At 65.4% G+C, this 57,671-nt stretch carries 51 protein-coding genes and 1 tRNA gene (1 of these 52 running past the window's edge); 19 read left to right on the forward strand and 33 right to left on the reverse strand.

Annotated elements, in window-relative coordinates:
* Window positions 1-165 precede the first annotated feature (165 nt).
* The 9 genes from gor to C556_RS20580 all read right to left on the reverse strand — a co-directional run bounded on the left by gor (window position 166) and on the right by C556_RS20580 (window position 7,807).
* Complete coding sequence (gene gor, locus C556_RS0114680) at window positions 166-1,524, reverse strand: glutathione-disulfide reductase (RefSeq protein WP_018749011.1); 1,359 nt, start codon at window positions 1,522-1,524, stop codon at window positions 166-168.
* Window positions 1,525-1,732: 208 nt separating this feature from the next.
* Window positions 1,733-3,169, reverse strand: coding sequence for a pyruvate kinase (gene pyk, locus C556_RS0114685; RefSeq protein ID WP_018749012.1), 1,437 nt, complete (start codon window positions 3,167-3,169; stop codon window positions 1,733-1,735).
* Window positions 3,170-3,340: 171 nt separating this feature from the next.
* A tRNA-Arg gene (locus C556_RS0114690) sits at window positions 3,341-3,415 on the reverse strand.
* 371 nt (window positions 3,416-3,786) lie between these two features.
* Window positions 3,787-4,368: a hypothetical protein gene (locus C556_RS0114695; protein ID WP_040431219.1), complete on the reverse strand. Its 582-nt coding sequence runs from the start codon at window positions 4,366-4,368 to the stop codon at window positions 3,787-3,789.
* Window positions 4,365-4,535 carry a hypothetical protein gene (locus C556_RS23155; protein WP_157236200.1) on the reverse strand — a complete coding sequence of 57 codons (171 nt, stop codon included), beginning with the start codon at window positions 4,533-4,535 and terminating at the stop codon, window positions 4,365-4,367. Before C556_RS23155 ends, C556_RS0114695 begins: the two co-directional genes overlap by 4 nt.
* A 1-nt stretch (window position 4,536) precedes the next feature.
* The gene (locus tag C556_RS0114700) at window positions 4,537-5,505 is read right to left on the reverse strand and encodes a lysozyme family protein (protein WP_018749014.1); all 969 of its coding nucleotides are present in this window, start codon (window positions 5,503-5,505) and stop codon (window positions 4,537-4,539) included.
* Window positions 5,506-5,545: 40 nt separating this feature from the next.
* The gene (locus C556_RS0114705) at window positions 5,546-5,764 is read right to left on the reverse strand and encodes a hypothetical protein (protein WP_157236201.1); all 219 of its coding nucleotides are present in this window, start codon (window positions 5,762-5,764) and stop codon (window positions 5,546-5,548) included.
* A 391-nt stretch (window positions 5,765-6,155) separates the two neighbouring features.
* Window positions 6,156-6,584, reverse strand: a complete 429-nt coding sequence (locus tag C556_RS20575; RefSeq protein WP_018749016.1) for a Mor transcription activator family protein — start codon at window positions 6,582-6,584, stop codon at window positions 6,156-6,158.
* Window positions 6,585-7,054: 470 nt separating this feature from the next.
* Complete coding sequence (locus tag C556_RS20580; RefSeq protein WP_018749017.1) at window positions 7,055-7,807, reverse strand: LexA family transcriptional regulator; 753 nt, start codon at window positions 7,805-7,807, stop codon at window positions 7,055-7,057.
* Window positions 7,808-8,034: 227 nt separating this feature from the next.
* On the opposite strand from C556_RS20580, the gene C556_RS0114720 reads away from it, so the two are divergent.
* Window positions 8,035-8,718 (forward strand): peptidoglycan DD-metalloendopeptidase family protein, encoded by a 684-nt coding sequence (locus C556_RS0114720; RefSeq protein WP_018749018.1) that lies wholly within the window; start codon window positions 8,035-8,037, stop codon window positions 8,716-8,718.
* 189 nt (window positions 8,719-8,907) lie between these two features.
* On the opposite strand, the gene C556_RS0114725 is transcribed toward C556_RS0114720, so the two are convergent.
* From C556_RS0114725 to hemN, 12 genes are all read right to left on the reverse strand, one after another.
* On the reverse strand, window positions 8,908-11,193 hold the full coding sequence (locus C556_RS0114725) for an ATP-dependent DNA helicase (protein WP_026263120.1): 2,286 nt from the start codon (window positions 11,191-11,193) through the stop codon (window positions 8,908-8,910).
* A complete protein-coding gene (locus C556_RS0114730) occupies window positions 11,190-12,860 on the reverse strand; it encodes a VRR-NUC domain-containing protein (protein WP_018749020.1) in 1,671 nt (556 codons plus the stop codon). Before C556_RS0114730 ends, C556_RS0114725 begins: the two co-directional genes overlap by 4 nt.
* A 100-nt stretch (window positions 12,861-12,960) precedes the next feature.
* Window positions 12,961-13,623: a LysE family translocator gene (locus tag C556_RS0114735; RefSeq protein ID WP_211214740.1), complete on the reverse strand. Its 663-nt coding sequence runs from the start codon at window positions 13,621-13,623 to the stop codon at window positions 12,961-12,963.
* A 94-nt stretch (window positions 13,624-13,717) separates the two neighbouring features.
* The gene (locus C556_RS0114740; protein ID WP_018749022.1) at window positions 13,718-14,170 is read right to left on the reverse strand and encodes a DUF2214 family protein; all 453 of its coding nucleotides are present in this window, start codon (window positions 14,168-14,170) and stop codon (window positions 13,718-13,720) included.
* Between the two features lie 355 nt (window positions 14,171-14,525).
* Entirely contained in the window at window positions 14,526-16,064 is a 1,539-nt protein-coding gene (locus C556_RS0114745) for a SpoVR family protein (protein WP_018749023.1), read from the reverse strand.
* A 44-nt stretch (window positions 16,065-16,108) separates the two neighbouring features.
* A complete protein-coding gene (locus tag C556_RS0114750; protein ID WP_018749024.1) occupies window positions 16,109-17,392 on the reverse strand; it encodes a YeaH/YhbH family protein in 1,284 nt (427 codons plus the stop codon).
* Between the two features lie 81 nt (window positions 17,393-17,473).
* Complete coding sequence (locus C556_RS0114755; RefSeq protein ID WP_018749025.1) at window positions 17,474-19,396, reverse strand: PrkA family serine protein kinase; 1,923 nt, start codon at window positions 19,394-19,396, stop codon at window positions 17,474-17,476.
* Window positions 19,397-19,638: 242 nt separating this feature from the next.
* Window positions 19,639-20,595 (reverse strand): sensor domain-containing diguanylate cyclase, encoded by a 957-nt coding sequence (locus C556_RS0114760; protein WP_018749026.1) that lies wholly within the window; start codon window positions 20,593-20,595, stop codon window positions 19,639-19,641.
* The gene (locus C556_RS0114765) at window positions 20,592-21,209 is read right to left on the reverse strand and encodes a chemotaxis protein CheC (protein ID WP_018749027.1); all 618 of its coding nucleotides are present in this window, start codon (window positions 21,207-21,209) and stop codon (window positions 20,592-20,594) included. Before C556_RS0114765 ends, C556_RS0114760 begins: the two co-directional genes overlap by 4 nt.
* A 14-nt stretch (window positions 21,210-21,223) precedes the next feature.
* Entirely contained in the window at window positions 21,224-21,592 is a 369-nt protein-coding gene (locus tag C556_RS0114770) for a response regulator (protein ID WP_026263121.1), read from the reverse strand.
* Between the two features lie 114 nt (window positions 21,593-21,706).
* Window positions 21,707-22,369, reverse strand: coding sequence for a sulfite exporter TauE/SafE family protein (locus tag C556_RS0114775; RefSeq protein WP_018749029.1), 663 nt, complete (start codon window positions 22,367-22,369; stop codon window positions 21,707-21,709).
* An 83-nt stretch (window positions 22,370-22,452) separates the two neighbouring features.
* Window positions 22,453-23,850 (reverse strand): oxygen-independent coproporphyrinogen III oxidase, encoded by a 1,398-nt coding sequence (gene hemN / locus C556_RS0114780; protein ID WP_018749030.1) that lies wholly within the window; start codon window positions 23,848-23,850, stop codon window positions 22,453-22,455.
* A gap of 134 nt (window positions 23,851-23,984) precedes the next feature.
* On the opposite strand from hemN, the gene fnr reads away from it, so the two are divergent.
* Window positions 23,985-24,734: a fumarate/nitrate reduction transcriptional regulator Fnr gene (gene fnr / locus C556_RS0114785; RefSeq protein WP_040431221.1), complete on the forward strand. Its 750-nt coding sequence runs from the start codon at window positions 23,985-23,987 to the stop codon at window positions 24,732-24,734.
* On the forward strand, window positions 24,731-25,378 hold the full coding sequence (locus C556_RS0114795; RefSeq protein WP_157236202.1) for a hypothetical protein: 648 nt from the start codon (window positions 24,731-24,733) through the stop codon (window positions 25,376-25,378). Before fnr ends, C556_RS0114795 begins: the two co-directional genes overlap by 4 nt.
* 63 nt (window positions 25,379-25,441) lie before the next feature.
* Here C556_RS0114795 and C556_RS0114800 read toward each other — a convergent pair whose 3' ends face one another.
* The gene (locus tag C556_RS0114800; protein WP_018749034.1) at window positions 25,442-25,996 is read right to left on the reverse strand and encodes a phasin family protein; all 555 of its coding nucleotides are present in this window, start codon (window positions 25,994-25,996) and stop codon (window positions 25,442-25,444) included.
* Between the two features lie 171 nt (window positions 25,997-26,167).
* Window positions 26,168-26,353: a YjfB family protein gene (locus tag C556_RS0114805; RefSeq protein ID WP_018749035.1), complete on the reverse strand. Its 186-nt coding sequence runs from the start codon at window positions 26,351-26,353 to the stop codon at window positions 26,168-26,170.
* Window positions 26,354-26,460: 107 nt separating this feature from the next.
* Here C556_RS0114805 and dnaE point away from each other — a divergent pair, with 107 nt between their 5' ends.
* From dnaE to C556_RS0114850, 9 genes are all read left to right on the forward strand, one after another.
* Window positions 26,461-29,898: a DNA polymerase III subunit alpha gene (gene dnaE, locus C556_RS0114810; RefSeq protein WP_018749036.1), complete on the forward strand. Its 3,438-nt coding sequence runs from the start codon at window positions 26,461-26,463 to the stop codon at window positions 29,896-29,898.
* Between the two features lie 221 nt (window positions 29,899-30,119).
* The gene (locus tag C556_RS0114815; RefSeq protein ID WP_018749037.1) at window positions 30,120-32,390 is read left to right on the forward strand and encodes an NADP-dependent malic enzyme; all 2,271 of its coding nucleotides are present in this window, start codon (window positions 30,120-30,122) and stop codon (window positions 32,388-32,390) included.
* A gap of 11 nt (window positions 32,391-32,401) precedes the next feature.
* On the forward strand, window positions 32,402-32,665 hold the full coding sequence (locus C556_RS20585) for a PhaM family polyhydroxyalkanoate granule multifunctional regulatory protein (protein WP_018749038.1): 264 nt from the start codon (window positions 32,402-32,404) through the stop codon (window positions 32,663-32,665).
* The gene (gene mltA, locus C556_RS0114825) at window positions 32,662-33,834 is read left to right on the forward strand and encodes a murein transglycosylase A (protein WP_018749039.1); all 1,173 of its coding nucleotides are present in this window, start codon (window positions 32,662-32,664) and stop codon (window positions 33,832-33,834) included. Before C556_RS20585 ends, mltA begins: the two co-directional genes overlap by 4 nt.
* Before the next feature lie 350 nt (window positions 33,835-34,184).
* Window positions 34,185-35,654, forward strand: a complete 1,470-nt coding sequence (gene trpE / locus C556_RS0114830) for an anthranilate synthase component I (protein WP_018749040.1) — start codon at window positions 34,185-34,187, stop codon at window positions 35,652-35,654.
* Between the two features lie 26 nt (window positions 35,655-35,680).
* Window positions 35,681-36,253: an aminodeoxychorismate/anthranilate synthase component II gene (locus C556_RS0114835; RefSeq protein WP_018749041.1), complete on the forward strand. Its 573-nt coding sequence runs from the start codon at window positions 35,681-35,683 to the stop codon at window positions 36,251-36,253.
* 98 nt (window positions 36,254-36,351) lie between these two features.
* Entirely contained in the window at window positions 36,352-37,380 is a 1,029-nt protein-coding gene (trpD, locus tag C556_RS0114840; RefSeq protein ID WP_018749042.1) for an anthranilate phosphoribosyltransferase, read from the forward strand.
* Window positions 37,381-37,383: 3 nt separating this feature from the next.
* A complete protein-coding gene (gene trpC / locus C556_RS0114845; RefSeq protein ID WP_018749043.1) occupies window positions 37,384-38,175 on the forward strand; it encodes an indole-3-glycerol phosphate synthase TrpC in 792 nt (263 codons plus the stop codon).
* Between the two features lie 291 nt (window positions 38,176-38,466).
* Entirely contained in the window at window positions 38,467-39,534 is a 1,068-nt protein-coding gene (locus C556_RS0114850) for a porin (RefSeq protein WP_018749044.1), read from the forward strand.
* A 501-nt stretch (window positions 39,535-40,035) separates the two neighbouring features.
* Here the strand turns inward: C556_RS0114850 and nagE are convergent.
* Window positions 40,036-42,039, reverse strand: a complete 2,004-nt coding sequence (gene nagE / locus C556_RS0114855) for an N-acetylglucosamine-specific PTS transporter subunit IIBC (protein WP_018749045.1) — start codon at window positions 42,037-42,039, stop codon at window positions 40,036-40,038.
* Window positions 42,040-42,625: 586 nt separating this feature from the next.
* Here nagE and C556_RS0114860 point away from each other — a divergent pair.
* From C556_RS0114860 to bamC, 4 genes are all read left to right on the forward strand, one after another.
* A complete protein-coding gene (locus tag C556_RS0114860) occupies window positions 42,626-43,738 on the forward strand; it encodes an efflux RND transporter periplasmic adaptor subunit (RefSeq protein WP_018749046.1) in 1,113 nt (370 codons plus the stop codon).
* Between the two features lie 3 nt (window positions 43,739-43,741).
* Window positions 43,742-46,849, forward strand: a complete 3,108-nt coding sequence (locus C556_RS20590) for an efflux RND transporter permease subunit (protein WP_018749047.1) — start codon at window positions 43,742-43,744, stop codon at window positions 46,847-46,849.
* A gap of 91 nt (window positions 46,850-46,940) precedes the next feature.
* Window positions 46,941-47,813, forward strand: a complete 873-nt coding sequence (dapA, locus tag C556_RS0114870) for a 4-hydroxy-tetrahydrodipicolinate synthase (RefSeq protein WP_018749048.1) — start codon at window positions 46,941-46,943, stop codon at window positions 47,811-47,813.
* Window positions 47,814-47,912: 99 nt separating this feature from the next.
* Window positions 47,913-49,001, forward strand: a complete 1,089-nt coding sequence (gene bamC / locus C556_RS0114875; RefSeq protein WP_169338630.1) for an NlpB/DapX family lipoprotein — start codon at window positions 47,913-47,915, stop codon at window positions 48,999-49,001.
* Window positions 49,002-49,310: 309 nt separating this feature from the next.
* On the opposite strand, the gene C556_RS0114880 is transcribed toward bamC, so the two are convergent.
* The 5 genes from C556_RS0114880 to ribBA form a co-directional block, all read right to left on the reverse strand.
* Window positions 49,311-49,814 (reverse strand): phosphatidylglycerophosphatase A family protein, encoded by a 504-nt coding sequence (locus C556_RS0114880; protein ID WP_018749050.1) that lies wholly within the window; start codon window positions 49,812-49,814, stop codon window positions 49,311-49,313.
* Window positions 49,811-50,761, reverse strand: a complete 951-nt coding sequence (gene thiL, locus C556_RS0114885; RefSeq protein ID WP_018749051.1) for a thiamine-phosphate kinase — start codon at window positions 50,759-50,761, stop codon at window positions 49,811-49,813. The genes C556_RS0114880 and thiL overlap by 4 nt, the downstream gene beginning before the upstream one ends.
* Before the next feature lie 10 nt (window positions 50,762-50,771).
* Window positions 50,772-51,269 (reverse strand): transcription antitermination factor NusB, encoded by a 498-nt coding sequence (gene nusB, locus C556_RS0114890; RefSeq protein WP_018749052.1) that lies wholly within the window; start codon window positions 51,267-51,269, stop codon window positions 50,772-50,774.
* A 7-nt stretch (window positions 51,270-51,276) separates the two neighbouring features.
* Window positions 51,277-51,750, reverse strand: a complete 474-nt coding sequence (gene ribH, locus C556_RS0114895; protein WP_018749053.1) for a 6,7-dimethyl-8-ribityllumazine synthase — start codon at window positions 51,748-51,750, stop codon at window positions 51,277-51,279.
* A 186-nt stretch (window positions 51,751-51,936) separates the two neighbouring features.
* A complete protein-coding gene (ribBA, locus tag C556_RS0114900) occupies window positions 51,937-53,028 on the reverse strand; it encodes a bifunctional 3,4-dihydroxy-2-butanone-4-phosphate synthase/GTP cyclohydrolase II (protein ID WP_018749054.1) in 1,092 nt (363 codons plus the stop codon).
* On the opposite strand from ribBA, the gene C556_RS23160 reads away from it, so the two are divergent.
* The 3 genes from C556_RS23160 to C556_RS20595 are packed head-to-tail and all read left to right on the forward strand — an operon-like array spanning window position 53,000 to window position 55,542.
* Complete coding sequence (locus C556_RS23160; RefSeq protein WP_157236203.1) at window positions 53,000-53,227, forward strand: hypothetical protein; 228 nt, start codon at window positions 53,000-53,002, stop codon at window positions 53,225-53,227. The genes ribBA and C556_RS23160 overlap by 29 nt on opposite strands.
* 4 nt (window positions 53,228-53,231) lie before the next feature.
* Entirely contained in the window at window positions 53,232-53,924 is a 693-nt protein-coding gene (locus C556_RS0114905) for a sensor histidine kinase (RefSeq protein ID WP_026263125.1), read from the forward strand.
* A gap of 7 nt (window positions 53,925-53,931) precedes the next feature.
* The gene (locus C556_RS20595) at window positions 53,932-55,542 is read left to right on the forward strand and encodes a tetratricopeptide repeat-containing response regulator (RefSeq protein WP_018749056.1); all 1,611 of its coding nucleotides are present in this window, start codon (window positions 53,932-53,934) and stop codon (window positions 55,540-55,542) included.
* A gap of 97 nt (window positions 55,543-55,639) precedes the next feature.
* Here the strand turns inward: C556_RS20595 and C556_RS0114915 are convergent, their stop codons facing one another.
* The 4 genes from C556_RS0114915 to ribD form a co-directional block, all read right to left on the reverse strand.
* Window positions 55,640-56,182: an AAA family ATPase gene (locus C556_RS0114915; protein WP_026263126.1), complete on the reverse strand. Its 543-nt coding sequence runs from the start codon at window positions 56,180-56,182 to the stop codon at window positions 55,640-55,642.
* Between the two features lie 31 nt (window positions 56,183-56,213).
* Window positions 56,214-56,825, reverse strand: coding sequence for a riboflavin synthase (locus C556_RS0114920; protein WP_018749058.1), 612 nt, complete (start codon window positions 56,823-56,825; stop codon window positions 56,214-56,216).
* Entirely contained in the window at window positions 56,825-56,989 is a 165-nt protein-coding gene (locus C556_RS21800; RefSeq protein ID WP_018749059.1) for a YfgJ family double zinc ribbon protein, read from the reverse strand. The genes C556_RS0114920 and C556_RS21800 overlap by 1 nt, the downstream gene beginning before the upstream one ends.
* Window positions 56,990-57,071: 82 nt before the next feature.
* On the reverse strand, window positions 57,072-57,671 hold the 3' portion of the coding sequence (ribD, locus tag C556_RS0114930; RefSeq protein WP_018749060.1) for a bifunctional diaminohydroxyphosphoribosylaminopyrimidine deaminase/5-amino-6-(5-phosphoribosylamino)uracil reductase RibD. The gene runs 513 nt beyond the window's last position; only the last 600 of its 1,113 coding nucleotides appear in the window; its start codon lies beyond the right edge, outside the window; it ends in the stop codon at window positions 57,072-57,074.

Genomic DNA, 57,671 nt, shown 5'->3' on the forward strand with positions numbered 1-57,671 from the left:
CGTGAGGCGTGAGGCGTGAGGCGTGAGGCGTGAGGCGTGAGGCGTGAGGCGTGAGGCGTGAGGCGTGAGGCGTGAGGCGTGAGGCGTGAGGCGTGCAGAGGATGTGTCGCGGAAGTGAGGAAAGCAAGCGTCCTGGCCTGCTTTCCTCATCGTCCTCCTGCCATTTCAGCTCGCGGTGCGCAGCGTCACCCATTCTTCCGCCACGGTGGGATGCACCGCCAGCGTGCGGTCGAAATCCGCCTTAGTGGCCCGCATGGTCAGTGCCACGCCCAGCAACTGGATCAATTCGCCCGCGCCCTCGCCCAGCATATGGGCGCCGACGATGCGGTCGCTGTCCGCGCCGTCGACCAGCAACTTCAGCACCACCCGCTCGTTGCCGCCGGACAGCGACGCCTTCATCGGGCGGAAGCTGGAGCGGAACACCTTCAGTTGCGGAAAACGCTCGCGGGCCTTGGCCTCGGTCAGGCCGACGGTGCCCAGTTCCGGGGTGGAGAACACCGCCGTCGGCACCACGGCGTGGTCGACCGGCGTGGGCTTGCCGCCGAATACGGTATCGGCGAACGCCTGCCCTTCGCGGATCGCGGCCGGAGTCAGGTTGACGCGGTTGGTCACGTCGCCGACGGCATAGATCGACGGCACGCTGCTCTGCGACAGCGCGTCGACCCGCACCGCACCCTTGTCGTCCAACTCCACGCCGGCCGCTTCCAGTCCCAGCCCGGCGACGTTGGGGCGCCGCCCGGTGCACAGCAGCACGCAATCCACGTCCAGCGTGCCGCCATCCTCCAGTGTGACCGTCAGGGCGGCGCCAGCTCGGTCGATGCGCGCGACCCGCGCTTGCGACCGCAGCGTGATGCCGCGCTGGCGATAGGCATCCTCCAGCGCCAGGCGCAGTTCGTCGTCGAAGCCGCGCAACAGGTGTTCGGCGCGGTAGAGCAAGGTGGTGTCGCTGCCCAGGCCGGCGAGGATGCCGGCGAACTCCACCGCGATATAGCCGCCGCCGACGATCAGCGTGCGGCGCGGCAGGGCCGGCAGGTGGAACAGGTCGTCCGAGGTGATCGCCAGATCGCGCCCCGGAAAATCGTGCCCGCGGTCGGGGTGGCCGCCGACCGCCACCAGGATCACCCTGGCGGTGACGCTGCGGCCGTCGGCCAGTTGCAGCGTATGCGGATCGACTACGGTGGCGCGGCTGGCGAACACGGTCACGCCCGACGCCTCGACGTTGCGCAGGTAGATGCCGTTCAGGCGTTCGATCTCGACATCCTTGTTGCCGATCAGCGTGTTCCAGTCGAAGCCGGTGGCGGACGCCTGCCAGCCGAAGGCGGCGGCGCTGGCGACCTCCATCGGGTAGCGGCTGGCGTAGACCATCAGCTTCTTCGGCACGCAGCCGCGATTGACGCAGGTGCCGCCGAAGCGGTCCTCCTCGGCGATCGCCACCTTGGCGCCGTGGCCCGCGGCGATGCGCGCGGCACGCACGCCGCCGGAGCCGCCGCCGATGACAAACAGATCGAAGTCGAAACCAGACATGCCATTTTCCTTGTGTTCGATGGGCCGCTCGCAACGGCCGGCTTGCGGATGACCGGCGCGGAGCGCCGACGTTCGCGGCCCGGCGCTCGCCCGTGGCCGGGGCTCGCCCGCCGATTCGGCCAACCCGCCCAGTGTAGCGAGTCGCCCCCCTGCCGCGCCAAGCAAAAAGCCCCGGCCAGGGCCGGGGCTTTCATCGGGGCAGGCTTGCTCAGCGCAGCTTGCGATCGCCGATCTTGACGATCTTCATGCTGTTGGTGCCGCCGCCCATGCCGACCACGTCACCGAAGGTGAAGATCACGATGTCGCCGTTCTGCACGATGCCCAGGCGCAGCATCTCGACCTCGGCGCGGACCAGCAGGTTCTCGCGGTCGGAGTTCTCGTTGGCCAGCATCACCGGGAACACGTCGCGGAACAGCGCCAGGCGGCTGTAGGTATCGAACTCGGGGGTCAGCGCGTAGATCGGCACGCCGGACACGAAACGGCTCATCCACAGCGCCGACGACCCGGATTGGGTCAGCGCGGCGATGGCGCGCACGTTCAGGTGGGTGGCGGCGAACAGCGCGGCCATCGAGATGCTCTGGTCGATGCGGTTAAAGTCGCCCTGGCCCAGCACTTCGTCGCTGACCTTGCGGTCCACCGACTTCTCGGCCTCGATACACACGCGCACCATGGCTTCGACGGTTTCCACCGGGAACTTGCCGCTGGCCGATTCGGCCGACAGCATCACCGCGTCGGTGCCGTCGAGCACGGCGTTGGCCACGTCGGACACTTCGGCGCGGGTCGGCACCGGGCTGGTGATCATCGATTCCATCATCTGGGTGGCGGTGATGGTCAGCTTGTTCTTGCGGCGAGCCAGCTTGATCATCTTCTTTTGCAGCGCCGGCACGGCGGCGTCGCCCACTTCCACCGCCAGGTCACCGCGGGCGACCATGATGCCGTCGGAAGCGTCGAGGATCTCTTCCATGTTGGCCACGGCTTCGGTGCGCTCGATCTTGGCGATCAGCAGCGCCTTGCTGCCGGCGGCGCGCAGCAGGGTGCGGGCCATGTACATGTCGGCGCCCGACTTGGGGAACGACACCGCGACGTAGTCGGCATGCAGCTTGGCCGCGGTCTTGATGTCTTCCATGTCCTTGGCGGTCAGCGCCGGCGCAGTCAGGCCGCCGCCCTGGCGGTTGATGCCCTTGTTGTTCGACAGCGTGCCGCCCACCTTCACCACGGTGTGGATCTCGCTGCCCAGCACGTCGGTCACTTCCAGCACCAGGCGGCCGTCGTCCAGCAGCAGGATCGCGCCCGGCTCGACGTCGTTCGGCAGTTCCTTGTAATCCAGGCCCACGCGTTCCAGGTTGCCCATCTCGCAGTTGGAATCGAGGATGAACTTGGCGCCGTTCTTCAGTTCGATCTTGTTCTTCTCGAACTTGCCCACGCGGATCTTGGGCCCTTGCAGGTCGACCAGCACGGCCAGCGCGCGGTTGGCCTTGCGGGCGATTTCGCGGACCAGGGCGGCGCGGTCCAGGTGATCCTGCGCGGTGCCGTGGGAGAAATTCAGCCGGACCATGTTCACACCGGCCGCGACCAGGCGTTCCAGCGTGGCGGCATCGCTGGATGCCGGGCCGAGCGTAGCAACGATCTTGGTGCTGCGAATCATAGGTTTTGCTCCTGTCGATCTATTCGATTGTGTATTCGGGGGTGGGCAGAGCTGCCAGCCGGGAAGGAATGCGGGGCATCGGCATGACGACGCTGGTGCTGCGCGCCGTGGAAACGAAGGGTCCGATGGGCCCGGAAACATCCTTACGCATGTATCTGAATACTCGCTCGCTGGCGTCCCCGACAGGAATCGAACCTGTAACTAGCCCTTAGGAGGGGCTCGTTATATCCATTTAACTACGGAGACTCTGCTCGATGCAGACCACTGAAAATTCAAGTAAGTCGATCGCATAAGCGTATTTGATACCCCCGGCTACGCGACGCTCGTTGCTTGGTTTTCCGGCATGCTTGCTATGGGAACCGTGGCAATCGATCAATCAGCACGACGATTGTCGACGGTTGCTCCTGACAAGCGCCGCATTATACCGAGCAACGACAGACGCGGTGCGCCGCCCCAGGGCACAAATCAAAAGGAGCTTGACCTGTCGCAGACAAATCCGGCGCCTGCCACGCCCCCCGACGAATTGAATGCGGTTGGCATTGACCATAGTCGCAATCCATTCGTTTGGGATCGGGAAATCTCCGATCCTGCGGGGCCGGGCGTCGGCCGGAGTCGGGCTAGAAGCGCCACCCCAGCCGCAACCGCGCGGTCCATTGGTCCTGGCGATCCTGTTCCACATCCACGCCCAGCCGCAGCCGGGACAGATCGCGTTCGACCCAGGCGCCTACTTCGCCGCGCGCACCATAACTCAAGCCGGCGGCCCACGCCAGCGTCGGCGCGATCGGCAACGGCTCGATGGGGATGTCCAGCGCATCCAGCACCACGCCATCCCGCGAACTGGCGACCACCCGCCGACCGTCGCCGAGCTGCACCAGGCTGAGATCGACCGTGACCGGCGGGCAATCGCACCACGGCACGCCACTGGCGTCGGGCACCGGCGTCACCCGCGCCGGCTGCACCGTCACCGCCACGCGGCGTTCCTCCCTGGCACCCGGTGGCAGGCGATGCGGCGGCGGTCCGGGGTCGGCCGACAGCGCCCGGGCCGCGATCACGCTGCCATCGCCCTGACGCTGCAACGGCCGGGCCTCCTCCAGTGGCGGTTTCGACGCGGCCGCCAGCCAATAGCCGCACCAGCCGCCCAGCAAGGCCGGCAGCAGCACCGCCATCGCAGCCAGCAACCATTGGCGGCGCGTGCTCATCGCATCGCCCCCCGGTCGGCAGGCTCGCCGAGCCACGCCAGCGCCATGCCGCGCCGCCAGGCCCCCGGCGACACCGAGCCCGCCGCCAGCCACGCCCAGCGCGTGGCGTCGCCGCGACGCCACCACCAGGCCGATCCCCGCCGCCACATCCTCAGGCACGCACTCATGTCAGGCGTCCAGGAAGGCATAGCGGGCGCGGCGCACTGCCAGCACGTTGTGCACGTATTCGCGGCTGATGGCGTAAAAACTGCGCGTGTAGCCGGCGGTCTTGCTCGGCCCCGCCGCGCGGGCCACGTGGCCGAACCAGCGACCGGGATCACACCCGGCACGGCGGGCGCAATCGGCGCGGCTCTTCGCCAGCATGCCGGGGCCGGCGTTGTACTGGTTCAGCATGAACGCCAACGCATCCTGTTCCGTGGCCGCATGGCGCGCCGTCGCGGCGTGCAACGCTTTGTCCTGCAACACCAACGCGCGCAGTTGCAGCCGCGCATCGTAGCGATTGCGCCAACTCCACATCGCCAGCGCCTCCGGATGGCGCGCGCGCAACTCACCGTGGCAGGAAAAGCGCTCGCTGCCGTCGGCGCGGTAGGCGGTGGTGCACTGGCCGAGACCGAAGCCGTATTCGCGACTCGTCTTCAATTCGGCGCGCTCGTTCCAGCACGCGGCGGAATGCAGGCTGGCGCAGGTTTCCTGCTCCACCTGCGCCGCCAGCACCGACGGCGTGCGCAGCGCCGGCCACCATCGCGCCTGCTCCTCGACCAGGATCGGCAGGTTGCGTCGGGCGTTGTCCGGCAGTTCCGCCGCCAGCGCGCGCGGCGCCAGCAACCATACCAGCAGCGCCGCCACACCCAGCCGGAACGCCAGCGTGCTGGCGTAGACCACCGCCGCGCCCAACGGGTGGATCGCCGCGCGCTGCGCCATGCGCTGCACACCCACGCGCGGCACGATGGTGCGCGTCAGCACGTGCGACAACCCGAACACCAGCGCCAGCATCGCCGCGAAATAGCCGACCCCGTCCAACCCAAAACGCGCCGCCTCGGACCAGCCGGCCAGCGCCAGCAACGCCACCAGCACCACGGCCAGCAAGGCCAGCCGCGCCAGATCCGGCTTCAGTTCCCGATTCCAGAATTCCTTCATATGTTGCTCCTCGATGGGCGCCGCGATCCGCGGCGCCGGTTCACTTGCCACTGCGGCGATCCAGCTCGCGATCCACCAGCCGGTTGACGCTGCCCTTGATCTCGCCCAGGTCGCTCTTGAGCAGCGCCAGGCTTTCGGCCACCTGCCGATCCTGGCGCTCGTCGCGCTCGCGCTGCTGCGCCTGCTGCATGCTCAATTGCTGCTCCACCAGCGCCACGCGCTTTTCGATGCCGGCGGCAAACCAGACCAGCCCGGCCATGATGCAAATCGCCGAACAGATTTCTCCCAGATTGATACGGGTATCGATTTCCACACCCAATAGGCGTTTGATGTTGTCTTCCATAGATTGCCCTACGTTTTCGATCTACCGGCAATGACCGAAGTAGTTTTACCAGCCAATTCACCAAATTAATTCAAAAGAAAAATCCGACCCGACGTGATCCATCTCACTTCCATTCTCTGGCATCGATCATTTAAGCGCATTGCCGCCCGGAGGATTGGCCTGCAATGGTTCAGTGGTTTTTGGGGGATGGACCATCCAATTGCCGCGAAAAAAACCCGGCCAAGGCCGGGCCTCCTCGATGAACGAGGCAGACAAGATGAGTCGGGATCAGCCGACTGAATCCACCAGCGGATCGAGCGGAGCCGAATCAGCTTTTCAGGATTTCCCACACCCGGCGCTCGCACAGGTCGTGATCGCGCGCCAGCTTGGTGACGGCGCGGTTGGCCGATTCCTCGCGGGTGTATTCGTCGAATTCGCGGCGGATCGCTTCGTCGCGCACCGCGCGCAGGATGCGGGCGCAACGCGGAATATAGACGGCATCGCAGCCACGGAAATGATCGGCCAGGCGCTGGATTTCCTCGCCACCGATCAGGGCGGCCAATTCGTCGTAGCGCGAGCGGCCCAATCGGTGCTTGCCCTGCGGGATATGCAGCGAGGTGCCGCCATATTGCTTGACCATTTTCATCGCATTGGGCAATCCGACCACCACGGCGATTTCCTGCACCGTATCGGGCAATTCGGCCATTTGCGGGGTCCACGACGGCATCCCGCTCAAATCGAACGATTCCATTTTCATTCCGCTCACTCCTGTGCAATCCATGAATGACAGCCCGGTCGTTTCTCGCGGCGACGACGTCCCCGCAACGCTGACCATGGCTGGTGGCGTTTAGCCCATCCTTTCAAGATTTCGAATCTTCAAATGTTGATGACACCCGCTGTCGGCGCGGGCCATATGCCGTCGCTGGCGGAGCGACGGACTTGGGATCGATGCAGCCGGTCGGCCGCGTCGGGCACTGCCTTCAGCGCGGAGGACAAAACCCTTCCGGCGGCGCCGCGCTGTCGTATGCCTTGTATTGCCTATGTTTCGCGCGTCTTGCCAGCGCCAGCTGCGCGGGGTTTTACCAACCGCTCCTACAGATCAGTTGAGTCCATTCTACAAACAACGAGTCACACGGTCAACAGATATATTTGTAATCAGATCGGCGGCAAGCCGTCGCTGGGCAACAAAAAACCCGCCTCGCGGCGGGTTGTTGCAGGGGAGGTGGTTCAGACGCCGCCGCTGACCGCGACCACGCGGCCGATGATCTCCAGCTCGGCCAGATGCTCAGGCAGCAAGCGCCGCGCGGGGTATTTGGCCTCGTTGTCCGAGTGCAGCACCACCACGCCGCCCGGCTCCTTGTAGAGCCGCTTCACGAAGAATTCGCCCTGCCAGCTCAGCGCGTAGATCTTGCCGTCCTGGATGGTGGTCTGTTTGTAATCGACCACCAGGCTGTCCCCATCGCAGATGCGCGGCTCCATGCTGTCGCCCTCGGCGACGATGGTGGCCGAGTTGTCGGGGCGGATGCCCAGCCGCTCGGCCCAGCGCCGGCGGAACGCGTTGCGTTGCCCTTCCTGATCGATTTCCCACATCACCTTGCCATCCGAGCCACATGCCGCCTTCACGTCGAGCCGGGGGATGAACACGTAGACATCCGGATCCAGCTCGTCCTCATTGTCCCACACCGCCAGCGGGCGCGGCGGCACCGCCGCCACGTTGGGCATGCCGTTCTGCGCGGGCTGGGCGCCCAGCGGCGCACCGGCGCCGGTTGCCAGCCAGTCGGCCGACACGCCCAGGTAACGCGCGATGGCGGCGGTCTGGCGGCTGCCCTTGGCCTGGTTGCGCGCGTCGCACAGGTACTGGATCGACTGCGGCTTCACGTTCACCGCGCGCGCCAGTTCGGTCTGCCCCACGGCGGGGCGGCCCTGCGCCTGGGGCAATTCGTTCATCGCCCAGGACAGGCGTTCGGTATAGCTATTCATGGCTCGGCTCACCAGCAACCTTATTGCAATAACATTTGTAATGTTAAAACAAATATATTTGTTATTGCAAAGCATGTTTGCAACGAAGGTGACATCTACTGCCAAAAAGCGCGGACCTTCCCTCTTGCGAAAGGCGATTTGCGTGCCGCAACGTGCAAGATTCGCCTGCGCGTCGGCGGGTCGGGCCGCTAGAATCCAGGCTGTTGCTGACCGGAAGAATTCCTCGCATGCGCTGCCGCCGATCCCTGCTCTGCCTGACGTTCATCGCGCTGCTGACCGCCTGTGGCAGCACGCCCGATGCGCCGGCGGCCGGCCAGGGCTACTACCGCGTCAAGCCGGGCGATACGCTGTACCGCATCGCCCGCAACCACGGTCGCAGCGTGGCGGAGCTGAGCCGCTGGAACAACCTGAAGGACCCGACCGCGATCAACGCCGGACAGTTGTTGCGGGTAACGCCGCCCGGCAGTGCCACCCCGACGCGCCCCTCCCCCACGCCGTCACGCCCGGCGCCATCCCCCAGGCCGACCCCGACGCCCGCGCCCAGGGCCCCGGCGATCAAGCTGGTGCAACCGGCGCAAGGCAAGGTGGCGGACCGCTTCGACGGCAATCGCAACAAGGGCATCAACTATGCCGGCACGCGCGGCAGCGCGGTGGTCGCGGCCGCCGCCGGCAAGGTGGTGTACGTCGGCGAAGGCATCCGCAGCTATGGCCGACTGGTGATCGTGAAGCACAACGAGGATTACCTGACCGCTTATGCCCACAACGAATCGCTGCTGGTACGCGAAGGCGAAGCGGTCAAGCAGGGACAGCGCATCGCCACCATGGGCGACAGCGGCGCCGACCGGGTGATGCTGCACTTCGAACTGCGCTACAAAGGCAACGCCATCGACCCGGCGCCGTTTCTGCCTTGAAGGCCGGCGAAAACCGAAAACCAAACCCCAAATCTTGAACCACAGAGAGCACAGAGAACACGGAGTTCCACAGAGAAAACCGATCGAACCGGGCGTGCGCCTGCTGCCGGGGTCGGGTTTGCCTTTCTCTGTGACGCTCTGTGCTCTCTGTGTCCTCTGTGGTTCAAGATTTGGGGTTTGATCTATCCCTCATTCCGCAAGCGATTCCACCTGCCACCAGGTCGGCAGCAGGTCGCGCACCTGGCGGCGGGTGAAGCGGTCGTCGATCAGGTAGACCACGCCCTGGTCGTCGCGGCTGCGGATCACCCGGCCGGCGGCCTGCACCACTTTCTGCAAGCCCGGATAGAGGTAGGTGTAGTCGTAGCCAGCGCCGAAGATCGCCTGCATGCGCTGCATGATCTGTTCGTTCACCGGGTTCAGTTGCGGCAGGCCCAGGGTGGCGATGAAGGCGCCGATCAGGCGGCGCCCCGGCAGGTCGATGCCTTCGGCGAAGGCGCCTCCCAGCACGGCGAAGCCGATGCCCTGCCCGTCGGCGACGAAACGCGCCAGGAATTCGTGCTGCGCGCGTTCGTCCATGCCGCGCGATTGCGCCCAGACGGGGATGTCCGGCTGCCCGGACTGGAACTGCGCCAGCGCCTGTTGCAGGTATTCGAAGCTGCTGAAGAATGCCAGGTAGTTGCCCGGCTGGCGGCGGTACTGCGCGGCGATCAAGGCGGCGATCGGCGCCAGCGAGCGGGCGCGGTCGGGATAGCGGGTGGAGATATGCCCGGCCAGGCGCACCGCCAGCTGCTCGGCGCGGAACGGCGACGCCACGTCAATCGTCACGGTGGAGGGCGGCAGGCCCAGGGTGTCGGCGTAGAAGGCGGCCGGGCTGAGCGTGGCGGAGAACAGCACCGCGCAGTGCGCGTCGGCGAAGCGTTGCGCCAGGAACGGCGCCGGCACCACGTTGCGCAGGCACAGCCGGGCGTACTGGCGCTGGCCGGAGCCGGGTTGCCGGGTGACGTCGAACAGCGAATGCTCGCCGAACACGTCGGTCAACCGCGCGAAGTGCATGGCATCGAAGTAGAAACGCTGCAAGGCCCCGTCGATCTGGGCCGGGTGTTCGGTCAGGTAGTCGATGACGGCGGCACCGGCGCGTTGCAAGGCGTTCTGGAAGGCGTCGGGCACGGCGGGCAGCACGCGATACGGCGCGCCCTCGGCATCGTGCAGCGCGTTCCAGGCGCGGTTGAGGCGGTCCAGCGCGGATTTCACCGGCTTGGGCGCGGCCTTGCGCAATGCCTGCAACTCGCGTTGATCCAGCTCGGCGCTGTACATGGAACGGCCGCGTTCCAGCAGGTTGTGCGCTTCGTCGGCCAGCACGCCGACGCGCCACTGGTTGGCAACAGTCAGCCCGTGCAGCAGCGCGGTGATGTCGAAGTAGTAGTTGTAATCGCCCACCACCGCGTCGCTCCAGCGCGCCAGTTCCTGGCTCAGGTAGTACGGGCACACCTGGTGGGCCGCGGCGGCGGCGCGCACCGCCGCCTGATCCATGCAGCCTTCGGCCAGCGCGGCTTCGCGCGCGGCGGGCAGGCGGTCGTAAAAGCCCTGCGCCAGCGGGCAGCTCTCGCCGTGGCAGGCTTTGTCCGGGTGTTCGCACGCCTTGTCGCGCGCCACCAGCTCCAGCACCCGCAGTGGCAGGCCGGCGCCGCGCAACTGCGCCAGCGCATCCAGCGGCAGGCGGCGGCCGGAGGTCTTGGCGGGCAGGAAGAACAGCTTGTCCAGTCGCCGGGCGGGAAACGCCTTCAGCAGCGGGAACAGCGTGCCGAGCGTCTTGCCGATGCCGGTGGGCGCCTGCGCCAGCAGGCAGCGCCCGGTGCTGGCGGCCTTGTACACGGCCTCGGCCAACTGGCGCTGGCCGGCGTGGAATTCGGGATACGGGAACGCCAGCGCGCCCAGCGCATCGTCGCGCGCCGCGCGGTGCGCCAGCTCGCGCTCGGCCCAGTCGAGAAACCCGGCGCAGATCGCCTCGAAGAAGCTGCGCAATTCACCGGCCTCGTAGCTTTCGGCCAGCACGGTTTCCTTCTGGGTGACGATGTTGAAGTACACCAGCGCCAGTTCGATACGCGGCAACGCCAGCGCCTGGCATTGCAGCCAGCCGTACACCTTGGCCTGCGCCCAGTGCAGCGCGCGATGGTTGTCGGGAATGCGCTGGAAGTCGCCGCGATAGGTCTTGATCTCCTCCAAACGCTGGTGCTGCGGGTCATAGCCGTCGGCGCGACCGCGCACCAGCAGCGAGCCGTATTCGCCGTGCAGCGCCACCTCGCGCTGGTAGCCGGCACGGCGACGCCCGGCGACGGTGGCATGGCCGGCGATGCCTTCCTGCGCGGTCGGCGCCGGGGTGAAGCGCAGGTCCAGGTCGCCCCGCTTGGCGCCGAATTCGCACAGGGCGCGCACCGCGACGGTATAGCGCGGTGCGGTGACCGGGGCGTCGCTCACGACGGCACCGCCGCGCCCGGGACCATGGCCTCGCAGTCGGCCCATTGCACGTAGCACACCGCCACCGGCAGGCGGTGTTCGGTGAAATACGCCAGCCAGCGCAACTGGTTGTCCTGCAGGCGGTCGCCCGGCCCCTTCACCTCGATCATGCGATAGCGGCCTTCCGCCGGCCAGAACTGGATCAGGTCCGGCAGGCCGGCGGCGTTGACGGTGACGTCCTGCAGGATGCGCTCGAAGCAGCGCCGCAAATGCTGCGGCGGCAGGCAGTGCAACGCCAGGTCGAGCAGCGCCTCGTCGAGCAGCCCCCAATGCACGAACGGCGACTGGATGCCCTGCTTGGCGCGCCAGGTGGCACGGATGGTGTCGCGATGGCGGCCGTCGTCCAGTTGCGCCAGGCAATCGTCGAACAGCGCGCGGCGGCGGGAGTGGAAATCCGCGCTGGCGAGGTCGGCCGGGCCGTGGTGGAACGGGTGGAAGAAGGCGCCGGCCACGGGAGCGAAGATGGCCGGCCAGCACAGCAGGCCGAACAGCGAACCGATCAGGCCGTTCTCCACGTAGAACGTCGGCGCATCGGCTTGCGCCAGATGATCGCGCACTGCGAATTCCACCGGATACGGCAGGGCGGGCCGCGGCAGCCTGAGTGCCAGTTCCTCGACCGCGCCGGCCTTGGCGGCGCGCGCCACCGGGCGGCCCAGGCTGCGCCACAGGCGCGGCAGCACGCGCAGCAATTGCTGGCGCTCGGCCTCGCCCTCGGGGGCGGCCAGCGCGACCTCAGCCAGCGCACAGGATTCCTGCACCCGGCCGGCGCGTTCCAGCACGCGCACCACGCGCGCCCGCGCGCCGGGGTGGCCGCAGGTGCGGTACAGCGCCAGCGCGTCGTCCCACTCGCCCTGGCGTTCGTGCTGCTGCGCCACCTGGAACAGCAGGCGCGCGCGCCGCCCGCTCAGCCACCCGTTGGCTGAACGCGCCGGCGGCACCTGCGCCAGCACGTCGGGCAACGCCGCGCCGTCGCGCAATGCTTGGCGGGCCTGCGCCAGTTGCATGGCGTCGTCGATGTCCTGCCGCTGCTGGAAACCGCGCGAGTCATGATCCAACGGCACGCTTTCGTAGCGATAGATGCCGAGGTCGGCCAGCACGAACTCGGACCAGTCCTGCCGCAGGTTGCCGAAGAACATCAGCCGCAGCCGCTCGCACAGGTCGGTCACGGTGACGCGGTAGGCGATGTCGTCCAGGGCGGGCGCCCAGTCGGCCAAGGTGCGGGGGGACGGTGCGGCCTGCTGCAAGGCCGCCAGCCAATCGGACTTGCGCAGGCCGCCGGGGGGCGGCGCCAGCGCGCCGGCCAGCTCGGGCTTGGTCAGCAGGCCGAACAGTTCGTCCAGCGACAGTGCCGGTCGGGCGTCGACCCAGCCCAACGCCAGCAGCGGTGCGGCGGCGGCGCGCGGGCAGCCGATCTCGTCGTAACGCAGCCGGCTGGCGCGGAACAGCTCGCCCTTGCGCATCGCCATCCGCACCAGCAGCGCGCGCGCCGGCCTGGGCAACCCGGGAAATGCGGCCAGGAAAGCACGCTCTTCGGTGGACAACAGGTCGTCGTAGCGCTGGGCGATCCAGCGCAGCACGGTTTCAAAGTTGGCGAGGTAGTAGAACGGATCAGGCAGTGGAGCGGGCATGACGACAACCGGCGGTCATCGTCCGGGTTTGGACGATGCGTCGCCGATTATAGAACGATCGTTCCAGGACGCGGTATGGCCCGGATGGGCGGCGACCGGCTCAGCGGCTGGCGTGGCGGTAGGCCGCCAGCAATCCGGCCAGCGACACCAGCATGGCGGCGCAACCGCGATTCAGATGGCGCAGCCAACGCGTCGACAACAACCGCGCGGCCTGCGCACCGCCCAAGGCATAACCGCCCATCACCGCGACATCGAGCAACGCGGTGGCCAGCGCCAGCGTGAGGTATTGCGCGGCCTGCGGTGCGGCGGTGTCGATGAACTGCGGCAGGAACGCCGAGAAGAACAGCAGTCCCTTGGGATTGGACAACGCCACCAGCAGGCTGCGGGTGAAGGCACGCCGCGCCGAGACGCCGCCCGGAGTGCCCGCCACCGGCAGGGCGACCGGGCTGCGCCACAGTTGCCAGGCCAGCCACAGCAGGTAGGCGCTGCCCAGCCATTTCACCAGCGAGAACAGTTGCTCCGACGCCGCCAGCAGCGCGCCCAGGCCGATGGCAACGGCGCCGATCAGCAGCAGATCCGACAACGCTGCGCCGAGCATGCCGCCCAGCACCACGCGATGGTTGCGCGACGCGCCATTGGTCAAGGCCAGCAACATGGTCGGCCCCGGCATCACCGTGACGGCAAAACAGGCGAAGAGGTAGAGCAACAAGGTGGTCAGCGTCATGGCGGTCGATTCGAGGAAGGCGTACCAGCACCTTGGCATGAAATCCGGCGCCGTGCGCTGGATCGAATTGTTCGGGATTGGCGAACAGGCCGGCGGCGACGCGGGAGCCTCCGGCCCGGCAAAGGGGCTGGCGTTACAACCCGACGCCACGCGCCATCAACGCGCCGAAGATCGGCATCAGCACGATCAGGTGCGTTTCCACCATCAGGCAGGTGCGCACGCGCTTCAGGTCGTCCGGCGGCGGCACAAACCCGGCATCGAGCCGCGCCGCCTTGCGCCACGCCTGGAACCGGCGGGTCGGGTAGATGGACACCGCGGCGATCAACACGAACACGGTGATCTTGGCGTGGAAGACGGGATTGGCCAGCAGGAAATCCTTGCCGTGCGCGCCCAGGAACAGCCGCAGCAAGCCGGTGGCCAGCACCAGCATCGCCATCAGGAAGTACAGCAGGTCATACCGCGCCAACCGCGCCGCCGCCCCCGGCATCCAGTCGCGCTTGCACAGCACGGTTTCGATGGAGAGGAAGGTGATCAACATGAAGATGGCGATGAAGTGGGCGGCAGCCAGGGTGGCGTCGAGAAGCATGGCGATCCTGTGGGATATGGGCTGGAGGCATTCTAGCCGAAGACCAAAGCTGAATAATCGAGTGCACTGCGCAGCAACCTCTTTGCTGCAAGCCTCACCTAGCGACCAAGGTTGGTTTCGTCCCAACAGGCTGCCGTTTGGTATGCGCGGTAAGCATTTTCACCACGCTGGCGAGTTGGCGGGTGAGTTTCCTTACTGGCCCGAACGGAAAAAAGAAGGCTAGAGCCCTCACGAAAGTCCTAGAAAACCAGTACGACCTCAAGCGCAGGCTGTCCTACGCCATGTGGCAACGGCGCGGTTGGAAGACAGGAAATCCGATATCTACCCAGCAAGAACCAGGTGGAGCATACGGCCATCACTGGCCGTGACGTTTTTCAACCTTGCAATCATACGTAAGGATCACCCTGCCCTCTTCGTCCACGCTTTCCAGCTTGACGGTGAAGCCCCACAACCGTGCCACGTGCTTGAGGACTTCGTGCACGCTGTTGGCCAGCGGGCGGCGCTGGTACTGGTAGTGCCGCAGGGTCAGCGCGCGGTCGGTGCGGGTGTTCACTTCGTAGACCTGGATGTTGGGCTCGCGCGCGGCCAGGTTGTACTGTTCGGCCAGCTTGCGCCGGATGTCCGCGTAGCCGGCGTCGTCGTGGATCGCCGAGACCTTGAGCCGGGCGTTCTGGTCGTCGTCCAGGATGGCGAACAGGTGGAAATCGCGGATCAGCTTGGGCGAAAGGTATTGCGCGATGAAGCTTTCGTCCTTGAAGTTGCGCATGGCGAAATCCAGCGCCTGGCGCCAGTCGCTGCCCGCCAGTTGCGGGAACCATTGCCGGTCTTCGTCGGTGGGCTCGGTGCAGATGCGCTGGATGTCGCGATACATGGCAAAGCCCAGCGCGTAGGGGTTGATGCCGTTGAAGTACGGGCTGTCGACGCCGGGTTGCGCGATCACGTTGGTGTGACTGTGCAGGAATTCGAACATCGCGGCGTCGGTCAGCAAGCCCTCGTCGTACAGCCGGTTCATCAGTGTGTAGTGCCAGAAGGTGGCCCAGCCTTCGTTCATCACCTGCGTCTGCCGTTGCGGATAGAAATACTGCGCGATCTTGCGCACGATGCGCACCAGTTCGCGCTGCCACGGTTCGAGCAAGGGGGCGAACTTCTCGATGAAATACAGCAGGTTTTCCTGTGGTTCGTCGGGAAAGCGCGGCGTCTGCTGGGCCTGTTCGCGCTCTTCCATCAAGCGCGGAATGGTGCGCCACAGGGTGTTCACCTGCGATTGCTGGTATTCCTCGCGCTCGGCCAGCCGCGCGCGCTCCTGCGCCAGCGACAGTTTCTGCGGCCGCTTGTAGCGGTCCACGCCGTAGTTCATCAGCGCGTGGCACGAGTCGAGCAGTTCTTCCACCTTGTCTTCGCCATGACGCGCCTCGCATTCGGCGATGTAGTGCTTGGCGAACACCAGGTAGTCGATGATGGCGTCGGCCTCGGTCCAGGTGCGGAACAGGTAGTTGCCCTTGAAGAAGCTGTTGTGGCCGAAGGCGGCGTGGGCGATCACCAGCGCCTGCATGGTCATGGTGTTTTCTTCCATGAGGTAGGCGATGCAGGGGTTGGAGTTGATCACGATCTCGTAGGCCAGGCCCATCGCGCCGCGCTGGTAGTGCTTCTGGGTGGCGAGGAAGTGCTTGCCGTAGCTCCAGTGGTGATACATCACCGGCATGCCCACCGAGGCGTAGGCATCCATCATCTGTTCGGCGGAGATGATCTCCAGCTGGTTGGGATAGGTGTCCAGGCCGAAGTCGGCGGCGATGCGCGCGATCTCGTCGTAGTAGCGCTGGATCAGCTCGAAGGTCCATTCGGAGCCGGTCGACAACGGTTGCTGGGCCTGATCGGTGTGGGCGAGGCGGGTCATGGGCTACCTCCGCGGCAATTGGATGGCGGCTGGGACAGGGCGCGTCAGGCCGCGCTGCGCTCGCCCAGGCCGGCCTTCTTGAACAGGTCGCGGAACACCGGCCAGATTTCGCCGGCTTCGCGGATGCGCCGCATGGTGAAGTGGCGGTGCTGCGCGGCGACGCGCTCGTACTCGTACCACAGGTTCTGCGGCTCTCCCTCGGTGATCTCGACGTAGGCGTAGTACTGCAGCAGCGGCAGGATGTCGTTGGCCAACAGCTCGCGGCAGGCGGGCGAATCCGAATCCCAGTTGTCGCCGTCCGAGGCCTGCGCCACGTAGATGTTCCAGTCGTTGCTGGGATAGCGCTCCAGGATGATCTTCTTCACCAGCTTGAGGGCGGACGACACCACGGTGCCGCCGGTGTCGCGGGCGTGGAAGAACTCGTCTTCGTTCACTTCGAATGCCTGGGTGTGATGGCGCACGAACACCACTTCGATCTTCTCGTAGGCGCGCTCCAGGAACAGGTAGAGCAGGATGAAGAAACGCTTGGCGATATCCTTCTTGGTTTCGTCCATCGAGCCCGATACGTCCATCACGCAGAACATCACCGCCTGGGTGGTGGGGTTGGGCACGCGCACGCGGTTGCTGTAACGCAGGTCGAACGGATCGATCCACGGGATGTGCGCCAGCCGCGCCTTGTGCTCGCGAATCTCGGTCATCAGGGCGAGCACCGCAGGATCGTGCTCGTCGCAGGTTTCCAGCAGTTCGTCCAATTGCTCCTGTGCGGCGTTCAGGTCGTCGAGCGGGGTGGCCGACAGCGCGATGCGCCGCCCCAGTGCGCCGCGCAGGCTGCGCAACACGTGGATGTTGGTGGGGGTGCCGTCACTGGTGAAGCCGGCGCGCATCGGCTTGAAGGTGGTGGTCTGCTGGAGCTGGGTCTTGATCAGGTTGGGCAGTTCCAGGTCGTCGAAGAAGAAGTTGAGGAATTCCTCGCGCGTCAGCTCGAACACGAAGTCGTCCTGGCCTTCGCCACCGTCGCCGGCCCCACCGCTGCCGCCCCCGCCGCCGCCACTCTGCGGGCGCTCGAACTCGTCGCCCTTGAGGTATTCCTTGTTGCCGGGAAACACGCGTTCCCACACCCCGCCCTGCGCATGGCCGAAGGTGGGTTCGTTGATGTCCTTCACCGGGATGGACACCTTTTCGCCGCGCTCGATGTCGGTGATGGAGCGATCCTTGACCGCGCGGGTGACCGCTTCCTTGATCTGTCCCTTGAAGCGCTTGAGGAAGCGCTCGCGATTCACCGCGGATTTGTTCTTGCCATTCAGCCGCCGATCGATCAGATGGAACATGGTGCGTTTCCTGTAAGGCGGGGCGAGGTGGCGGCGCGGGGCTCCCCTGCCCTCGCCGCCTGTTTTCATCCTACGCTTGCGCTACGACGATTTGCGCACCCGCAGGTACCACTCGCACAGCAGGCGCACCTGCTTGGCGGTGTAGCCCTTGGTGACCATGCGGTTGACGAAGTCCTCGTGCTTCTTCTGTTCCTCGGCGCTGGCCTTGGCGTTGAACGAGATGACCGGCAGCAGTTCCTCGGTGTTGGAGAACATCTTCTTCTCGATCACGGTGCGCAGCTTTTCGTAGCTGGTCCAAGCCGGGTTCTTGCCGGCGTTGTTGGCGCGCGCGCGCAGCACGAAGTTGACGATCTCGTTGCGGAAGTCCTTGGGGTTGGAGATGCCCGCCGGCTTTTCGATCTTTTCCAGCTCGTTGTTCAAGGCATTGCGGTCGAACGCCTCGCCGGTATCCGGGTCGCGGTATTCCTGATCCTGGATCCAGTAGTCGGCAAAGGTCACGTAGCGGTCGAAGATGTTCTGCCCATATTCGGAGTAGCTCTCGAGGTAGGCAGTCTGGATCTCCTTGCCGATGAATTCGACGTACTTCGGCGCCAGGTATTCCTTGAGGTAGCTGATGTAGCGCTGCTCGGTCTCCTGCGGGAACTGCTCGCGCTCGATGCTCTGCTCCAGCACGTACAGCAGGTGCACCGGGTTGGCCGCCACTTCCTGGTGGTCGAAGTTGAACACCTTGGAGAGTATCTTGAAGGCGAAGCGCGTGGACAGCCCGGTCATGCCCTCGTCGACGCCGGCGAAGTCGTGGTATTCCTGGATCGACTTGGCCTTGGGGTCGACATCCTTGAGGTTTTCGCCGTCGTACACCTGCATTTTGGAGAAGATGCTGCTGTTTTCCGGCTCTTTCAGCCGCGAAAGCACCGAGAACTGCGCCATCATCTTCAAGGTGCCGGGGGCGCATGGCGCGTCGGCCAGCGAGGAGTTGCGGACCAGCTTGTCGTAGATGCGGATCTCCTCGGTCACCCGCAGGCAATACGGCACCTTCACGATGTAGATGCGGTCGAGGAAGGCTTCGTTGTTGCGGTTGTTACGGAACTGCTTCCATTCCGATTCATTGGAGTGCGCCAGGATGATGCCGTCGAACGGAATGGCGCCAAAGCCTTCGGTGCCCTTGAAGTTGCCTTCCTGGGTGGCGGTCAGCAGCGGGTGCAGCACCTTGATCGGCGCCTTGAACATCTCGACGAATTCCAGCAGGCCCTGGTTGGCCAGGCACAGGCCGCCGGAATAGCTGTAGGCGTCGGGGTCGTCCTGCGCATATTTTTCCAGCTTGCGGATATCCACCTTGCCGACCAGCGAGGAGATGTCCTGGTTGTTCTCGTCGCCCGGCTCGGTCTTGGCGACGGCCACCTGCCGCAATACCGACGGGTAACGCTTCACCACGCGGAACTGATCGATGTCGCCGCCGTATTCCTGCAAGCGTTTCACCGCCCACGGGCTGGGAATGGTGCGCAGGTAACGACGCGGGATGCCGTATTCCTGCTCCAGGATGTCACCGTCCTCGTCCACGTTGAACAGGCCCAGCGGCGATTCGTGGACCGGGCTGCCCTTCAGGCAGTAGAACGGCACGTGTTCCATCAGCTCCTTGAGCTTTTCGGCGATCGAGCTTTTACCGCCGCCCACCGGGCCCAGCAGGTAGAGGATCTGCTTCTTTTCCTCCAGCCCCTGCGCGGCGTGACGGAAGTACGAGACCACCTGCTCGATCACCTCCTCCATGCCGTAGAACTCGCGGAATGCCGGGTAGACCCGGATCACCTTGTTCTGAAAGATGCGCGACTGGCGCGAATCGAGGCGAGTGTCGATCATCTCGGGCTCGCCCACCGCCATCAGCATGCGCTCGGCCGCGGAGGCATAGGCCGCCGGGTCGCGTTTGCACAGCTCCAGATACTCCTTGAGGGACAACTCCTCTTCCCGGGTACGTTCATAGCGCGAGGAAAAGTGGTTGAAGATATCCATGAGGCACCTCCAGCGGCGTGGTACGAAGGCAAGCTGCTTGTTTTAGGCAAACTCGATACGGAAAGTTCGAGTGCTCGAAGCCGACAGTTCGTTATAGACGCGGGCTTGCGACGGCCGGAATGCCCCTGGCATGTGCCGCCAAAGGATCAGCCGTCAAAACGGAGGGTGGAGGAGGAATAACCCAAGGGAATCAGCGGCCTTGCTACGCGCTACCGGCGGTCGCCTCGGCCAACGGCGCGGCTTCAGCCGGTTTGCGACTGTTGCGCCGGATAGACACTGACGCGATTGCGGCCGTTATGTTTCGATTGGTACAGGGCCTCGTCGGCAGCCTGGGTGACTTCGGCGGCGCTGGAGAACGGTGGCAGGAACGAGGCGACGCCCAGACTGGCGGTCACCTGGATATGCTGCTCGCCGCAGACGATGGCTTCGGCGCCGATGGCGAAACGGATGCGCTCGGCCGCGGAGCGGGCGCCTTCCAGATCGGTCTGCGGCAGGATCAGGATGAATTCCTCGCCGCCGTAGCGACCGAACACATCCGGCTCGCGCAGGCCGGGCAGCACACGCCGCGCCACTTCGCGCAGCACTTCGTCACCGGCGAGATGGCCATAGGTGTCGTTGATGCGCTTGAAGTGATCGAGGTCGAGCAGCACCACGCTGAACGGCGCCGCCTGGTAGCGCCCGATGCGCTGGATCTCGTCGAAGATCCGGGTATCGATGTAGCGGCGGTTGAATACACCGGTGAGGCCGTCGCGGTTGGAGCTTTCCTCCAGCTTGCGCATCGCCGCCTGCATCATGGTCTGGTAGATCGCCGAATCGGTGGCGTCGAGCAGCGTGACCACCACGGCCTCGACCTCGCCCTGCGCATTGCGCATCGGCATGAAGGTGAAGTTCTGCCGCATGTAGTCGATGCCGCCGGTGATCGGACGGTTGTGGCGAAAACGAAACAGGTAGGGCCGCTGCTCCCATGAGGTGAAGGCGAAGTTCTTCAGTACGAACACGCTGTCGATCTTCTTCACCAGCCATTTCTGCGGCAGGTCGGGGAACAGTTCGAACAGATTGCGACCGATCACCGTCTCGGCGTCCAGATCGCTGTGCTGGGCCATGAAGCGGTTCCACAGCAGTACGCGGTACTGCCGATCCAGCATGAAGATCCCGGCATTGATCTCGCTGACGATGAAATCAGCGGGAGACTCCGTCATAGGTTTTCCATGAACGCATCGAGCGCGGACTTCAGCGCGACGATGGACTCCTCGGGCATCAGCGTCATCAGGTGGCAGGTGAAGTCGCGCACCTCCAGCGTGAAGTGCACCTCCACCAGCAAGGCGTAATTCCAGGTCAACTGTTGCGGATTGATCAGCCGGCCGACCTCGACATCCTCGGCCATGATGGTCGGCGCGGAAAAGCTGAGCTTGGCGCCGAGCAGTTCAGCGATGCCGTTGAGGCAGGCGCCGACCAGTACGTTGCCGACGTCGAGCAGCAATTCGCGCTCGCTGTCGCGGTCGATGTCATCCTCGTAGCCCATCAGGTCGGCCAGATCGCGACAGCCGTTCTGGTCGTAGACCACCATCGCCTCGCCGCGCAGGGTGCCGGAGAACGCCTGCCGCACCGCAGTGACCGACTGCGGCGTGCCGACCAGTTGCAGGATGCTGGTGGCGATGCTGGACGATTCGGTGATGTTGATGCGGGGCACCGACAACTGGACGAAGACTTCGAGGATCTGCGCCAACTGCGCCCCGGCCTGCCCCATCGCGATGTTCGTGACTTCCTGCAACGCGTCGCGTTGATCAGGCGTGAGCAACAGTTGGTCGTTCATCGCGATTCCCGTATTCACAGCGCAATTCCGTATTCGCGAAGAATAGCTTCGATCTGGGCCGGATCGACCGGCTTTTTGACGAAGGCCAGCGCACCCAGTTGCTTCACGCGCTCGCGTGCCAGTGGCTGGATGTCCGCGGAGACCACGATCACGAAACTGTTGAGCCCTTCCGCCTGCAACGTCTCCAGCACGCCGTAGCCGTCCAGCTCCGGCATGGTCAGGTCGAGAAACATCACCTCGGCCTTGCCGGCGCGATAGGCGGCCAGCGCCTCGACACCATTGCCCGCCTGGGTGATTTCCACGTCCCACCCCGCAGGCAGGGCCTTGATCAACATCTTGCGCGCCATGACTGAGTCATCGACGACCAGAATCGGCGTAGGCATCGACCGGTTTTCCCTGAAAAGCGTTGTTTTTATAATGCGTAAGCAAACTGAAGGTGGCTAGTTTAGACGATGCCAACCTGTTTGTGGATAGCAGATCCCCTACCTAAGGCCACCTTACCGCCAGACAGCCATTCTGACGAGACCTACGGCGATCAGGCTCAACCCCAAGCTCCACCGCAGCCAGCGGCGGTTCAGCCAACTACGTAAAGTTTCGGCCGCCACGCCGATTGCCAGCAGGTTCGGCAAGGTGCCGATGCCAAACATCATCATCGATAACGCCCCAGATACTGTCGAAGAGCTTGCCATTGCAGTCAAGCTAGCCGTGTAGACCAAGCCGCAGGGCAGCCATCCCCACAGCGCCCCCACCACCAGGGTATGACGCCAGCGCCTGATCGGCAGGAATCGCCTCAGCCACGGCTGGATGCGCCGCCACACCGGCACGCCCAGCTTTTCCAACCGCGAGAACCAGCCGGCCCAACCGGCAATGTACAAGCCCATCGCGATCAACAGCAGATTGGCGAGCACCCACAGCACCAGTTTGAGCGGATGCAATGCAAACAAGGCTGGGAGGCTGCCCAACGCGCCGGCCAGCGCGCCGATCAGGGTATAGCCGAGAATGCGCCCGACATTGAACCCCAGCAGGTAATGCCAGCGTGGTCCCGGAGGCAGCTGCAACGTAAATGCCGTCACCACCCCGCCACACATCGCCAGGCAATGCCCGCCGCCGACCAGGCCGGCGAGGAGCAACGCAAACGGACCGAAATCGGGCAAGGACATCGACGGGAACCTGGTTCAGAACGATGAGCGGAACGCTTGCAGTCGCCCCACCCACCCCGCCGCAGGATCCAGCGGCGAAGGAATCAGATGAGGCGGGAGTAGCCTTCCGGGCGCGGCTGATCCCTGAGGTAGCGATCGAACACCATGGCAATGGATCGGACCAGCATGCGGCCGCGCGGCGTGACTTCCATGCCTTCCTCGTCGATCTCCAGCAGGCCATCGTCGACGAAGGCGGAAAGCGCGCACAATTCTTCCGCAAAGTAGCTACTGAAATCAATGGTGTAGCCAATCTCGATGCGGGAGAACTCCAGGTAGAACTGGCACATCAGCATCTGGATCACCGCGCGCCGCACCAGATCGTCACGCGTCATCGCGCGCCCCCGCTCCACCGGCAGTCGACCCGCGTCGAGTGCGGCGTAGTATTCGTCCGTGGTCTTGACGTTCTGCACGTACATCGACCCCATCATGCCGATCGCCGAGATGCCGAACGCCATCAGGTCGCAATCGGGGTGGGTGGAATAACCCTGGAAGTTGCGGTGCAGTCGACCCCGCCGCTGGGCAACGGCCAAAGCGTCATCCGGCAGCGCAAAGTGATCCATGCCGATGTAGACGTAACCTTCCTGCTGCAAGGCATCGATGCAATCGCCGAGGATGTCCAGCTTCTCCGAAGGCGTGGGCAGCAGCGTCTCGTCGATACGCCGTTGCGGCATGAAACGCCCGGGCAAATGGGCGTAGTTGTAGAGGGCAATGCGATCCGGACGGAGGTCGGCCACCCGCCCGATGGTCTTGGCAACGCTGTCTCGGTTCTGCAACGGCAGACCGTAGATCAGGTCGACGCTGACCGAGCGAAAACCGGCGGCTTTCGCTGCCTCGATGACGGAACGGGTCTGCGATTCCGGTTGCACCCGATTCACCGCGATCTGCACCGCGGGGTCGAAATCCTGGATGCCGACACTCATCCGGTTGAAGCCATAGCTGGCCAGTGCATCGATGGTCTGGGGCCGCACCTTGCGCGGATCAATCTCAATGGAATATTCACCTTCGGGCTGCAAATCGAAGTGCCGCCGCACCGAAGACATCAGTCTGCCAAGCTGTCCGTCGTCGAAAAAGGTCGGGGTGCCACCGCCCAGATGCAGTTGCTGTACCGCGCCCTTCCTGGCAAGGCCCGCCGCTGCCAGGGACATCTCGCGCTCCAGGTAATCCAGATAACTGGCGGCTTGCGCTCGATCCTTGGTTATGACTTTGTTACAGGCGCAGTAGTAGCAGATCGTGTCGCAAAAGGGCAGATGGAAATATAATGAGAGCGGTTTGGAGGCGGTTCCAGGCTGCCGTTGCTCGATGGCATCGCGATACTGCTCCGCGTCGAGGACGACAAAACGGTCCGCAGTTGGATACGATGTGTACCTCGGTCCTTTGCCGTCGTAACGCTCGATCAGGCTTCGGTCGAAGACCGCCCGTTGCAGATCGAAATCAGCTTCCATGTCGTAACCGCTCTCAATTCGTTATCAGGACACCAAGCTTGCCCGTGTCGTCCCTCCGAGTTGTTGAGCCAGATCAAGGCAAAACCGGCCGGCCTGGCGCATATGCCCAACGGCCGACAATCAGTCAGGCGACTATGAGCATGCTCTCACCCATCCCCGTTCGTGAAATTGGCCTTAAGCACCTCCGACAGGCGTGTTCCAGCTGTAGCCTGCGCGAGTTGTGCCTGCCCCTCGGACTGTCGCCCGAAGAAATGCATGCCGTGGATGCCCTGGTATCCCAGGGCAAGCCGATCAAGCGCGGAGAAGCGCTCTACCGCGCCGGCGAACCGTTCCGCTCCCTGTTTGCCGTCCGGCTGGGCTTCTTCAAGACCAGCGTCGTCTCGGAAGACGGCCGGGAACAGGTGACGGGCTTTCACATGACCGGCGACCTGATCGGCCTCGACGCGGTCAGCACGGATTTCCATACCTGCGATTCGATCGCGCTCGAAGATAGCGAAGTCTGCGAACTGCCGTTTTCGGATATGGAAGAACTGGCCCGCAAGATTCCGTCGCTCCAGCATCACTTCTACAAGGTGATGAGCCGCGAGATCGTTCGGGATCACGGTGTGATGCTGCTGCTTGGCAATATGAAGGCCGAAGAACGCATTGCGGCGTTCCTGCTCAACCTTTCCCAACGCTTTGCCCTGCGTGGCTACTCGTCGTCGAGCTTCCATCTGCGGATGACGCGCGAGGAGATCGGCAGCTATCTTGGTCTCAAGCTGGAAACGGTGAGTCGTACCCTGTCCAAGTTCCAGGATCAGGGCTTCATCAAGGTGCAGAACCGCCTGATCGAGCTGATCGACCAGGACGCGCTGCGCCATCTCGTCAGTAACTGCCCGGGGTGATCGACATGGCTGGCCCAGTTGGTTTACTCGCGCCGGCCGATCTGCTCCCCAGGCTGCTGGCGCGCCTGACACAAGCTCCACCGCTGGCCTTTGCGGCCGATGAACTTCCCCCTGCCCTGCCCCCTGGGCTGGTGGTACTGGATGCCACCTGCACCTTGCAGACACTTCCCCAGCGTCTGGACGCCTTGAGCCGCTCGGGCGTCCAACTGGTCGACTTCCATTTGCTGTTCGATCACCCCGTGGCCGAACAATATGGCTGGATGATCGCAGCGGGTGGCACTGCCGCGGCACTCGACCAAGCCGCCGCCTGGCTCGACCGGCTGGCCCCCGTCCCTTCGGGCTGGCTGCGTGCCGGCGCACCGGGCGCGGGCTGCCTGTTCGGCCAGCTCGCCACCTTCTGGACGCAACAGCAAAGCGACACCATCCAGTGGCTGTCGGAACGCGGCCCGCACGGCGTGGCCATGTTCGACCCGGCCAGTTGGCAGGCACAGGCCGGCAAGTATGTGCCGGCTGCCATCCAGGCCGCGCAGAATTATCTGATGCTGGAGGCCGCCAGTAACCCGGACGCCTCGACGGCCCTCAGCCCCGCCTCGATCCTCTGTCGCACCTTGCTCGCCAGCGTCCATACGCCGTCCGCCAGCTGAAATCCGGACAAAAAAAGAGCGGCCAAGGCCGCTCTTCAAGGGGACGTATGCTTGGTTGCCAGATCAGGCGGCCTTGCGACGCACCGCCGCCTTGGCGGTCTGCTCGGCGCCGGTCACAGCGGCCTTGGCAAAATCGGAAGCCAGCTTCTGGGTGGTCTTGGCCACGTTGTCGTAGGTGCTGGCGGCCGATTCCACCGCGTTGCGCAGCACGGTCACTGCCGCGCCAGCGCCGTTGGGGGCGGCTTCGATGGCTTGATCCAGCGTGCTGATCAGGTTCTTGTTGAAAGTCAGCACTTGCTCTTCGAGCAGCTTGGACAGTTCATGCTGGGTGGCACTGGCGGCGTCGAACACCGAGCGGGCCACGTCCAGGGTCTTGTCCACCGTGGGTTGAGCCAGTTGGCGTTGCAGGTCGACCAGACCCTGCACGTCCTTCACTTCGGCCAGGGCCTTGGTGGTCTGGGCGTGTTCGGACAGCAGGTCACGTGCCACGCCCAGTTGCAGGGCAACCAGACGTTCGACACTGCTCAGCGCGATTTGCGACAGGCGCAGGGACTTTTCCAGGTTGGCTTGGCTGGCTTCGGCAAATTGGGAAGCATTGAATTGGGGAACGTTGAACATGAGTTTCTCCGTTGATATTTGATTGTGCATCGCAACATCCGCAATTGTTGGGATGCCCCCGATAGAAGTCAAGGTTGTTTTTGTGCGCCGCACCATTTCCATGACAAACGGTAGAAACGGGCAAACAAAAAGGCAGCCGAAGCTGCCTTGATGATGCGTGGAAGGAACCGATCAGGCCCGGACGTCCACGTTCTGGCCCAGGTTGGGCGGGTTGACGGTAGCCGGCTGCGGCACCGCCTGCAGCAACGACATCACGCTCTGCTGCTGGATGTCCAGGGATTTGCGCAGGACATTATTGGCCACGGCAGCCTGCGCCGGCTCCGCGTTGCTCGCAGCATTCACCAGTGAAATGTCCATGGATAAGCCTCCTCTGATACGTCTTCTGTAACCATACGCCGCACCAGCCACTGCTGGCAAGGCCGCCAGGCCGGTCTGCCCGCCGCCCGCTGGGGTAGAATGCGCGGATGAAATCGCCTGCCTTCATCCATCTCCGCCTGCATTCCGAATTCTCCGTCGTCGACGGCATCGTCCGCATCGACGACGCCGTGGAGCGCGCCAAGGCGCTGGGCCAGCCCGCGCTGGGCGTCTCGGATCTGATGAACCTGTTCGGCATGGTCAAGCAGTACAAGGCCTGCCGCAGCGCCGGCATCAAGCCCATCGTCGGCGTCGATGCCTGGGTCGAGAACGAAGAGGACCGGGAAAAGCCCTTCCGGGTGCTGCTGATCGCCAAGAATCGCGCCGGCTACGGCCGGCTGTGCGAGCTGCTGACCGAGGCCTATCGCCTGAACCAGTACCGCGAGCGCGCAGAACTGAAGAAGGAATGGCTGGCCGCCAAATCCAACGCCGACCTGATCTGCCTGTCCGGCGCGCACCTGGGCGAAATCGGCCAGTTGCTGGGCAATGGCAACTACGATGGCGCCCGCCACGCTGCGCAATGGTGGGCGGCGCGCTTCCCCGGCAACTTCTACCTGGAGCTGCAACGCACCGGCCGCAGCGATTGCGAGCCCTCGGTGCAGGGTCACCTGGACATCGCCTCCGACCTCGATCTGCCGGTGGTCGCCACGCATCCGGTGCAGTTCATGGAACGCGCCGATTTCAAGGCGCACGAGGCGCGCGTCTGCATCGCCGAAGGCTTCGTCGTGGGCGACAAGCGCCGCCCGCGCAACTTCACCGAGGAACAGTATTTCAAGACGCCGGACGAGATGGCCGAACTGTTCGCCGACGTGCCAGAGGCGCTGGAGAACTCGGTGCAGATCGCGCGGCGCTGCAATGTGCACGTCCAGCTGGGCAAGAACTACCTGCCCGACTTCCCCACGCCGGACGGCATGACGCTGGACGACTTCCTGGTGCACGAGGCCAAGGCCGGCCTGGAGCGACGCCTGGCCCAGCTCTATCCCGATCCGGCACAGCGCGACGCGGAGCGCCCCCGCTACCAGGAACGGTTGAAGTTCGAAACCGACACCATCATCCAGATGGGTTTCCCCGGCTACTTCCTGATCGTGGCGGACTTCATCGTCTGGGCCAAGCACAACGGCTGCCCGGTCGGGCCGGGCCGGGGCTCGGGCGCGGGTTCACTGGTGGCGTACAGCCTGGGCATCACCGATATCGATCCGACCGCCTACGCCCTGCTGTTCGAGCGCTTCCTCAACCCGGAGCGGGTGTCGATGCCCGACTTCGACATCGACTTCTGCCAGGACAACCGCTGGCGCGTGATCGAATACGTGCGCGAGAAATACGGCGCCGAGGCCGTCAGCCAGATCGCCACCTTCGGCACCATGGCCGCCAAGGCCGTGGTGCGCGACGTGGGGCGCGTGCTCGATCTGCCCTATATGTTCTGCGACGGGCTGTCGAAGATGATCCCGGCGGCACCCGGCAAGCAGTATTCGCTGGACGACGCGGTGGAGATGGTGCCCGAACTGGCCGAGCGCGTGCGCAACGAGGACGAGGTCAAGGAACTGTGGGAGCTGGCCAAGAAGCTCGAGGGCCTCACCCGCAACATCGGCATGCACGCCGGTGGCGTGCTGATCGCGCCGGGCCAGATCACCGACTTCTGCCCGGTCTACCTGGCGTCGGCCGCCGATGCCTCGCCGGTTTCGATGCTGGACAAGGACGACGTCGAGCAGATCGGCCTGGTGAAGTTCGACTTTCTGGGCCTGCGCAACCTGACCATCATCGAGCTGGCGCTCGAATACATCGAACGGCAGACCGGCCAGCGATTGGATCTGATGAGCCTGGGCTTCGAGGATCAGGCCGCGTACCAGGTATTCCGCGACGGCAACACCACCGCCGTGTTCCAGGTCGAATCGGACGGCATGAAACGCCTGCTGGAGAAGCTCCAGCCCGACCGCTTCGAAGACATCATCGCCGTGCTGGCGCTCTACCGCCCCGGCCCGTTGGGCTCGGGCATGGTCGATACCTTCATCAACCGCAAGAAGGGGCTGGAAGCCGTCGACTACTTCCACCCCGACCTCACCGCCTGCCTGGACCCGACCTACGGCGTCATCGTGTACCAGGAACAGGTGATGCAGATCTCGCAGATCATCGGCGGCTACACACTGGGCGGCGCCGACATGCTGCGGCGGGCCATGGGCAAGAAGAAGCCGGAGGAGATGGCCAAGCACCGCGCGACCATCGCCGAGGGCGCGGCCAAGAAAGGCTACGATCCCGCGCTGGCCGAGCATCTGTTCGACCTGATGACCAAGTTCGCCGAGTACGGCTTCAACAAGTCGCACACGGCCGCCTACGCGGTGGTCAGCTATCACACCGCCTGGCTCAAGGCTCACCACACCGCCGCCTTCATGGCGGCGACCATGAGCTCGGAACTGGACAACACCGACCAGCTCAAGGTGTTCTACGACGACTGCGTCGAGAAGAACCGGCTCAAGATCCTGCCGCCGGACGTCAACGCCAGCTTCTATCGCTTCGTGCCGGTGGGCCAGCGCGAGATCCGCTACGCGCTGGGCGCGGTCAAGGGCGTGGGTGAAAGCGCCGTGAACATGATCGTCGCCGAACGCGAAGCCAACGGCCCGTTCACCGACCTGTACGACTTCTGCCGCCGCACCGACAAGAAGGAAGTGAACAAGCGGGTGATCGAGGCGCTGATCCGCGGCGGCGCGTTCGACGCCATCGACGGCCACCGCGCGCGCCTGCTGGCCAACGTGGAACAGGCGATGAGCCTGGCCGAGACCGAAGCGGCCAACGTCAACCAGGGCAGCCTGTTCGACGTGTTCGAGCCGTCGGCCGTGCCGACGGTGGAGATCATCGAAGTGCCGCTGTGGGACGACAAGATCAAGCTGGCCGAGGAAAAGTCGGCTATCGGCTTCTACCTGTCCGGCCACCCGTTCGACGCCCACGCCCGCGGCATCCGCAGCTTCCTCAAGACCCGGCTGGATCGACTGGAGCCGCGCAAGGAATTGCAGTACCTGGCGGGCATCGTCTCGGGCATCCGCATCAAGAACGGCGAGCGCGGCCGCATGGCGTTCGTCACCCTGGACGACGGCAACGCGCGACTGGAAGTGTCGTTGTTCTCCGAGGTGTTCGAGGAGAACCGCACCAAGCTCAAGGACGACACCTTGCTGATGGTGCTGGGCAAGGTCAGCGAAGACCGCTTCAACGGCGGCCTGCGCGTGGTGGCCGACGCGGTGATGGACGTTGCCGAGGCCCGCAGCCAGTTCGCCCGCGCGCTGTCGATCACCCTCAACGGCAATGCCGACGCCGGCAAGCTGCAAAGCCTGCTGTCCAGCCATACTGGCGGCCGCTGTCCGGTGGAGATCGACTACCGCACCGATGGCGCGCAATGCCAGTTGCGCCTGCCGGACGAGTGGCGCGTCACCCTGCACGAGGAATTGATCGATACGCTGAAGCAGGGCTTCGGCGCCGACAGCATCAACGTGCGCTTCTGATCCCGTCATACCGCCAGGGCATCCGCGCCCTGGCGGCACCTACCCACCAATCCACGCCCTTCCTCTCATCCAGGCCACCCGCGCTTCAAGCGCCCTCATCCGGCAAAACCCTAGCTTGTATTCGCCCCATCCGCCGTCCAGCATTCTTGAGAAACCACTTGAACTTCTGTCGCGTGCCGGTCATCTGACACGCTTTTTCAAACGGCGATGAGGACATCCCCATGGATGAGGAACTGAAGAAGAAAGCGCTCGAGTACCATCGCCTGCCCCGCCCCGGCAAGATCCAGGTGGTGCCCACCAAGGGCTTGTCCAGCCAGCGCGATCTGGCGCTGGCGTATTCGCCGGGCGTCGCCGCCGCCTGCATGGCCATCGTCGAAGACCCGGCCGAAGCCCGCAATCTCACCGCGCGCGGCAACCTGGTCGCGGTCGTCTCCAACGGCACCGCCGTGCTCGGCCTGGGCGACATCGGTCCGCTCGCCGGCAAGCCGGTGATGGAAGGCAAGGGCGTGCTGTTCAAGAAGTTCGCCGGCATCGACGTATTCGATATCGAAATCGAGGAAAAGGACCCCGACCGGCTGGTGGACGTGATCGCCGCGCTGGAACCGACCTTCGGCGGCATCAACCTGGAGGACATCAAGGCGCCCGAGTGCTTCTACGTCGAGAAGAAGCTGCGCGAGCGGATGAAGATCCCCGTGTTCCACGACGACCAGCACGGCACCGCCATCATCGTCGGCGCCGCGGTCAAGAACGGCCTGCGGCTGGTGGGCAAGGACATCGCTACGGTGAAGCTGGTGGCCAGCGGCGCCGGCGCCGCGGCCATCGCCTGCCTGGATCTGCTGGTGTCGCTCGGCGTCCGCCGCGAGCACATCCTGGTGTGCGATTCCAAGGGCGTGATCCACGACGAACGCACCGGGCTGGACGAGACCAAGCAGCGCTACGCGCGCTCGACGTCGCTGCGTACCTTGAGCGAAGCCATCGACGGCGCCGACATCTTCCTCGGACTGTCCGGCGCCGGCCTGGTCACCGCCGACATGGTCACCCGCATGGCCGATCGCCCGCTGATCCTGGCACTGGCCAATCCCGACCCGGAAATCACCCCGCCCGAAGCCCGCGCCGCGCGGCCCGACGCCATCGTCTGCACCGGCCGCTCGGATTACCCCAACCAAGTGAACAACGTGCTGTGCTTCCCCTTCATGTTCCGCGGCGCGCTGGACGTGGGGGCGACCACCATCACCGAGAGCATGAAGCAGGCGGCGGTCGACGCCATCGCCGATCTGGCGATGGCCGAGCAGTCGGACGTAGTGGCCGACGCCTACGTCGGGCAGAACCTCAAGTTCGGGCCGGATTACCTGATCCCCAAGCCGTTCGACCCACGCCTGATCGTCAAGATCGCCCCCGCCGTGGCGCGCGCCGCGATGGACGCCGGTGTGGCAACGCGGCCGATCGAGGATTTCGCCGGCTACGCCGAGGAACTGACGCAGTTCGTCTACAAATCCAACCTGTTCATGCGCCCGGTGTTCATCACCGCGCGCAAGGCGCAAAAGCGCGTGGTGTTCTGCGAAGGCGAAGACCCACGCGTGCTGCACGCGGTGCAGGAAGTGGTCGACCTGAAGCTGGCCTACCCGATCCTGATCGGCCGGCCGCGGGTGATCGAGCTGCGCATCGAGCAACTGGGGCTGCGGATCAAGCCCGGCGTCGACTTCGAGACCTGCAACCCGGAAGACGACCCGCGCTACCGCGAATACTGGACGCTCTATCACCAGATCATGGAGCGGCGCGGCGTGTCAGAGGAACTGGCGCGCGCCGAAGTGCGCGGCAAGACCACCCTGATCGGCGCGCTGATGGTGAAGCGCGGTGAAGCCGACGCACTGATCTGCGGCACCCACGGCCAGTACCACCGCCACCACTGGTATCTGCACAACGTGCTGGGCCGCGCGCCGGGCGTGAGCACCACCGCCGCGATGAACGCATTGCTGATGACCAACGGCAACATCTTCATCGTCGATACCTACGTCAACCAGGACCCGACCGCCGAGCAACTGGCCGAGATCACGGTGATGGCCGCCGACACCGTGCGCAAGTTCGGCATCCAGCCCAAGGTGGCGCTGCTCAGCCATTCCAGCTTCGGCACCCTGGACAGCGCATCGGCGCGTAAAATGCAGGCCGCACTGGCCCTGGTGCGCGACTACGCGCCGGAGCTGGAAGTGGATGGCGAGATGCACGGCGACGCCGCGCTGTCGGCCGAGATCCGCGCCCAGGTGTTCCCGAACTCCACCCTCAAGGGTGAAGCCAACATCCTGGTCATGCCCAATATCGATGCGGCGAACATCTCGTTCAACCTGCTGAAGATCTCGGCGGGCGACGGCGTGACCATCGGTCCCATCCTGCTGGGCATCGGCGCGCCAGCGCATATCCTGACACCAACGGCCTCGGTCCGGCGTATCGTCAACATGGCTGCGTTGGCGGCCGTCGAGGCGGCAACCCAATCCTGAGGAGCGATGTCATGAGCGAATTCAACCCCAACGATCCGTTCGGCTTTTTCAACCAGTTCTGGAAGCCGGGCAGCGCCAACCCGTTCATGCCGCCGCTGACCGAAGAGGAAATCGACCGCAAGATCATCGAGATGCGCACCATCGAGCAGTGGCTGACCATGCAGATCGGCATGTTGCAGATGACGGTCAAGACACTGGAACTGCAAAAGGCCGGCCTGTCCGCGTTCAAGCAGGGTCTGGAACCAAAGGGCGGCGATCAAGACGAACGCGGATGATTCGACACGCTCCTCGCCTGGCGCTGGTGGCGCTGCTGCTGACTCTGGCCGCCTGCACCACCACGCCCCCCGCTCCGCCGCCGGTCACGCCGACGCCGACTCCCACGCCCGCCCCGACGCCTACGCCGCATCCGGCATACCGGCCGGTGGCCTGGTCCGCGCTGCCCCAGGTGGCGGACGCCGACCTGGTCGCCGGCTTCGATGCCTGGCGTGGCGGTTGCCCCAAGGCGCGTAGCGCCACGCTCAAGGAGGTCTGCGCCGAAGCGCGCAGCCTGGCGCCGGACGCCACCACCATCCGCCGCTTCGTCGAGGGGCAGTTCACGCCGTATCAGCTGATCAACCAGGACGGCACCGAGCAAGGCATGATCACCGGCTACTACGAGCCGGTGTACCCGGGCAGCCTGACCCGCACGGCGCAGGCCAATGTGCCGGTGTATGGCCAGCCGGACGACCTGATCACCGTGGACCTGGCCGAGGTCTACCCGGAACTGAAGGGCAAGCGCCTGCGCGGTCGCCTGGAAGGGCGCCGGCTGGTGCCCTATCCCGACGCCGGCGCCATCCAGCGCGCGGGGCTCGAAGCACCGGTGCTGGCGTGGCTGACCGATCCGGTCGACCTGCAATTCATGCAGGTGCAGGGCTCGGGCCGGGTGAAGCTGGCCGACGGCAGCGAACTGCGCCTGGGCTATGCCGACCAGAACGGTCGCCCCTACAAGCCGGTGGGGCGCTGGCTGATCGAGCAGGGGCAGTTGCCCGCCAGCGGCGTGTCGATGCAGGCGATCCGCGCCTGGGCCAAGGCCAACCCGCAGCGCATGCCGGACCTGCTGGCCAGCAACCCCAGCTTCGTGTTCTTCCGCACGCTGCCGGCGTCGGACGACGGCCCCATCGGCGCGCAGGGCGTGCCGCTCACGGCGGGCTACAGCCTGGCGATCGATCCGCGCACCGTGCCGCTGGGCAGCCTGATGTTCATCGATACCACGCGACCGAACGACCGCGCCCCGTTGCAGCGCGTGATGGCGGCGCAGGACACCGGCGGCGCCATCGCCGGCCGGGTGCGCGCGGACTTCTTCTGGGGCAAGGGCGATGCCGCCGGCGAACTGGCCGGACGGATGAAGCAGGACGGCCGGCTGTGGCTGCTATGGCCCAAGGACGCGCCGCCGCCCGGAGACTGAGCGGCTTCGCGTTCCGCCGTTGCTCGTGCACCAGGAGCGGCTGACAAAACCCAGCGAAGCGATCCTGGCAAGAAGCGCGAAACGCAGACAGTACAAGTGGTATGGCAAGTGAGCGCGACGTCGCCAGGAGGGTTTTGTCAGCCGCTCCAAGCACGGCCGACGGCGGAGCGCGGTTGACCACCCCGCCCCGCTTGGGCAAGATGCGGGCTTATCTCAATCGCGTTTCCCCACTGTTCAATCATCATGGCGTTCCACTCCACCGAAATCTGGCTCGAATGGCGATGGCGTCGCTGGTAACCCTTCCAGCCGACCCTTATTCGCATTGATCCAGTTTTTCGTCAGGAGTCATCATGATTTCCCATGAGCAGTTCGCAGCGCTCGCTGCGCAGGGCTACAACCGCGTCCCTCTGGTTCTCGAACTCTTCGCCGATCTCGACACGCCCCTGTCGGTCTACCTGAAGCTGGCCAACCGTCCCTATTCCTACCTGCTGGAATCGGTGGTCGGGGGCGAGCGCTTCGGCCGCTATTCGTTCATCGGCCTGCCGGCGCGTACCCGCCTCAAGGTGGTGGGCCGGCATGTTGAGGTGATCCGCGACGATCAACTGGTGGAAAGCTTCGACGGCAATCCGCTCGACTTCATCGCCGAATTCCAGGCGCGCTTCAACGCGCCGGCGCAACCGGGCCTGCCGCGTTTCCTCGGCGGTCTGGTCGGCTACTTCGGCTACGAGACCATCGGCTACATCGAGAAGAAGCTGGCCGACAGCCACAAGCCCGATCCCATCGGCGCGCCCGATATCCAGTTGCTGCTGTCCGAGGAACTGGTGGTGGTGGACAACCTCTCCGGCAAGCTGTTCCTGGTGGTGTACGCCGATCCGCGCGAACCCGGCGCCTACGAGGCGGCGGAAGCCCGTCTGCTGAGCTTGCGTGTCCAGTTGCGCGAGCCGGTGCGCCTGCCGCTGAGCGGCCCGGCGTCCGAAGTCGCCACCGCGCGCTCCGAGTTCGGCGAACAGCCGTTCAAGGACGCGGTGCTCAAAGCCAAGGAATACATCCGCGACGGCGACGTGATGCAGGTGGTGCTGGCGCAGCGCATGACCATGCCGTTCGAGCAGGATCCGCTGGCGCTGTACCGCGCGCTACGCTCGATCAACCCGTCGCCGTACATGTTCTTCTACCACTTCGGCGACATGCACATCGTCGGCGCGTCGCCCGAGATCCTGGTGCGCCTGGAAGGCGAGACCGTCACGGTGCGCCCCATCGCCGGCACCCGCCCGCGCGGCAAGACCCGCGACGAGGACGAAGCGCTGGCCACCGAACTGCTGGCCGACGCCAAGGAGATCGCCGAGCACGTTATGCTGATCGACCTGGGCCGCAACGACGCCGGCCGGGTGGCGCAGACCGGCTCGGTCAAGCTGGTGGACAAGATGATCATCGAGCGCTACTCGCATGTGATGCACATCGTCTCCAGCGTGGAGGCACAGCTCAAGGCCGGCCAGAACGCAGTGGATGTGCTGCGCGCCACCTTCCCCGCCGGCACCGTGTCCGGTGCGCCCAAGGTGCGGGCGATGGAAATCATCGACGAACTGGAACCGACCAAGCGCGGGGTGTATTCCGGCGCGGTGGGCTACCTGGGCTTCAACGGCGACATGGACGTGGCCATCGCGCTGCGCACCGCCGTCGTCAAGAACGCCACGCTCTACATGCAGGCCGGCGCCGGCATCGTCGCCGACTCGGTGCCCGAGAACGAATGGCAGGAAACGTTGAACAAGGCCCGCGCCGTGTTGCGCGCCGCCGAACTGGTTCAACGCGGGCTTGATGCCTGACCCCCAATCTGACGAGGATTCCTGCCATGTCGCTCCTGATGATCGATAACTTCGACAGCTTTACCTACAACCTGGTGCAGTACTTCGGCGAGTTGGGCCAGGACGTGCACGTCTACCGCAACGACGAGATCACGCTGGACCAGATCGAAGCGTTGCAGCCCAAATACCTGGTCGTCTCCCCCGGCCCCTGCTCACCCAACGAGGCAGGCATCTCGGTCCCGGCGATCCGCCATTTCGCCGGCAAGCTGCCCATCCTGGGCGTATGCCTCGGCCACCAGTCGATCGGCCAGGCGTTCGGCGGGCGCATCGTCCACGCCCAGGCGCTGATGCACGGCAAGGTCTCGCCGATCGAGCACACCGGCGTCGGCGTGTTCAAGGATCTGCCCTCCCCGTTCACCGTCACCCGCTACCACTCGCTGGCCATCGCCCGCGACAGCCTGCCCGACTGCCTGGAAGTCACCGCCTGGACGGACGACGGCGAAATCATGGGCGTGCGGCACAAGACACTGCCCATCGAGGGCGTACAGTTCCACCCGGAGTCGATCCTGACCGAACACGGCCACCGGATGCTGGACAACTTCCTGCGGGAATGGGCCTGAGCGCGGCTCGACGCGCGCCGCCACGGCGGCTGATCCACCTGGCGGGCCGGGCCGACCCGGCAACGCCGACCGAATACCGATAACGAGGAGCAGGGGCGATGATCACCATCCAGGCCGCACTCAACCGTCTGATCGACGGCAATGAATTGTTCTACGACGAAATGCTGCACCTGATGCGGCAGATCATGAGCGGCGAACTCACGCCGGTGCAGACCTCGGCCCTGCTGATGGGCCTGCGCACCAAGGTGGAAAGCGTGTCGGAGATCGCCGCATCGGCCACCGTGATGCGCGAATTCGCCACGCCGGTGCAGGTCGCCGACCGCCGCCATCTGGTCGATACCTGCGGCACCGGCGGCGACGGCGCGCATACCTTCAACATCTCCACCTGTTCCGCCTTCGTCGCCGCCGCGGCCGGGGTCAAGGTCTGCAAGCACGGCGGCCGCTCGGTGTCGTCGTCCAGCGGCTCGGCCGACGTGCTGGAAACCATGGGCGTATTCCTCAACCTGACGCCCGAGCAGGTCGGCCACTGTATCGATGAAGTGGGCATCGGCTTCATGTTCGCGCCCAATCACCACCCCGCGATGAAATACGTGGCGCCGATCCGCCGCGAAATGGCCGTGCGCACCATCTTCAACATCCTCGGCCCGCTGACCAACCCGGCCAACGCCGACAACCAGTTGATGGGCGTATTCCACCCCGATCTGGTCGGGATCCAGGCGCGCGTGCTGAAGCAACTGGGCTCGCGGCACGTGATGATCGTGCACGGCAACGACGGGCTGGACGAGATCTCGCTGTGCGCCAAGACCCAGGTCGCCGAGCTGAAGGACGGCGCGATCACCGAATATGAGATCGACCCGCGCGACTTCGGCTTCGAACTGTGCGAGGTCAAGGCGCTGCACGCCGGCGACGCGGCGCAATCCAGGACCATCATCGAACAGGTGCTGGCCAACGAGCCCGGCCCGGCGCGCGACATCGTGCTGCTGAACGCGGGCGCCGCGATCTATACCGCCGATGTCGCCGTCTCGCTGGAGGACGGCATCAACGCCGCCCATGAAGCCCTGGCCAGCGGCGCCGCGCGCGCCAAGCTGGATGCGCTGGTGCAGCTGACCCGATCGTTCGAGAAATAAGCCATGTCCGACATCCTGAAGAAGATCTGGGCGACCAAGCACGAGGAAGTCGCCGCCGCCCGCGCCGCGCTGCCGCTGCACGCCGTGCGCGAAGCCGCCGAATCCACCGCGCCGGCGCGCGATTTCGTCGGTGCCCTGCGCGCCAAGCATGCCGCCGGCCTGGCCGGCGTGATCGCCGAGATCAAGAAGGCCAGCCCGTCCAAGGGCGTGATCCGCGAGCACTTCGATCCGCCGGCGATTGCCGCCGACTACGCCACGCACGGCGCTGCCTGCCTGTCGGTGCTGACCGATCGCCAGTATTTCCAGGGCGAGGCCGCCTACCTGCAAGCCGCCCGCGGCGCCTGTGATCTGCCGGCGTTGCGCAAGGACTTCATGGTCGACGAGTACCAGTTGTTCGAAGCGCGCAGCTGGGGTGCCGATTGCATCCTGCTGATCGCCGCCGAGCTGTCGCTGTCGCAGATGCGCGACTTCGAAGCCATCGCCCACGCGCTGGGCATGGCGGTACTGGTGGAAGTGCACAACGGCGCCGAACTCGACCTGGCGCTGGAACTGAAGACGCCGCTGTTGGGCATCAACAACCGCAACCTGCGCACTTTCGAAGTCACCCTGCAAACCACGCTCGACCTGCTGCCCCGCATCCCGGGCGATCGCATCGTGGTGACCGAGAGCGGCATCCTCAAGCCTGAAGATGTTGCATTGATGCAACAAAATTCGGTGCATACCTTCCTGGTCGGCGAGGCATTCATGCGCCAGCCATCGCCCGGGAAGGCGCTTGAATCCTTGTTTTTCGCCTGAATGAACTGACTGATCCCTGACCCTTAAGGGATAGCTCTGATACGCCCGCATTAGCGGGCGTTGTCATATAACCGTCATCGACGCGCCTTATCCTCCTCGTGTTGCCGTTCACTAATACTTATATTTTTGAATAACAACAACAGTCTTTATTCTTCTTTGCGCTAAAAACAATAACCCGGATAGCATTCCCTGCCCGTGGCCGTTGAACTACCCGCCAACGCCCGCTTGGACATCACCCAATGCCGTGTCAGCCGCGGCAGTGGGTATTCAATACAACAGGAGACAACCTGAATGAAAAAGCTGATCGCCATCGCCCTCGCGGCTGCGTTTACCACTCCTTTTGCCTTCGCCGACGTCACCATCGGCGGTAGCGTCCGCAGCGCGCTCGACTATGTCGATTACGGCGGCAAGAGCGAGCAGGATTCCGGCGTGCGTATCGCCGACCAAAGCTCGCGCATCTATTTCAAGGGTGAAGACAAGCTCGACAACGGCGGCTCCCTGATCTGGTATCTGGAAAACCGCTTCAACGTCGGCGAAGGCTCCAGCAGCATCGCATGGGGCTCGCGCAACACCTTCATCGGCTATAAGTCCAGCGAACTGGGCACCCTGATGTTCGGTAAGCGCGACAACGCCTACAAGCTGGCTTCCGCCGACTACCTGCCGGCCTTCGAAGCCGTGTTCAACGACGACGCCAGCTACTACGGCAAGGACCAGCTGCTGCGTCGCCTGGGCGATCGCCAGGAACAGATCGTCGCCTATGACAGCCCGAACTGGAGCGGCTTCAAGGTCAAGGCCAGCTACAACTTCGACTCCGGCAAGACCGAGACGGTGAATGCCACCACCGCCGCGATCACCACCTCCTACAGCACCGACGTGTTCAGCCTGGGTCTGGCCTACGCGCTGGCCGATGACCAGTCCAAGCTGGGCACCAAGGCAGCGGGCGCGCAAAACCAGGGCATCCAGCTGGGCGGTAGCGTCAACTTCTCCGGCGTGACCCTGTCCGCCGTGTGGGAACGCGTGAACTTCGACAACGGCACCACCGACGCCGACCAGGACAGCTACGGCATCGCCGCGCTGTACAAGACCGGCAAGTTCGCGTTCCAAGGCGCCTACATCATCGCCGACGACCTGGACAATGTCAGCGACTCGGGCGCCCAGCAGATCACCGTTGGCGCGCAGTACAGCCTGAGCAAGCAATCGCGCATCTACCTGACCTACACCAACGTCGATAACGACGACAACGCCAAGTTCAAGACCGAAGGTCCGAACCTGGGCGATGCGCAAGCCGACGGCACCCGCAAGATGATCAACGGCACCGACCTGAACATCGTTGCGCTGGGCCTGCGCACCGACTTCTAAGTCGTCCTGTCGGTCGCTGCAAAACGGAACGGGGAGCTTCGGCTCCCCGTTTTGCATGCTGAAAAAGCGCCTTTCGCGGCGATCGTCGGCGGCAAAATCCACGCGTCCCCGAAGCCCGCGCGTATCGTCTCCATCCTCGACGCTTGCGCCGCTATCACGGCCCTCCACGGCCCCTGCCTTACTCACCCCCCAGCGATGGCGGCGCCATCGTGCCAGGAAGGATCAGAGCTGCCTTATTGATTCATCCCAGCCCTGCGAGCCATTCCCAGAGCAGGCACCTTCATTACGGTGATCTGCCTTCCCATCCATGGGCCAGCGCACCGAGCACTGCGCAGCAAATCGCGCCCCTCCGGCTTGTGGCTTCCACCAAGCGATCCCCGGGTCTGCTCCAAGAAAGCGCAAAGGACAACGTGCATTGCCACGGCAAAAAAAGAACCCCCGCTGAACAGCGGGGGTTCTTTCTACTCGACCGACAGGGCCGACCTGCGTCGGCCCCAGTGCTTACTTGGTCTTCAGCGTGTACAGCGGGGTGTGGCCAGCTTGCACCTGACCGGTGACCACATTGGTCACACCGGCGTACTGGTCGACGTTGCTGACCACCACCGGGCTCACCAGCGACTGCGCGTGGGCGGCGAGGTAGTCCAGGTCCAGTTCCAGCACCGGATCGCCAGCCTTCACACGTGCACCCTGTTCGGCAAGGCGCTTGAAGCCCTGGCCGCCCAGCTTCACGGTCTCGATGCCGATGTGGACGATGATTTCCGCACCGTTATCGGCCACCAGCGCGAACGCGTGGTTGCTGTTGAAGATCTTGGCGATGGTGCCGCCAACGGGGGCCACCACCAGCTTGCCGGTCGGGCGGATGGCCACGCCATCACCCACGGCCTTGCTGGCGAACGCCGCATCGGGCACCTGATCCAGCGGAACCACTTCGCCGGTCACCGGCGCCAGCAGCACCAGGTCGCCGGCAGCGGCAGGCGCAGCAGCCGGAGCCGGCGCAGCGGCAACGGGGGCGGCGGCGGCAGGCTTGGCGCCCACACCGCTGATCACGTTGCGCATGGCGGCGGCGATCAGCTCGGCACGCGGGCCGACGATGATCTGCACGTTCTTGGTGTTGAGCTTGATCACGCCGGAAGCGCCCAGGCGCTTGGCCTCACCTTCGTTCACCTTGGCGGTGTCACCCACGGTCAGACGCAGACGGGTGATGCACGCGTCGATGTTTTCCAGGTTGGCGGTACCGCCGATCACGTTCAGGTAACCACGGGCCAGGCTGTCAACGTCGCTGGAAACCGGGGCAGCATCGGCAGCCGGGGCCAGCTCGTCGTCGTCCTCGCGACCGGGGGTCTTCAGGTTCAGGGCGCGGATCGCGGCACGGAACACGAAGTAGTAGATGCCCGAGAACACCAGCCCCTGAATGATCAGCATGTACCATTCGCGGGCCAGCGGGTTGCGCGACGACAGCACCATGTCGACCAGACCGGCGCTGAAGCCGAAGCCGGCGATCCACTGCATGGAAGCGGCGATGAACACCGAGATACCGGTCAGGAACGCGTGCAGCACGTAGAGCACCGGCGCCACGAACATGAACGAGAACTCGAGCGGCTCGGTGATACCGGTGAAGAACGAGGCAAAGGCTGCGGCGATCATGATCGACGCGACGCGAGCCTTGTGCTGCGGCTTGGCGGAGTGGTAGATCGCCAGCGCGGCGCCCGGCAGACCGAACATCATGATCGGGAAGAAGCCGGCCTGATACATACCGGTCACGCCGATCACGGCCTTGCCTTCAGCCAGCGACTTGGCACCGCCCAGGAAGTTCGGGATGTCGTTGATGCCGGCCACGTCGAACCAGAACACCGAGTTCAGCGCGTGGTGCAGACCGATCGGGATCAGCAGACGGTTGAAGAAGGCATAGATACCCGCGCCCACCGGGCCCAGATCCTTGATGCTTTCACCGAAGTGGACCAGCGCGTTGTAGATCACCGGCCACGCCACCATCATCAGGAACGCGACGACGATCATGACGAAGGAGGTCACGATCGGCACCAGACGGCGGCCGCTGAAGAAGGCCAGCGCCTTGGGCAGTTCCACATGGCTGAAGCGGTTATACAACTCGGCCGAGATCACACCGGTCAGGATACCCACGAACTGGTTGTTGATCTTGCCGAAGGCTGCCGGCACCTGATCGGCAGGAATGCCCTGGATCATCGACACGGCGGCCGGCGAGCACAGGGTGGTCAACACGTAGTAGCCGACCAGACCGGCCAGTGCGGCCGCGCCGTCCTTGTCCTTGGACATGCCGTAGGCCACACCGACCGCGAACAGGATCGACATGTTGTCGATGATTGCGCCACCCGATTTGATCAGGAAGGCAGCGAGTGCACTGTTCGAACCCCAACCGTTCGGGTCGATCCAGTAACCAATACCCATCAGTACGGCGGCAGCCGGCAGCGTCGCCACCGGAACCATCAGCGCGCGGCCGATTTTTTGCAGATATCCGAGAATGTTCACTTCTCACCTCTCATTGTGCGTTGACGCCCTAGATCAGGAGTCTCATTGCCCCAAGGCGCAGAGCTCGCGTACATCGACAAAGCGCAATTTCAGGCGCCCCCTTTTTGACCAGCCTTTCAAGCCGCCCAGCAAGTTCATCGTTGCCTCCTGTCTGACTTTTGGTAATGGATAGGTTTGGTTGCACCCCTGCCTTTGTAAACAGTGATAGGGGACATGTAAACCTCGGCGGATTATTCCACCGGCCCAAACAGGGTGCAATGAAAGGTGGCGCTCGCACGACACCTGCCCCACTCCCGTCCTGGCCTCCCATCTTCTTCCCGCTTTTCGCTAACCAGTAAGAAGGTGTCGAAAGGATGGCACGTCAGCAAATGCTTAAATTTGCGCTGGCGCAAATCCCCCCAGGCACGCGCGGCAAGCTCCCTCCAGCCAGTGGGAAAGCCAGTCCAGGCAAATGCCGCTGTATTCTTCGCCTCCGACTACTGCAATCATTGCTTGCCACTTTCGCCTGCTTCACAAAGAAGCACATTTCATCGCTTCTGCCCTTGGGTAGAATGCGCCGAGTTCTTTCTCTTCACTGTCTGTTCACATGCGCGCGCGTCCCCTGATCCTTGTGGTAGTCGGTGTCGTCATCCTGGCGGCGCTCTGGTTTGCCTTCGCCGGCCGCCGCGCCGCCGCGCCACCGCCGGCCCCGCCGCAGCCCGCGGCCATCGAGCTGGCCCCGGAGGACATCGCCACCGTCGTCGCTGGCGACATCGACAACACTTTGGCGCTTACCGGCACGCTGGGCGCCATCCAGCAGACCACGCTCACCGCGCAGATCGAAGGCAAGATCGCCAGCGTCGAGGTCCGCCCCGGCGCAGCGGTCACCCAGGGGCAGGTGCTGGCCCGCTTCGATACCGCCAACCAGCAACGCCAGGTGGCGGTGGCCCAGGCTCAGCTGGAAAAGAGCCGCGAGTTGCTGGAATACAACCGCAAGCTGGCCAAGCGCAACGCCGACCTGCTGGCGCAGAACTTCATCTCCAAGAATGCCTTCGACAATACCCAGAGCCAGTTGCAGACCGCGCAGGCGGACGAGCGCGCCGCCGTGGCACAACTGGGCGTGGCGCAGCAGGCGGTGGACAACGGCACGGTGCGCGCGCCGTTCACCGGCACGCTGGCGCAGCGGCTGGTCGAGCCGGGCCAGCATGTCGGCGTCAACAGTCAGCTGTTCACCCTGGTGGACCTGACCGAGCTGGAACTGGCTGCCGCGGTGCCGTCCACCCGCATCGCCGACGTGCACGTCGGCCAGAACGTCGATTTCAACGTCGAGGGTTATCGCCGCGCCTTCAGCGGCACCATCATCCGCATCAACCCGACGGTCGATGAGAACAGCAAGACCGTGTCCATCTATATCCGGGTGCCCAATCCCGACGGCGAGTTGCGCAGCGGCCTGTTCGCGCAGGGCACGGTGCTGGTCGACCGTCGCAAGGGCGTCTCCACCCTGCCGCTGGCCGCCGTCCACGGCGACGGCAGCAACGCCTACGTGCTGACGATCGAGTCGGACCGGCTGGTGCGCCGCGCCGTGCAGGTGGGTGCCACCGACCTGCGCCGCGGCCAGGCCGAACTGGTGTCGGGCCCGGCATTGGGCAGCAAGGTGCTGGCCAGCAATATCGCGCTCACCGCCGGCACCGCCGTCAAATTGCCAACGCAGGGGAAGTGACCCATGTGGTTCACCCGGATCAGCATTCACAACCCTGTGTTTGCCACGATGATGATGCTGTCGCTGCTGGTGCTCGGCCTGTTCTCGCTGACCCGGCTGCCGGTGGAGGAATTTCCCGACGTCAAATTCCCGGTGGTGGTGATCAGCACCGCCTACCCCGGCGCATCGCCGGAGATCGTCGAAAGCGACGTGACCAAGCGCCTGGAGGAAGGCATCAACACCGTCAGCGGGTTGAAGACGCTCTATTCCTATACCTACCAGGGCCTGTCGGTGGTGGTGGCGGAGTTCGAGCTGTCGATCGACCCCGAGGTGGCGGTGCAGAACGTGCGCGAGAAGGTGGCGGCGGTCACCCCCGGTTTTCGCGATGAGGTCAAGGACCCGGTCATCACCCGCTTCAGCCCGGACGACCAGCCCATCGTGTCGCTGGCGATCCGCAGCGACCGGCTGACCCCGCGCGAGATGACCACCCTGGCCGACCAGGTGATCAAGAAGCGCTTCGAGACCATTCCCGGCGTGGGCCAGGCCGAGCTGGTGGGCGGCGTGGCGCGGCAGATCAACATCAAGGTGCGCCCGGAGCGGCTGGCGGCGCTCAAGCTGGGCGTCAACGAAGTGATGAACGCGGTGCGCGCCCAGAACGCCGAAGTCCCGGTGGGCACCATCGAAACCACCCGCCAGGAGCAGGTGGTGCAGATCAAGGGCCGTCTCAAGACGCCGGCCGACTTCCAGCGGCTGGTAGTCGCCTGGCGCAACGGCGCGCCGATCTATCTCAGCGACGTCGCCACCGTCGAGGACAGCCAGGCCGAAGAGGAGTCGCTGGCCCTGGTGAACGGCCAGCGCGCCATCACGCTCAACCTGATGAAGGTGAACAAGGCCAACACCGTGGCCGTGGCCGACCGGGTGCACGCCACCATGGCCGAGCTGAACCACCAGATGGCCAGCAGCGGCGTAAAGCTGTCCATCCTCTACGACAACTCGGAAGGCATCCGTTCCTCGCTCAAGGACGTGCGTACCACGCTGCTGGAAGGCGCGCTGCTCACCGTGGGCATCGTGTTCCTGTTCCTGGGCTCGTGGCGTTCCACCGTCATCACCGGCCTGACGCTGCCGGTGGCGCTGATCGGCACCTTCTTCGTGGTCTACCTGGGCGGCTTCACCGTCAACGTGATGACCATGATGGCGCTGTCGCTGTGCATCGGCCTGCTGATCGACGATGCCATCGTGGTGCGCGAGAACATCGTGCGCCACGCCGCGATGGGCAAGAACCACACCCAGGCCGCGCTCGACGGCACCGCCGAGATCGGGCTGGCGGTGCTGGCCACCACCTCGACCATCGTGGCGGTGTTCCTGCCGGTGGGCTTCATGGGCGGCATCATCGGCCAGTTCTTCCACCAGTTCGGCCTGACGGTCTGCGCCGCGGTGCTGATCTCAATGTTCGTCTCGTTCACGCTGGACCCGATGCTGTCGTCGGTCTGGCCCGACCCGCACGTGCACGGCGGCAAGCGCCCGCTGGGCAGGCTGCTCGACAAGTTCGAGGACGGCATGGGCTGGCTGGGCAACACCTACAGCAAGCTGATCCGCTGGAGCCTGGGACACCGGCTGGCAGTGATCGCCCTGGCCATCGGCAGCCTGGTGGCAGCGTTCGCGCTGGCGCGCTTCATCGGCAGCGAGTTCGTGCCCAAGGCCGACATGTCGCGGCTGGCTCTGACCTTCTCCACCCCGGTCGGCTCCAACCTGGACTACACCGCCGCCAAGGCGCGGCAGATCGAATCGGTGCTGCGACGTTACCCGGAGGTACGCGAAACCTATGTCACGGTGAACACCGGCCAGACCCAGGGCAAACAGAACGGCTCAATGATGATCTTCCTCACGCCGAAGAAGGAACGCCAGCGCAGCCAGGACCAGCTGATCGCCCTGTTCCGCGAATCGGTGTCGCGGGTGGCCGGAGTCGAGATCCAGTCGCTGGCGCCGCTGGGCGGTGGCGGGCCGGACGGCAAGCCGATCCAGATCTCGTTGCAGGGCACCGATCTGAACGAGTTGTCACGGCTGTCGGCCCAGTTCGCCAAGCGCCTCGCCGCCATCCCCGGCGTAGTCGACGTCGACTCGTCGATGAAGGCGCCCAAGCCGGCGCTGAACGTGGAGATCAATCGCGAGCGCGCCGCCAGCCTGGGCTTCACCCCGGCACAGATCGGCGACGCGCTGCGGCCGCTGGTGGCCGGCGACGCCACCAGCACCTGGCAGGCGCCCGACGGCGAAAACTACGACGTCAACGTGCGGCTGGATCGCCAGGCCCGCACCAGCGGCGCCGCGCTGGACGACCTGTACCTGGCCAGCAGCCGGCTCAACGAACAGGGCGCGCCGCTGATGATCCCGCTGGCGGAACTGGCCAGCGTCGAGGAATCGACCACCCCGGTGCAGATCAGCCGCCGCAACCTGTTCCGCGAGGTGAACATCACCGCCAACGTCTCGGGCCGCACCACCGGCGAAGTGCAGCAGCAGATCGACAAGGTGCAGGCCGAGTTCCGCCTGCCGCCGGGCTACCGCTTCGTCACCGCCGGCGACGCCAAGGACATGGCCGAATCGGCCGGCTACGCGCTGGCGGCGCTGGTACTGGGAGTGGTGTTCATCTACATGATCCTCGCCTCGCAGTTCGGCCACTTCCTGCAACCGCTGGCGATCATGACCTCGCTGCCGCTGTCGCTGGTCGGCGTGCTGCTGGCACTGCTCTTGATGCGCAGCACGCTGAACATCTTCTCGATCATCGGCGTGATCATGCTGATGGGGCTGGTGACCAAGAACGCCATCCTGCTGGTGGACTTCGTCAACCACCTGCGGCGCCAGGGCATGGCGCGCGCCGACGCCGTCGCCGAGGCCGGACGCGAACGGCTGCGCCCCATCCTGATGACCACCGCCGCCATGGTGATGGGCATGCTGCCGCTGGCACTGGCCATCGGCGAAGGCGCCGAGCAGCGCGCCCCGATGGCGCACGCCATCATCGGGGGCGTGATCACCTCCACCCTGCTGACCCTGGTGGTGGTTCCGGTGGTGTTCACCTGGCTGGACGACCTCGGCAACTGGCTGATCCGCAAGACCGGTTTCCGCCAGGAGGACGCGTGACGAATTTCCCACGGAAACAAGGTTCCACGCGGCAACACCGTTCGGTTAGAATGCCCCACTTCGTATCACTTTTCCGACAGGTAAGCGGCTCATGCTGACAGGTAGCCTGGTGGCGATCGTCACCCCCATGTTCGAAGACGGCAGCTTGGATTTCGACCGTCTGCGAAAACTGGTGGACTGGCACATCGCCGAAGGCACGCAGGGCATCGTGGCCGTGGGCACCACCGGCGAATCCCCCACGGTCGATGTCGACGAACACATCGAGATCATCCGCGTGGTGATCGAACAGGCCGCCGGCCGCGTCCCGGTGATCGCCGGCACCGGCGCCAACTCCACCCGCGAAGCCATCCATCTCAGCCGCCGCGCCGCACAGGTCGGCGCCAGCTACGGGTTATCGGTCGTCCCCTATTACAACAAGCCCACCCAGGAGGGCCTGTTCCAGCACTACAAGGCCATCGCCGAATCGTGCGAGCTGCCCACGCTGCTGTACAACGTGCCCGGCCGCACCATCACCGACCTGGCCAACGACACCGTGTTGCGCCTGGCCGAACTGCCCGGCATCGTCGGCCTCAAGGATGCCACCGGCAATATGGAACGCGCCGCCGACCTGGCACGGCGCGCCCCCAAGGATTTCCTGCTCTACAGCGGCGACGACGCGTCCACCCTGCCCTTCCTGCTGCTGGGTGGCCACGGCGTGATCTCCGTCACCGCCAACGTGGCGCCGCGCCGCATGCAGGCGATGTGCACCGCCGCGCTGGCCGGCCGCGTGGCCGAGGCACGTGAACTGAATGACACGTTGCAAGGTCTGCACAAGCACCTTTTCGTTGAAGCCAACCCGATCCCGGTGAAGTGGGCACTCGAAGAAATGGGCCGCATCGGCAGCGGTATCCGCCTGCCGCTCACCCGCCTATCCGGCGGCGCCCAAACCGTCGTGCGCCAGGCCATGCAAATGGCCGGCGTTTGAGATCACCACGCTGAATCGAATTCCCCCATGAACTTGAATCCCCGTCTGCTCGTCGTGTTGGTGGCTGTCGCGCTCGGCGCGTGCAGTACCGATGACCTCATGCTGCAACGCAAGGTCGACTACCGCTCCGGTAGCGACAACGTTTCCAAGAACAACCTGGAAATCCCGCCCGATCTGACCGCCCCCGCCAATACCGGCGTCTATACCATGCCGAGCCGCAGCGTGGGGAACGAAGCGCCGGTGCCGGTCAGCAAGACCGCCAGCACCACCGCCGAGGAACCCGCGGCCACGCCGGCCCAGGTCAACGCCAAGGCCCGCCTGGTGCAGGCCGGCGGCCAGCGCTGGCTGGTGGTACAGGGCGAGCCGGCCAAGATCTGGCCGGAGATCCGCGAATTCTGGCTGGACAACGGCTTCCTGCTGTCGGTGGACAACCCATCGATCGGCGTGATGGAAACCGACTGGCTGGAAAACCGCGCCAACCTGCCACAGGACTGGGTGACCAAGCTGCTGCGCAAGGTGGCCGACCAGTTCATCAGCACCGGCGAGCTGGACAAGTTCCGCACCCGTATCGAGCCGGGCACCACGCCGGGCACCACCGAGATCTATGTCTCGCACCGCGGCATGACCGAAGTGTTCGCCGACGGCTCGTCCGAGGCCAAGGTCGGCACTCCCACCGGCGAAGCCAAGACCGTCTGGACCCCGCGTCCGTCCGACCCGGAGCTGGAAGCGGAGATGCTGTCGCTGATGCTGCAACGCCTGGGCATGACCGAGCAGCAGGCGCAGGCCGTGGTCAACCCGACCAAGCAGGTCAAGGCCCGTGCCACGCTGGTGGACAACAACACCGCGCTCAACATCGACGACGCCTTCGACCGCGCCTGGCGCCGCGTCGGCCTGGCGCTCGACCGCGTCGGCTACGTGGTCTACGACCGCGACCGCAGCAAGGGGGTCTACTTCGTGCGCCGTGCCGAGGCCGACATCGGCGAAGAGAAGAAGACCAGCTTCTGGTCCTCGTTCGGCTTCGGCGACAAGGACAAGCCGCAGCAGGCCAAGGTAATGCCCGAGTACGAAATCCACGTCGCCCAGCAGGTCAGCGGCAGCCGTCTCACCGTCACCGGCAAGGATGGCGTCGCGGCGGATCCGGAAGGCCAGGCCAAGTTGCTGTCTGCGCTGCAGGGCCAGTTGCGCTGATGCGAATTTGAGCGGTATGCACGTTTGAAACGGGCGCCCGGCAAAGCCGGGCGCTTTACTTTGTTGGTACGCCAGTAACTGGCCCTTCCTGATTGATTCCACTCCCCCCGCCCTCGCCGCGGGGAGGGAGCCTCGCTTTGCTCGCCAGTGGCCCTTGGAACGGGGGCTCAATGCCGCCCAGGGGCTTGGTCAAATGGCTTGTGCTACGCCCGGGGCGGTTTCAGGTTTCAGTAGCGCTGGCGTTGGTGGTAGGTCCTCGAATGAAAAACGGGATGCCTCGGCATCCCGTTTCTTCGACCGTTGCGAGCTTCAGCCCAGCCAGCCCCGCATCAGCCACAGCACGGCGATGGCATAGCCGGCGGCGAGGATGTCGTCCAGCATCACGCCGAAGCCGCCGTGCACTTTGCGGTCGAACCAGCGGATCGGCCAGGGCTTGAGGATGTCGAACAGGCGGAATGCGGCGAAGGCGGCCAGCCAGCCTTGCCAGGTCAGCGGCACGCTGGCCAGCACCAGCCAGGTGGCGACGATCTCGTCCACCACGATGCCGCCGTGGTCGTGCACGCCCAGCGCGCGGCCGGTGCGCGAGGCGGCCCACCAGCCCAAGCCGAAGGCGGGGATGCACAGCAGCGCGATCGCCAGCGGCGACAGCAACGCGACCAATAAACCGTAAAGCGGCAACGCGGCCAGGGTGCCCCAGGTGCCGGGCGCCCGCCGCGCCAGGCCGCTGCCGAAGCCCAGCGCGATGAAATGCGCGGGGTGGGCCAGCATGAAGCGCGCGGTGGGACGGACCAGCGGTGTGGCGGGATGGGTCATGCGGCGAAGTGGTCGAAACCGGCGCGCGCCGGGGTCAGCCGTTGCCCGGCGTTGAACACCCTCACCCCCTGCCCGCCGACCAGACGGCCGATGCGCGACAGCGGCAACCCCAGCGTCTGCGACAACGCCTGCAGGCGGCCCCGGTGCAGGGCCGGCGCGGTGAAGCACAGCTCGTAGTCGTCGCCGCCCGCCAGCACCGCCTGCTGCCGCACCGCTTCCGGCAGGCTCGCCAATGCGGGATGGGCGGGGATTTCTTCCCAGTCCAGTTCGGCACCGCAGGCGGAGCGCTCGCCGATGTGGCCCAGGTCGGCCAGCAAGCCGTCGGAGATATCCAGCGCCGCGCTGGCCAGGCCGCGCAGCGCACGACCGAGGGCCAGCCGCGGGGTCGGGCGATCCAGCCGCCCCAGGCAGGCGCGCATCGCCTCATCCGGCAAGCTGGCGTCGCCGTTGCGCACCGCCACCGCGGCGGCGGCGGCCCCCAAGGTGCCGGACACCCAGACATCGTCGCCCGGCGTGCCGCCGCTGCGCAGCAGCGCCTGCCCCGCCGGCACCGCACCGGCCACCTGCACCGCGATGGTCAGCGGCCCACGGGTGGTGTCGCCGCCCACCAGTTCGATGTCCGCCTCGTCGGCCAGCGCGTGGAACCCGCGTGCGAACGCGGCCAGCCATGCTTCGTCCACGCACGGCAGCGCCAGCGACAGCGTGCACCACGACGGGTCGGCACCCATCGCCGCCAGATCGGACAGATTGACCGCCAGCGCCTTGTGGCCGAGCGCTTCGGGATCGACGTCGGGAAAGAAGTGGCGGCCTTCGACCAGCATGTCGGCCGACACCGCGAGCTGCATGCCCGGCTCCGGCGCGAGCAGCGCGGCGTCGTCGCCGACGCCGAGGATGGCGCGCCGCGCCGGGCGGTTGAAATAGCGGGCGATCAGTTCGAATTCGTTCATCGGCAGCCGGTCAATGGCGACGCTTGGCGCGGACCGCTTCCAGCTCGACCGGGCGTAGCTGCGCCGCCAGCTTGTCGAGCACGCCGTTGACGAAACGGTGGCCGTCGGTGCCGCCGAAGGTCTTGGCCAGCTCGATGGCTTCGTTGACGATCACCGGGTACGGCGTTTCCGGCATGTGGGCGATCTCGAATGCGGCAGCGAACAGCACCGCGGCCTCCACCGGGCTCACTTCCTCGAACGGCCGGTCGATATGCGGCACCAGTGCGGTCTTCAGGGCCTCGGGGTCCTTGAGCACGCCGTAGAAGATGGCCCGGAACAGGTTCTCGTCGGCGCGGCCGAAGGCCGGGTTGCTTTCCTTGAGGTAGCGCTCGATGGCGTTCACGCCATCGCCGGTCAGCTGCCACTGGTAGACGCCCTGCACGGCGAACTCGCGCGCGCGGCGGCGGGCGGAACGCGGCTTGGCGGCGGCCGCGGGGGCGGGAACGGGGGTCTGGTTTTCTTCGGTCATGCTGGCCTCACGCACCAAGGTTCTTCAGGAATTGCGCCATTTCGACCGCCACCCGCGCGGCATCCACGCCCTTGTCGGTCTGGCGGACGACGGCCTGCTCCTCGTTCTCGACGGTGAGGATGGCATTGGCGATGGGAATCCCGCTGTCCAGCCCGACGCGCGTCACGCCGGCGCCCGATTCGTTGGCGACCAGTTCGAAATGATAGGTATCGCCACGGATGATGCACCCCAGCGCCACCAGCGCGTCGAATCGGCCGCTCCGGGCCAGCGCCTGCAACGCCAGCGGCGCTTCCAGCGCGCCCGGCACCTGGTATTGGGCGATGGCCTGCTGCGCCACGCCCAGCTTCAGCAGCTCGCCGACGCAGGCCTCGTTCAGCGCGTTGCAGATATCCGGGTTGAAGCGACAGGTCACGATGCCGATGCGCAGGCCGGTGCCGTCCAGCGGCGGCAGCTCCTGCGGGCGATTGGGGGTGAAGCTCATGGGATTCCTTTCTTGCGGAAGGCGCCGTCGTCCGTGCGGCGCCGATGGGTCAATCTTAGAGCGCCCGACAAGACCCTTCCGGCCCTGCCGCGCTCGCTTGCCGTGGCCTTGTGCCGGTGCGTCGAGCTGATCGCACGCCACACCGGGCCTGCCCGGCCGCGCGTTGCCCCCAGCGGGGGCGACGCGTCAATCCGGCGTGGCGAAGCCGGTCACTTCCAGGCCGAAGCCGGCCATGCTCGGCATCTTGCGTTCGGGCGACAGCAGCTTCATCTGGCCGACGCCGAGGTGCCGCAGCATCTGCGCGCCGATGCCGTAGGTGCGCAGGTCCCACTTGCGGGGCTGCTCCAGCTTGAGGTCGGGCAGCGCGCGCGCCAGCACGTCGCCGCCGCTCTCGGGGCGGTGCAGCAGCACCATCACGCCGGCCTCGGCGCGGGCGATGGCTTCCAGCGACTGGCGCACGCTCCAGGAGTGATGGCCGGAATCGAGGTCGAGCCAATCCATCACCGACAGCGGCTCGTGCACCCGCACCAGCGTTTCGCGGTCCGGTGCCGGCTGGCCCTTGACCAGGGCGATGTGGGTGGCGTCGCTCAGCTTGTCGCGGAACACCGCCATCTCGAACTGGCCGGCGAAGGTCTGCACCGGACGGCGGCCGACGCAATCGACCAGCGTTTCGTGCTGGCTGCGGTACTGGATCAGGTCGGAGATGGTGCCGACCTTGAGATCGTGCTCGGCGGCGAAGGTCATCAGCTCGGGCAGCCGCGCCATGGTGCCGTCGTCGTTCATCACCTCGCAGATGACGACGGCGGGCATCACGCCGGCCAGCATCGCCAGATCGCAGCCGGCCTCGGTGTGGCCGGCGCGCACCAGCACGCCGCCGGGCTGGGCCAGCAGGGGGAAGATGTGCCCGGGGGAGACGATGTCCTCCGGCTTGGCGTCGAAGGCGACGGCGCGCTGGATGGTCAGGGCGCGATCGTAGGCGGAGATACCGGTGCTGACGCCTTCGGCCGCCTCGATCGAGACGGTGAAATTGGTGCCGTGGCTGGAGCCGTTCTGGTCCACCATCAGCGGCAGCTTCAACTGCTTGCAGCGCTCGGCGGTCAGCGTCAGGCAGATCAGGCCGCGCGCGTGCTTGGCCATGAAATTGATCGTCTCGGGGGTGACGAACTCGGCGGCGATCATCACGTCGCCCTCGTTCTCGCGGTCCTCCTCGTCCACCAGGATGACCATCTTTCCGGCGCGGATGTCCGCGATGATGTCCTTGATCGCTGCAATCGGCATGGCGGCTATAAAAGAGCTTGAAAATAAAGCGCAAGGATACCTGCTTGCGGCCATCTTTGCTGTAGGTCATTTCCACCGTGGACCGCCCGCTCGGGCGGCACGAAACACATTCGACTTTGCTTATACTCCTGCCGAACGCCGCCGATATGCCATGAAGCTGGCGGCCCGCGCCACCAAAAGACCAAAAGCCGAGGGGTGAACCGATGGAACCGTCTTCGCCGCAGCCGGATCTCGCCATGATCCTGGCCTCGTCCGTGCACGACATGAAGAACTCGCTGGGCCTGATGGGCCGCCTGCTGGCCAAGCACGAGGCGGTCTGGGAGGGCATCTCCGACGAGGCGCAGTCCGAGTATTCGCACCTGCTGTACGAGGTGAACCGGATGAACGCCAACCTGATCAGCCTGCTCACCTTGTACAAGCTGGGCAAAGCGCTGTATCCGTTCGACCCGCAGCCCTGGCAACCGGCCGAGCTGTGCGAAGAAGTGGCGATGCAGCATCGCGTGCTGCTGTCGGCCAGCAAGGTCGCCTTGCAGATCGACGTTCCGGAAGATCTGGTCTGGCACTACGACACCGACCTGATCGCCGGCGTGCTGGGCCAGGCGCTGACCAACGCCATCAACTACACCACCGACACCGTGCGGCTGGCGGCGGGCGTCACCGACGACGAGCTGTGGCTGGCGGTGGAGGACAACGGCCGAGGCTATCCGCCGCAGATGCTGCTCGACAGCCGCCACGCGCCGCGCCGGGTCGACTTCTCCAGCGGCAGCACCGGGCTGGGCCTTTACTTCGCCGAACACGTGGCGCAACTGCACCGCAACCGCGAGCGCGTCGGCAGCCTGCGCCTGGAAAACGGCGGCACGCTGGGCGGCGGCCGCTTCGTCATCACCCTTCCCTGAGCACACCATGGCCACGATCAATTTCGCTTCGCACCACTGCCTGGTGATCGACGACTTCCAGGGCATGCGCTACCTGATGCGCGACATGCTGCGCGAGTGCGGCGCCGTCCATATCGAGATGGCCTCCAACGGCAAGGAGGCCCTGCAACGGTTGCAGGAACGGCGCTACGACATCGTGCTGTGCGACTACAACCTGGGCCAGGGCAAGAACGGCCAGCAACTGCTGGAGGAAGCCAAGCTGCGCCAGCTGATCGGCCCCGCCTCCACCTGGATCATGATCACCGCCGAGAAAAGCTCGGACTGGATCATGGGCGCGGTGGAATACCAGCCCGACTCCTACCTGCTCAAGCCGATCACCGCCGACCTGCTGCTCAGCCGGCTGGAGAAGATCGCTGTGCGCAAACAGGCATTCGCCGAGATCGCCCAGGCGATGAGCAACAAGCAGTACACCCGCGCCATCGCGCTGTGCGACGAGCGCCTGGCCTACGACCAAGTGAACGCGGCGGAACTGCAACGGCTGAAAGGCGCGCTGCTGCTGGATGCCGGCGAAGTCGAAGCGGCACAGAAGCTCTACGAGGCGGTGCTGACCAAGCGCGAGATCGCCTGGGCGCGCACCGGCCTGGGCCGCATCTGCTACCAGCAGGGCGAATACGAAGCCGCGCGCGACCACTTCCAGATCTCGCGCGAGCAGGCGCCCGGCTACCTGGAAGCCTACGACTGGCTGGCGCGCACGCTGCAGAAGCTGGGCGAGGCCGAGCAGGCCGAAGCCACGCTGTCGGCCGCGCTCAAGCTGTCGCCGAACTCGCCGCTGCGGCAGAAGAGCCTGGGCGAACTGGCATTGCAGCGCGGCGACCTCGACGCCGCCGACGCCGCCTTCCGCAAGAGCATCGCGGTCGGCGAACATTCCATCCTCAAGAGCGCCGACGCCTACCTGGGCCTGGCCAGGGTGTGCGGCAAGAGCGGCCGCAGCGACGAGGCGCTCAAGGTGCTGAAGACCGCGCAACACCAGTTCGACGACGCCAACGTGACGCTGCGGGCCAAGTCGGCCGAGGGCATGATCTACACCCAGGAAAAGCAGTTGTCGAAGGCCGGTGCGGTCGCCGACGAACTCAAGCAGTTGCTGCTGGAAGGCGGCGCCAAGCCCGATTCGGCGGCCAGCCTGGAAATGGCCGAGCTGATGCTGGCCACCGGCCAGCGCGATCAGGCGGTGACGCTGCTCAAGGACGTGGTGCGCAACAACCACGAGGACAACGCGTTGCTCGGCAAGGTACAGGCGGTGTTCGACGGCGCCAACATGAAGGCCGAAGGCAGCAACCTGGTCGAAGCCTGCCGCCGCGAGGCGGTGGAGCTGATGAATAGCGGCGTGCTGCTGGCGCGCGACGGCAAGCTGACCGAAGCGCTGGCGGCCATGCGCGGCGCCAAGGAAAAACTGCCGGTCAACGCGCGCGTGCTGTTCAACTTCGCCTTCGTCGCGGTGATGTACCTGCAACAGCGCGGCGCCGACGAGGCCTTGATCGAGGAAAGCCGCGAGGCGCTGCGCGAGGCCAATCGCGTCTCGCCGGGCGAAAAGCGCTTCTCGCAACTGATGGAGGCGCTGAACAAGCTGGAACAGCGCTGACGGGGCAATGCCCTCGTCGCCCAGATGAAAAGAGCCGGTCCTTGTACCGGCTCTTTTCTGGCCCCGGGCCGACTCGGCGTCGTTCCGCGATGCCGCGCTAAACGCGCATCGCAGCCAGGATCTGTCGCACCGAAGCCTCGACGGACTGCTCGTTGCCGAGTTCCAGCACCGGGCACGGCAGCGTTGCCAGCCATGCCTGGTGTTTGCGCAGGTTGCGACTCACTTGGTCCGACGTGTCGTAGGCGGCGGCCCATTCCATGAACTCGCGGCTCTGCTGGTGCAGGGCCCCGCCTTCGAGGATGGCGTCGCCGAACCGCCGATACTCGCGCGCCCGCAACCGTGCCATCCGTTCCGGCTGCGGCAGCCGGACAAACACCGCCAGCTCGAACTCGGGAACGAACACATCGCCCCAGCCGCACAGCGATCCGCTCACCACCCAGCGCCCGGCCTGCGCCAGTTCGCGCGCCAGCGCGAGCCGGCGTTCCTCGACAGGGCGTTCCACGGTGTAGGGCGGATCGGTATCGACCCAGAAGAAATCATCGGTATCGAAGTGCCGCCAGCCCAGTTCGCGGCAGATCGCCTTGCCCAGGGTGGTGGTGCCGGAGCCCGACGCGCCGAACAGATGGATCCGCGAGCGCATCATCGCCCCGACGACGCGGCCGTTACCGCCACTACTTGGCTTCCAGCGACAGCATGCGCTCGACGTAGCGGGCGATCAGATCGATTTCCAGGTTGACCTGCGCACCTTCGGCCAGATCGCCCAGCGTGGTGTGCGACAGCGTATGCGGGATCAGGTTGATCGAGAACTCGCAACCACCGGGCACGTCGCGCACCAGGTTGGTGGTCAGCGACACGCCGTTCACCACCACCGAGCCCTTCACCGCCAGGTAGCGCGCCAGCGCGGCGGGGGCGCGCACCACCAGCTCGCGGTTGTCGCCCACCGGGGCGAAGCGCACCACGTCGCCGATGCCGTCCACGTGGCCGGACACCAGGTGCCCGCCCAGGCGCGCGTCCACCTTCAGCGCCTTCTCCAGGTTGACCCGCCCGCCCTCGCGGTCCAGGCCAACGGTGCAGCGCAGCGATTCGTCCGACACGTCGATGGTGAAGCGAGCATCCGGCAGCAGTTCGGTCACCGTCATGCAGGCGCCGTTGTGGGTGATGCTGTCGCCCAGCGCCACGTCGCTGAAGTCGAGCTGCGGGGCGGCGACGGTCAGGCGCACGCCGCCGGCGAAGGGGGCGACGCGTTCGATGGTGCCGATGGCTTCGACGATTCCGGTAAACATCAATGCTGCTCCTGGTTGCCCGCCGCGTTGTGCTCGCGCACCCGCTGCGAGGATTTGAGTTCGTTGCAATGGTTGCAGAAATAGCTGGTGGCGCCGCACGCCTTCATCACTTCCAGCGGCTGCCCGCAATCGGGACAGCGATAGGTTTCGATCGGTTGATCCATGATCCCGCTCCTTGTTGCCGACACCGCACGCAGCGGGGCATCGGCCATGGTCTCGAATGCCGCCCGGCGGTGGGGCCTCGGTTCAGGCGCCCCAGGCGTCGATCTCGGTGAAACGCAGCGTCAGGCGCTGGTCGTCGCCGACCATGCGCCGCTCCAGCACGCGCGGCGTCAGGCGCTGCGCCAGGCTGGCGAGCGTGAACTCGGCCAGCGGCAGGCCGTCGCCCAGCAGCACCGGCGCCTGGTACAGCACCGCCTCGTCGACCAGGCCGCGCGACAGTAGCGCACCGGCCAGAGTGCCGCCGGCTTCCACCGTGAGTTCATTGATGCCGCGCTGTCCCAGCAGTTCAAGCAAGGCCGCCAGATCGACCCGGCCGTCGGCGCCCGGCAGCAGCACGATGCCGGCGCCGGCCGCCTCCAGCGCGGCGCGGCGCTCGCTGTCGCGCGCGGCGACCAGCAGCACCCCCGGCGTCTGCAACAGGCGCGCGCCCGGCGGGGTGCGCAGGTCGCTGTCGACCACCACCCGCAGCGGCTGGCGCCCTTGCCACAGCACGCCCTGGGGCTCGCGCACCGTGAGCTGCGCATCGTCGGCCAGCACGGTGCCGATCCCGGTCAGCATGGCGCAGGAACGCGCCCGCAACCGCTGCACGTCGGCACGCGCCGCCGGGCCGGTGATCCATTGCGA

The organism is Chitiniphilus shinanonensis DSM 23277 (genome assembly GCF_000374805.1).
Lineage (GTDB): Bacteria > Pseudomonadota > Gammaproteobacteria > Burkholderiales > Chitinibacteraceae > Chitiniphilus > Chitiniphilus shinanonensis.

Coding starts and splice junctions, on each gene's coding strand:
- bamC (WP_169338630.1), top strand. CDS start 47,913: ATGCTGCAACGCAAGGTCGACTACCGCTCCGGTAGCGACAACGTTTCC.
- ribH (WP_018749053.1), bottom strand. CDS start 51,750: ATGAGCTTCACCCCCAATCGCCCGCAGGAGCTGCCGCCGCTGGACGGC.
- C556_RS0114750 (WP_018749024.1), bottom strand. CDS start 17,392: ATGTTCCATCTGATCGATCGGCGGCTGAATGGCAAGAACAAATCCGCG.
- thiL (WP_018749051.1), bottom strand. CDS start 50,761: ATGAACGAATTCGAACTGATCGCCCGCTATTTCAACCGCCCGGCGCGG.
- dapA (WP_018749048.1), top strand. CDS start 46,941: ATGCTGACAGGTAGCCTGGTGGCGATCGTCACCCCCATGTTCGAAGAC.
- C556_RS0114770 (WP_026263121.1), bottom strand. CDS start 21,592: ATGCCTACGCCGATTCTGGTCGTCGATGACTCAGTCATGGCGCGCAAG.
- C556_RS0114905 (WP_026263125.1), top strand. CDS start 53,232: ATGGAACCGTCTTCGCCGCAGCCGGATCTCGCCATGATCCTGGCCTCG.
- gor (WP_018749011.1), bottom strand. CDS start 1,524: ATGTCTGGTTTCGACTTCGATCTGTTTGTCATCGGCGGCGGCTCCGGC.
- C556_RS0114700 (WP_018749014.1), bottom strand. CDS start 5,505: ATGAAGGAATTCTGGAATCGGGAACTGAAGCCGGATCTGGCGCGGCTG.
- C556_RS0114695 (WP_040431219.1), bottom strand. CDS start 4,368: ATGAGCACGCGCCGCCAATGGTTGCTGGCTGCGATGGCGGTGCTGCTG.
- C556_RS0114805 (WP_018749035.1), bottom strand. CDS start 26,353: ATGGACATTTCACTGGTGAATGCTGCGAGCAACGCGGAGCCGGCGCAG.
- mltA (WP_018749039.1), top strand. CDS start 32,662: ATGATTCGACACGCTCCTCGCCTGGCGCTGGTGGCGCTGCTGCTGACT.
- C556_RS23160 (WP_157236203.1), top strand. CDS start 53,000: ATGATGTCCTTGATCGCTGCAATCGGCATGGCGGCTATAAAAGAGCTT.
- C556_RS20580 (WP_018749017.1), bottom strand. CDS start 7,807: ATGAATAGCTATACCGAACGCCTGTCCTGGGCGATGAACGAATTGCCC.
- ribBA (WP_018749054.1), bottom strand. CDS start 53,028: ATGCCGATTGCAGCGATCAAGGACATCATCGCGGACATCCGCGCCGGA.
- pyk (WP_018749012.1), bottom strand. CDS start 3,169: ATGATTCGCAGCACCAAGATCGTTGCTACGCTCGGCCCGGCATCCAGC.
- C556_RS0114765 (WP_018749027.1), bottom strand. CDS start 21,209: ATGAACGACCAACTGTTGCTCACGCCTGATCAACGCGACGCGTTGCAG.
- C556_RS23155 (WP_157236200.1), bottom strand. CDS start 4,535: ATGAGTGCGTGCCTGAGGATGTGGCGGCGGGGATCGGCCTGGTGGTGG.
- C556_RS0114800 (WP_018749034.1), bottom strand. CDS start 25,996: ATGTTCAACGTTCCCCAATTCAATGCTTCCCAATTTGCCGAAGCCAGC.
- C556_RS0114920 (WP_018749058.1), bottom strand. CDS start 56,825: ATGTTTACCGGAATCGTCGAAGCCATCGGCACCATCGAACGCGTCGCC.
- C556_RS0114735 (WP_211214740.1), bottom strand. CDS start 13,623: ATGCCAAGGTGCTGGTACGCCTTCCTCGAATCGACCGCCATGACGCTG.
- trpE (WP_018749040.1), top strand. CDS start 34,185: ATGATTTCCCATGAGCAGTTCGCAGCGCTCGCTGCGCAGGGCTACAAC.
- C556_RS0114835 (WP_018749041.1), top strand. CDS start 35,681: ATGTCGCTCCTGATGATCGATAACTTCGACAGCTTTACCTACAACCTG.
- C556_RS0114745 (WP_018749023.1), bottom strand. CDS start 16,064: ATGACCCGCCTCGCCCACACCGATCAGGCCCAGCAACCGTTGTCGACC.
- C556_RS0114705 (WP_157236201.1), bottom strand. CDS start 5,764: ATGGCCGGGCTGGTCTGGTTTGCCGCCGGCATCGAAAAGCGCGTGGCG.
- dnaE (WP_018749036.1), top strand. CDS start 26,461: ATGAAATCGCCTGCCTTCATCCATCTCCGCCTGCATTCCGAATTCTCC.
- C556_RS20595 (WP_018749056.1), top strand. CDS start 53,932: ATGGCCACGATCAATTTCGCTTCGCACCACTGCCTGGTGATCGACGAC.
- C556_RS0114740 (WP_018749022.1), bottom strand. CDS start 14,170: ATGCTTCTCGACGCCACCCTGGCTGCCGCCCACTTCATCGCCATCTTC.
- nusB (WP_018749052.1), bottom strand. CDS start 51,269: ATGACCGAAGAAAACCAGACCCCCGTTCCCGCCCCCGCGGCCGCCGCC.
- trpD (WP_018749042.1), top strand. CDS start 36,352: ATGATCACCATCCAGGCCGCACTCAACCGTCTGATCGACGGCAATGAA.
- C556_RS0114730 (WP_018749020.1), bottom strand. CDS start 12,860: ATGCCCGCTCCACTGCCTGATCCGTTCTACTACCTCGCCAACTTTGAA.
- trpC (WP_018749043.1), top strand. CDS start 37,384: ATGTCCGACATCCTGAAGAAGATCTGGGCGACCAAGCACGAGGAAGTC.
- C556_RS0114915 (WP_026263126.1), bottom strand. CDS start 56,182: ATGCGCTCGCGGATCCATCTGTTCGGCGCGTCGGGCTCCGGCACCACC.
- C556_RS0114755 (WP_018749025.1), bottom strand. CDS start 19,396: ATGGATATCTTCAACCACTTTTCCTCGCGCTATGAACGTACCCGGGAA.
- C556_RS20590 (WP_018749047.1), top strand. CDS start 43,742: ATGTGGTTCACCCGGATCAGCATTCACAACCCTGTGTTTGCCACGATG.
- C556_RS0114815 (WP_018749037.1), top strand. CDS start 30,120: ATGGATGAGGAACTGAAGAAGAAAGCGCTCGAGTACCATCGCCTGCCC.
- C556_RS0114775 (WP_018749029.1), bottom strand. CDS start 22,369: ATGTCCTTGCCCGATTTCGGTCCGTTTGCGTTGCTCCTCGCCGGCCTG.
- C556_RS0114760 (WP_018749026.1), bottom strand. CDS start 20,595: ATGACGGAGTCTCCCGCTGATTTCATCGTCAGCGAGATCAATGCCGGG.
- C556_RS0114850 (WP_018749044.1), top strand. CDS start 38,467: ATGAAAAAGCTGATCGCCATCGCCCTCGCGGCTGCGTTTACCACTCCT.
- C556_RS0114860 (WP_018749046.1), top strand. CDS start 42,626: ATGCGCGCGCGTCCCCTGATCCTTGTGGTAGTCGGTGTCGTCATCCTG.
- C556_RS20575 (WP_018749016.1), bottom strand. CDS start 6,584: ATGAAAATGGAATCGTTCGATTTGAGCGGGATGCCGTCGTGGACCCCG.
- fnr (WP_040431221.1), top strand. CDS start 23,985: ATGAGCATGCTCTCACCCATCCCCGTTCGTGAAATTGGCCTTAAGCAC.
- C556_RS21800 (WP_018749059.1), bottom strand. CDS start 56,989: ATGGATCAACCGATCGAAACCTATCGCTGTCCCGATTGCGGGCAGCCG.
- hemN (WP_018749030.1), bottom strand. CDS start 23,850: ATGGAAGCTGATTTCGATCTGCAACGGGCGGTCTTCGACCGAAGCCTG.
- C556_RS0114720 (WP_018749018.1), top strand. CDS start 8,035: ATGCGCTGCCGCCGATCCCTGCTCTGCCTGACGTTCATCGCGCTGCTG.
- C556_RS0114880 (WP_018749050.1), bottom strand. CDS start 49,814: ATGACCCATCCCGCCACACCGCTGGTCCGTCCCACCGCGCGCTTCATG.
- C556_RS20585 (WP_018749038.1), top strand. CDS start 32,402: ATGAGCGAATTCAACCCCAACGATCCGTTCGGCTTTTTCAACCAGTTC.